The 57,227-nt window shown below is 72.2% G+C and carries 45 protein-coding genes and 1 pseudogene (2 of these 46 cut by a window edge); 11 read left to right on the forward strand and 35 right to left on the reverse strand.

Going from position 1 to position 57,227, the window contains the following annotated elements:
* Positions 1-296: the 5' end (the start) of an NACHT domain-containing protein gene (locus tag AC0KTA_RS01700; RefSeq protein WP_481053285.1), read on the reverse strand. The gene continues 2,632 nt to the left of window position 1, outside the view; only the first 296 of its 2,928 coding nucleotides appear in the window; the start codon lies at positions 294-296; its stop codon lies off the left edge, out of view.
* Positions 289-573: pseudogene (locus tag AC0KTA_RS01705) on the reverse strand (NACHT N-terminal helical domain 7-containing protein); the annotation flags it as partial. The gene AC0KTA_RS01700 and the pseudogene AC0KTA_RS01705, both read right to left, overlap by 8 nt.
* A gap of 50 nt (positions 574-623) precedes the next feature.
* On the opposite strand from AC0KTA_RS01705, the gene AC0KTA_RS01710 reads away from it, so the two are divergent.
* Complete coding sequence (locus AC0KTA_RS01710) at positions 624-3,170, forward strand: polysaccharide lyase family 8 super-sandwich domain-containing protein (RefSeq protein ID WP_481053286.1); 2,547 nt, start codon at positions 624-626, stop codon at positions 3,168-3,170.
* A gap of 255 nt (positions 3,171-3,425) precedes the next feature.
* Here AC0KTA_RS01710 and AC0KTA_RS01715 read toward each other — a convergent pair whose 3' ends face one another.
* Genes AC0KTA_RS01715 through AC0KTA_RS01730 form a run of 4 tightly spaced genes read right to left on the reverse strand, consistent with a single transcriptional unit; the run spans position 3,426 to position 8,293 of the window.
* Complete coding sequence (locus tag AC0KTA_RS01715) at positions 3,426-4,550, reverse strand: XdhC family protein (protein ID WP_481053287.1); 1,125 nt, start codon at positions 4,548-4,550, stop codon at positions 3,426-3,428.
* On the reverse strand, positions 4,543-6,708 hold the full coding sequence (locus tag AC0KTA_RS01720; protein WP_481053288.1) for a xanthine dehydrogenase family protein molybdopterin-binding subunit: 2,166 nt from the start codon (positions 6,706-6,708) through the stop codon (positions 4,543-4,545). Before AC0KTA_RS01720 ends, AC0KTA_RS01715 begins: the two co-directional genes overlap by 8 nt.
* Positions 6,705-7,697, reverse strand: coding sequence for an FAD binding domain-containing protein (locus AC0KTA_RS01725; RefSeq protein ID WP_481053289.1), 993 nt, complete (start codon positions 7,695-7,697; stop codon positions 6,705-6,707). Before AC0KTA_RS01725 ends, AC0KTA_RS01720 begins: the two co-directional genes overlap by 4 nt.
* Entirely contained in the window at positions 7,694-8,293 is a 600-nt protein-coding gene (locus AC0KTA_RS01730) for a (2Fe-2S)-binding protein (protein WP_481053290.1), read from the reverse strand. The genes AC0KTA_RS01725 and AC0KTA_RS01730 overlap by 4 nt, the downstream gene beginning before the upstream one ends.
* Before the next feature lie 289 nt (positions 8,294-8,582).
* On the opposite strand from AC0KTA_RS01730, the gene AC0KTA_RS01735 reads away from it, so the two are divergent.
* Positions 8,583-9,182 carry a TetR/AcrR family transcriptional regulator gene (locus tag AC0KTA_RS01735; RefSeq protein WP_481053291.1) on the forward strand — a complete coding sequence of 200 codons (600 nt, stop codon included), beginning with the start codon at positions 8,583-8,585 and terminating at the stop codon, positions 9,180-9,182.
* A 38-nt stretch (positions 9,183-9,220) separates the two neighbouring features.
* Here AC0KTA_RS01735 and AC0KTA_RS01740 read toward each other — a convergent pair whose 3' ends face one another.
* The 11 genes from AC0KTA_RS01740 to AC0KTA_RS01790 form a co-directional block, all read right to left on the reverse strand.
* Positions 9,221-10,195 carry an alpha-ketoacid dehydrogenase subunit beta gene (locus tag AC0KTA_RS01740; protein ID WP_481053292.1) on the reverse strand — a complete coding sequence of 325 codons (975 nt, stop codon included), beginning with the start codon at positions 10,193-10,195 and terminating at the stop codon, positions 9,221-9,223.
* Positions 10,188-11,150: a thiamine pyrophosphate-dependent dehydrogenase E1 component subunit alpha gene (locus tag AC0KTA_RS01745; protein WP_481053293.1), complete on the reverse strand. Its 963-nt coding sequence runs from the start codon at positions 11,148-11,150 to the stop codon at positions 10,188-10,190. Before AC0KTA_RS01745 ends, AC0KTA_RS01740 begins: the two co-directional genes overlap by 8 nt.
* Before the next feature lie 145 nt (positions 11,151-11,295).
* Positions 11,296-17,871 (reverse strand): amino acid adenylation domain-containing protein, encoded by a 6,576-nt coding sequence (locus AC0KTA_RS01750; RefSeq protein ID WP_481053294.1) that lies wholly within the window; start codon positions 17,869-17,871, stop codon positions 11,296-11,298.
* Between the two features lie 82 nt (positions 17,872-17,953).
* Positions 17,954-18,892, reverse strand: a complete 939-nt coding sequence (locus AC0KTA_RS01755; protein ID WP_481053295.1) for an amidohydrolase family protein — start codon at positions 18,890-18,892, stop codon at positions 17,954-17,956.
* Complete coding sequence (locus tag AC0KTA_RS01760; RefSeq protein WP_481053296.1) at positions 18,889-19,137, reverse strand: hypothetical protein; 249 nt, start codon at positions 19,135-19,137, stop codon at positions 18,889-18,891. Before AC0KTA_RS01760 ends, AC0KTA_RS01755 begins: the two co-directional genes overlap by 4 nt.
* Positions 19,134-20,129, reverse strand: a complete 996-nt coding sequence (locus AC0KTA_RS01765; RefSeq protein WP_481053297.1) for an amidohydrolase family protein — start codon at positions 20,127-20,129, stop codon at positions 19,134-19,136. The genes AC0KTA_RS01760 and AC0KTA_RS01765 overlap by 4 nt, the downstream gene beginning before the upstream one ends.
* Positions 20,129-21,667 (reverse strand): AMP-binding protein, encoded by a 1,539-nt coding sequence (locus AC0KTA_RS01770; RefSeq protein WP_481056272.1) that lies wholly within the window; start codon positions 21,665-21,667, stop codon positions 20,129-20,131. Before AC0KTA_RS01770 ends, AC0KTA_RS01765 begins: the two co-directional genes overlap by 1 nt.
* A 2-nt stretch (positions 21,668-21,669) precedes the next feature.
* Positions 21,670-23,493 (reverse strand): aspartate aminotransferase family protein, encoded by a 1,824-nt coding sequence (locus tag AC0KTA_RS01775; RefSeq protein ID WP_481053298.1) that lies wholly within the window; start codon positions 23,491-23,493, stop codon positions 21,670-21,672.
* Entirely contained in the window at positions 23,465-24,151 is a 687-nt protein-coding gene (locus AC0KTA_RS01780; RefSeq protein WP_481053299.1) for a GNAT family N-acetyltransferase, read from the reverse strand. The genes AC0KTA_RS01775 and AC0KTA_RS01780 overlap by 29 nt, the downstream gene beginning before the upstream one ends.
* A 78-nt stretch (positions 24,152-24,229) precedes the next feature.
* Positions 24,230-25,183 carry a fatty acid desaturase family protein gene (locus AC0KTA_RS01785; RefSeq protein WP_481053300.1) on the reverse strand — a complete coding sequence of 318 codons (954 nt, stop codon included), beginning with the start codon at positions 25,181-25,183 and terminating at the stop codon, positions 24,230-24,232.
* 168 nt (positions 25,184-25,351) lie between these two features.
* Positions 25,352-26,683: a condensation domain-containing protein gene (locus tag AC0KTA_RS01790; RefSeq protein WP_481053301.1), complete on the reverse strand. Its 1,332-nt coding sequence runs from the start codon at positions 26,681-26,683 to the stop codon at positions 25,352-25,354.
* 541 nt (positions 26,684-27,224) lie between these two features.
* On the opposite strand from AC0KTA_RS01790, the gene AC0KTA_RS01795 reads away from it, so the two are divergent.
* A complete protein-coding gene (locus tag AC0KTA_RS01795) occupies positions 27,225-28,400 on the forward strand; it encodes an MFS transporter (RefSeq protein ID WP_481056273.1) in 1,176 nt (391 codons plus the stop codon).
* 28 nt (positions 28,401-28,428) lie between these two features.
* Here AC0KTA_RS01795 and AC0KTA_RS01800 read toward each other — a convergent pair whose 3' ends face one another.
* The 7 genes from AC0KTA_RS01800 to AC0KTA_RS01830 form a co-directional block, all read right to left on the reverse strand.
* Positions 28,429-29,301 (reverse strand): geranyl diphosphate 2-C-methyltransferase, encoded by an 873-nt coding sequence (locus tag AC0KTA_RS01800; RefSeq protein ID WP_481053302.1) that lies wholly within the window; start codon positions 29,299-29,301, stop codon positions 28,429-28,431.
* Positions 29,302-29,351: 50 nt separating this feature from the next.
* Entirely contained in the window at positions 29,352-30,383 is a 1,032-nt protein-coding gene (locus AC0KTA_RS01805) for a family 2 encapsulin nanocompartment cargo protein terpene cyclase (protein WP_481053303.1), read from the reverse strand.
* Complete coding sequence (locus AC0KTA_RS01810; protein ID WP_481053304.1) at positions 30,380-31,867, reverse strand: family 2B encapsulin nanocompartment shell protein; 1,488 nt, start codon at positions 31,865-31,867, stop codon at positions 30,380-30,382. The genes AC0KTA_RS01805 and AC0KTA_RS01810 overlap by 4 nt, the downstream gene beginning before the upstream one ends.
* Before the next feature lie 331 nt (positions 31,868-32,198).
* Positions 32,199-32,993, reverse strand: a complete 795-nt coding sequence (locus AC0KTA_RS01815; RefSeq protein ID WP_481053305.1) for an ABC transporter ATP-binding protein — start codon at positions 32,991-32,993, stop codon at positions 32,199-32,201.
* On the reverse strand, positions 32,990-34,084 hold the full coding sequence (locus AC0KTA_RS01820) for a FecCD family ABC transporter permease (RefSeq protein ID WP_481053306.1): 1,095 nt from the start codon (positions 34,082-34,084) through the stop codon (positions 32,990-32,992). Before AC0KTA_RS01820 ends, AC0KTA_RS01815 begins: the two co-directional genes overlap by 4 nt.
* A 2-nt stretch (positions 34,085-34,086) precedes the next feature.
* Entirely contained in the window at positions 34,087-35,154 is a 1,068-nt protein-coding gene (locus AC0KTA_RS01825; protein WP_481053307.1) for an ABC transporter substrate-binding protein, read from the reverse strand.
* A 124-nt stretch (positions 35,155-35,278) separates the two neighbouring features.
* Positions 35,279-36,070 carry an SDR family oxidoreductase gene (locus AC0KTA_RS01830; RefSeq protein ID WP_481053308.1) on the reverse strand — a complete coding sequence of 264 codons (792 nt, stop codon included), beginning with the start codon at positions 36,068-36,070 and terminating at the stop codon, positions 35,279-35,281.
* 210 nt (positions 36,071-36,280) lie between these two features.
* Between AC0KTA_RS01830 and AC0KTA_RS01835 the strand changes: the two genes are divergently transcribed.
* On the forward strand, positions 36,281-37,225 hold the full coding sequence (locus tag AC0KTA_RS01835) for a helix-turn-helix transcriptional regulator (protein WP_481053309.1): 945 nt from the start codon (positions 36,281-36,283) through the stop codon (positions 37,223-37,225).
* On the opposite strand, the gene AC0KTA_RS01840 is transcribed toward AC0KTA_RS01835, so the two are convergent.
* The gene (locus tag AC0KTA_RS01840) at positions 37,123-38,553 is read right to left on the reverse strand and encodes a M20/M25/M40 family metallo-hydrolase (RefSeq protein WP_481053310.1); all 1,431 of its coding nucleotides are present in this window, start codon (positions 38,551-38,553) and stop codon (positions 37,123-37,125) included. The two genes, AC0KTA_RS01835 and AC0KTA_RS01840, sit on opposite strands and share 103 nt — an antisense overlap.
* Positions 38,554-38,655: 102 nt before the next feature.
* On the reverse strand, positions 38,656-39,498 hold the full coding sequence (locus tag AC0KTA_RS01845; RefSeq protein ID WP_481053311.1) for a LysR family substrate-binding domain-containing protein: 843 nt from the start codon (positions 39,496-39,498) through the stop codon (positions 38,656-38,658).
* Positions 39,499-39,555: 57 nt separating this feature from the next.
* On the opposite strand from AC0KTA_RS01845, the gene AC0KTA_RS01850 reads away from it, so the two are divergent.
* The gene (locus tag AC0KTA_RS01850) at positions 39,556-39,942 is read left to right on the forward strand and encodes a DUF5997 family protein (RefSeq protein ID WP_481053312.1); all 387 of its coding nucleotides are present in this window, start codon (positions 39,556-39,558) and stop codon (positions 39,940-39,942) included.
* Positions 39,943-39,957: 15 nt separating this feature from the next.
* Here AC0KTA_RS01850 and AC0KTA_RS01855 read toward each other — a convergent pair whose 3' ends face one another.
* The 3 genes from AC0KTA_RS01855 to AC0KTA_RS01865 form a co-directional block, all read right to left on the reverse strand.
* Positions 39,958-40,329 carry an STAS domain-containing protein gene (locus tag AC0KTA_RS01855; protein ID WP_481053313.1) on the reverse strand — a complete coding sequence of 124 codons (372 nt, stop codon included), beginning with the start codon at positions 40,327-40,329 and terminating at the stop codon, positions 39,958-39,960.
* A 453-nt stretch (positions 40,330-40,782) separates the two neighbouring features.
* Positions 40,783-42,147, reverse strand: coding sequence for an FAD-dependent oxidoreductase (locus AC0KTA_RS01860; RefSeq protein WP_481053314.1), 1,365 nt, complete (start codon positions 42,145-42,147; stop codon positions 40,783-40,785).
* 65 nt (positions 42,148-42,212) lie between these two features.
* The gene (locus tag AC0KTA_RS01865) at positions 42,213-43,553 is read right to left on the reverse strand and encodes a phosphoribosyltransferase family protein (RefSeq protein ID WP_481053315.1); all 1,341 of its coding nucleotides are present in this window, start codon (positions 43,551-43,553) and stop codon (positions 42,213-42,215) included.
* Between the two features lie 215 nt (positions 43,554-43,768).
* Between AC0KTA_RS01865 and AC0KTA_RS01870 the strand changes: the two genes are divergently transcribed.
* From AC0KTA_RS01870 to AC0KTA_RS01880, 3 genes are all read left to right on the forward strand, one after another.
* Positions 43,769-44,644, forward strand: a complete 876-nt coding sequence (locus AC0KTA_RS01870; RefSeq protein WP_481053316.1) for an HAD-IIA family hydrolase — start codon at positions 43,769-43,771, stop codon at positions 44,642-44,644.
* Positions 44,645-44,732: 88 nt separating this feature from the next.
* Positions 44,733-45,479, forward strand: coding sequence for a PP2C family protein-serine/threonine phosphatase (locus AC0KTA_RS01875; protein ID WP_481056274.1), 747 nt, complete (start codon positions 44,733-44,735; stop codon positions 45,477-45,479).
* 298 nt (positions 45,480-45,777) lie between these two features.
* Positions 45,778-46,881, forward strand: a complete 1,104-nt coding sequence (locus tag AC0KTA_RS01880; protein ID WP_481053317.1) for a CapA family protein — start codon at positions 45,778-45,780, stop codon at positions 46,879-46,881.
* A gap of 21 nt (positions 46,882-46,902) precedes the next feature.
* On the opposite strand, the gene AC0KTA_RS01885 is transcribed toward AC0KTA_RS01880, so the two are convergent.
* Positions 46,903-47,763: a geranyl diphosphate 2-C-methyltransferase gene (locus AC0KTA_RS01885; protein ID WP_481053318.1), complete on the reverse strand. Its 861-nt coding sequence runs from the start codon at positions 47,761-47,763 to the stop codon at positions 46,903-46,905.
* A gap of 91 nt (positions 47,764-47,854) precedes the next feature.
* A complete protein-coding gene (locus AC0KTA_RS01890) occupies positions 47,855-49,282 on the reverse strand; it encodes a family 2B encapsulin nanocompartment shell protein (protein ID WP_481053319.1) in 1,428 nt (475 codons plus the stop codon).
* Between the two features lie 345 nt (positions 49,283-49,627).
* On the opposite strand from AC0KTA_RS01890, the gene AC0KTA_RS01895 reads away from it, so the two are divergent.
* Positions 49,628-50,785: a family 2 encapsulin nanocompartment cargo protein terpene cyclase gene (locus AC0KTA_RS01895; protein ID WP_481053320.1), complete on the forward strand. Its 1,158-nt coding sequence runs from the start codon at positions 49,628-49,630 to the stop codon at positions 50,783-50,785.
* Positions 50,786-50,942: 157 nt separating this feature from the next.
* On the opposite strand, the gene AC0KTA_RS01900 is transcribed toward AC0KTA_RS01895, so the two are convergent.
* The 4 genes from AC0KTA_RS01900 to AC0KTA_RS01915 all read right to left on the reverse strand — a co-directional run bounded on the left by AC0KTA_RS01900 (position 50,943) and on the right by AC0KTA_RS01915 (position 56,737).
* Positions 50,943-53,966, reverse strand: coding sequence for an AfsR/SARP family transcriptional regulator (locus tag AC0KTA_RS01900; RefSeq protein ID WP_481056275.1), 3,024 nt, complete (start codon positions 53,964-53,966; stop codon positions 50,943-50,945).
* Positions 53,967-54,946: 980 nt separating this feature from the next.
* A complete protein-coding gene (locus AC0KTA_RS01905) occupies positions 54,947-55,771 on the reverse strand; it encodes a S1 family peptidase (protein WP_481053321.1) in 825 nt (274 codons plus the stop codon).
* Complete coding sequence (locus AC0KTA_RS01910) at positions 55,768-56,055, reverse strand: CU044_2847 family protein (RefSeq protein WP_481053322.1); 288 nt, start codon at positions 56,053-56,055, stop codon at positions 55,768-55,770. The genes AC0KTA_RS01905 and AC0KTA_RS01910 overlap by 4 nt, the downstream gene beginning before the upstream one ends.
* A 232-nt stretch (positions 56,056-56,287) precedes the next feature.
* The gene (locus tag AC0KTA_RS01915) at positions 56,288-56,737 is read right to left on the reverse strand and encodes a YjbQ family protein (RefSeq protein WP_481053323.1); all 450 of its coding nucleotides are present in this window, start codon (positions 56,735-56,737) and stop codon (positions 56,288-56,290) included.
* Between the two features lie 171 nt (positions 56,738-56,908).
* Here AC0KTA_RS01915 and AC0KTA_RS01920 point away from each other — a divergent pair, with 171 nt between their 5' ends.
* Together AC0KTA_RS01920 and AC0KTA_RS01925 are read left to right on the forward strand one after the other, a co-directional pair.
* Positions 56,909-56,992, forward strand: a complete 84-nt coding sequence (locus tag AC0KTA_RS01920; RefSeq protein ID WP_481056276.1) for a putative leader peptide — start codon at positions 56,909-56,911, stop codon at positions 56,990-56,992.
* A 134-nt stretch (positions 56,993-57,126) separates the two neighbouring features.
* Positions 57,127-57,227 carry the 5' end (the start) of an ABC transporter permease gene (locus tag AC0KTA_RS01925; protein ID WP_481053324.1) on the forward strand. Its footprint extends 799 nt past the window's final position, so 101 of the gene's 900 nt are visible here — the first part of the coding sequence; the start codon lies at positions 57,127-57,129; its stop codon lies off the right edge, out of view.

Here is a 57,227-nt window from a genome sequence, read left to right on the forward strand (position 1 = left end):
GGGGCGTCCACCTGAGCGATGGTGTCCGCGAAGCCCGCGTCGGAGGGGAGCCGCCCGCCCGCCACGGTGAGCTGCTCCCTGCGGGTGAGTTCCGCCTCGTCCAGGGAGAAGGGCAGCTCCGCCTGTTCCAGGGCGTCGAAGAAGGCGAGCACGACGATCACGGTGTGGGCGGCCTCCAGCACCCGGGTGCGTTCCACCCGGCCGTCGGCGCGCCCCAGCCGCTCGCCGATGCCGCGTGCCGCATCGCGTCCCAGGCCGAGGACGCGCCCCCCGCGCGTCGAACATGCCGAGCACACCGCTGCTCAGCCCGCCGGTCGCCAGGTTGAGTGCCCCGCCGAGCGCGCGGTCGAGTGCCGCCACGGCGGGCGGGTCCCCGCCCAACAGCACCAGTGCGTCTCCGTACGACAGCAGCTTGCGCGGTCCCACAGTCCCCCCATGGCGTGCGTTCCGCGGACTCCGGTGCCAGCGTGACACGAATGGAGCACCCGGGAGCCCGGTTCGCCGCCCATCGGTGGCGTCCGCTCCGGGAGGGCACAGCGGCCGAGCGAGCCCTCTTGTTGCGGGTCGGGCCATCTGCTTGACTCCGCCCGCCGGAGCGCCACCTCACGGGCGGAGGAAGCCTGATGGACATCACCCGCAGACGTCTGCTTGCCGCGCTCTCGGCGGCCGGTCTCCTTGCCGTGGTCCCCGCCGGGCCGGTGAGCGCGGCGGCCGCCGCGGAGGGCCTGGCGCGGCTGCGCGCCAACACGGAGGCGGTGTTCGCCGGGACGCCGGAGTCCAACGCCCGGCCGGAGACCGCCGCGAAGCTCGCCGCCGTCGACAAGGCCGCGCGGGCGAACCTGAAGGCGATGGACGCCGCGGGCGAGGGCGAGCTGTTCGCCGGCCTCGCCCTCGGCACCGACGACGCGAACCTCAACACGGCCTTCCGGTGGCTGTACGAGATCGCGCTTGCCACCCGCGCGCACGGCGGCGGCCTGTACGGGGACACGGCCGCCCGGCGACGCGTCATCGACGGCTTGGAGTGGCTCCACGAGCGGTACTACGGCGACCAGGCCAAGGGTTACTACGGCAACTGGTTCCACTGGGAGATCGGCATCTCCCAGCACGTCAGCAAGGCCCTGGTGCTGCTGTACGACGAGGTGCGGGCGTACCGGCCGGAGCTCGTGCGCACCTACGTCGCCTCCATGGACGCCTATCTGCGCAACGGCAAGAACGGCGACGTGGACCTCGACTCGCGGTTCCACACCGGCGCGAACCTCGCGGACATCACCACCAACCGCATCCTCCAGGGCGCCCTGCTCGGCGACGAGGCGCGGATCCGCAAGGCCCTCACCGACCAACTCACGGTGTTCGCCACCATCGACCCCTACCACCTCAACCACGGGGTGACGGACGGGTATTACGCCGACGGCTCCTTCATCCAGCACGCCTCCGTGGCCTACACCGGCTCCTACGGCAAGGGCCTGCTGACCCGTGTCGTACAGACGCTGAAGATCCTCGAAGGCACGGGCTTCGCGCACGGCGAGGAGCTGGTGCCCGTGGTGCGGGGGTGGGTGCGGAACGGGTTCGCGCCGCTGATCTTCGAGGGCTGGATGATGGAGATCGTCAAGGGGCGCGCGGTGTCGCGGACGGACTCCGGCTACACGGACGCCGCCGTCGTCGTCGAGGCCGTCGTCGATCTCTCCTCCCTCGCGAGCGGCGCCGACGCCACCGCCCTGAAGGGCTATGTGAAGCACATCCGCGAGACCTCCCGCGCCACGCTCGACCCGGCGCGTTTCGTCTCGCCCGTCAGCGTCGTGCGGTACGCCGACATCCTCGCCGACGCCTCCGTGCCGGCCGCCGACCTCAACCCCGCCGCGCGCAGCGTCGCGTTCAACGCGATGGACAGGACGGTGCACCGCAGGCCCGGCTACGCGTTCGCGCTCGCGCGCAGTTCAGCGCGGATCAGCAAGTACGAGTACATGAACGGCGAGAACCTGATGCCGTGGTTCCAGGGCGAGGGCGCCCACTATCTGTATCTGTCCGGCCAGGACCAGACGCGGGCGTACGGCGTGGACTACTTCACCACGGTGTCGCCGTACGCCCTCGCCGGGGTGACGGCACCGGCCGAACAGCGGCGTACGGTCCCGGAGTTGTACGGCAAGCCCTACTACGACAACCCCGGGCATCCGCTGAACTTCACGTCGTCGTCGGAGTCGCAGAACAAGTACGTGTACTTCCCGCGGGGCACGCACGGCCATTCCGGGGGCGCGGTGCTCGGGGCGTACGGTGCGGCCGCGATGGTGCAGTCCAGTGATGTCGCGTACCGCGACCGGGCGTTACTGCCGGACGACTTCGTCGTGTACCGCAACGCGTCGGCCACCAAGTCGTGGTTCCTGTTCGACGACGAGATCGTGGTGCTCGCGGCGGGCGTGGGCGACCCCGGCGGGCGGGCGGTGACCACCGCGGTCGACGCGCGTGTCGCCGCGCCGGGTGACGCGGTGTCCCTCACGGGGGTGCGGCGTGACGGCCGCCCGTGGTCGGGGACCGGGACGGCCGACCTGCGGTGGCTGCGGTACGCCAATGCCTCGCAGGGCGTCGCTGTGGGCTATCTGTTCCTCGACGCCCCGCGCGTGCGGGTGGCCCTGGACGACGTGACCCACAGCCGTCGCGTGGTCCGCACCGCGAACCCGGACACCGCCGTGACCCGGCAGGTGTTCGGCGTGTCCGTCGACCGGGCGGCCGGGGCCCGGCCGGTCGCCCTCGCCTACGCGTTGGTGCCGAACGCGGGCGAGCGGCTGCTGCGGTCCCACGCGGGAGGCGGGCCGCTGAAAGTGCTCGCCAACTCCACGCGGTTGCAGGCCGTTTCCCACTCCGGGCTCGGACTGACGGCCGTCAATGCCTTCGGCTCCGGTCGCCACGAGGCCGGCGGCCTGCGGGTCGACGGGCCCGCCTGTGTCCTGGTGCGGCGCCAGGGCAGGTCCGGGTCGGCCCCGACCAGCATCGCCGTCTCCGATCCGACCATGGACCGGGGCACGGTGCGGGTGCTGTTGCGGGGGCGGCGGCTACGGGTCGTCTCGGCGGACGAGGGGGTGCGGGTGCGCTCGGCGCGCGGCGGGACGGTGGTCGAGGTGGACACGCACCACGCGTACGGGCGGAGCTTTACGGTCACTCTGCGTGAGGCGCACTGACCTCGGGCCAAAGCCGTTCCGGCACCGTCGGCCTGGGCCGTGGTGCACGCTGCCGTTCCGGCACCGTCGGCCTGGGGCTGTGCCCACCCGTCCCGCCCTGCGGGACGATTGCCCACAGCGGCGCGGTAGCGGCAGCGCCACCTCTTCGCTACCCGCTGTGGGCACTGGGCCGCCAGGGGCGGCACGGGTGGGCACAGCCCCAGGCCGACGGCGTCCTGACGACAAGGGCTAGCGCCACCGGCCGGTCGGGGCCCCCTACGCCGCCACCGCGTCATGGTGGATCGGGGTGTGGGCGCCCTTCAGGGGCACCCCCGTCCCGCCCCGCCGGGAGGCGACGATCTCTGCTGCGATGGACAGCGCCGTCTCCTCCGGCGTGCGCGCGCCGAGGTCGAGACCGATGGGTGAGTGCAGCCGGGACAGTTCGAGGTCGGTGACGCCCGCGTCACGGAGCCTGCTGTTGCGGTCCTCGTGCGTGCGGCGCGACCCCATCGCCCCGACGAAGGCGACGGGCATCCGCAGCGCCTCCACCAGCACCGGCACGTCGAACTTGGCGTCGTGCGTGAGGACGCACAGCACGGTGCGGCCGTCGGTCGGCGTGCGTTCCAGATAGCGGTGCGGCCAGTCGACCACGATCTCGTCGGCCTCCGGGAAGCGGTGCCGGGTGGCGAACACGGGGCGCGCGTCGCACAGCGTCACGTGGTAGCCGAGGAACTTGCCCGCGCGCACCAGCGCCGCCGCGAAGTCGACGGCGCCGAACACGATCATCCGGGGCGGCGGGACGCTCGACTCGACGAGCAGGGTCACCCCGCCGGGGCAGTGCGCGCCGTCCTCCGACACCTCGACGGTTCCGGTGCGCCCCGCGTCGAGCAGTGCCCGCGCCTCGGCCGCCGCGGTGCCGTCGAGGCCGGGCGCCCCGCCGTACCCGCCCTCGTACGAGCCGTCGGGCCGCACGAGAAGCGCCTTGCCGCGCAGCTCGGCCGGGCCCCGGGCCACCCGGGCGAGCGCCGCGGTCTCCCCGCGGGCGGCCGCCGCGAGGGCGGCCGCGTACACGGGGCGGTCCGGGGCGTCGGCGCCCACCGGGGTGATGAGAATGTCGATGACGCCGCCGCAGGTCAGGCCCACGGCGAAGGCGTCGTCGTCGCTGTACCCGAAGCGTTCCAGGCAGCTCTCGCCGTCCTGGAGGGCCTGCTCGCACAGTTCGTACACCGCGCCTTCGACGCAGCCGCCGGAGACCGAGCCGATGACGGTGCCCTCGCGGTCGACGGCGAGGGCGGCGCCGGGCGGGCGGGGCGCGCTGCCGCCGACGGCCACGACGGTGGCGACGGCGAACTCCCGGCCCTCCTCGGCCCACCGGCCCAGCTCTTCGGCGATGTCAAGCACGTGTGTCTCCTCCCGGCACGGCCCCCGCCCCCGGCGCGGAGCCCGCGCGGAGCACCCGGTCCGGGCGGATCGGCAGGTCGCGGTGGCGGACGCCGGTGGCGTGCCAGACCGCGTTGGCGATCGCGGCGGCCGCGCCGACGATGCCGATCTCGCCGATGCCCTTGATGCCGACCGGGTCGTCCGGGTCGGGGTCGTCGACCCAGTCGGCCTCGATGACGGGCACGTCGGCGCTGGCGGCGAAGTGGTAGCCCGCGAGGTCGCCGTTGGCGAGGCCGCCCGACGCGTGGTCCCTGATCGCCTCCTCGTGCAGGGCCATGGACAGGCCCCAGGTCATGCCGCCGATGAACTGGCTGCGCGCGGTGAGCGGGTTGATGATCTTCCCTGCGGCGAAGATGCCGAGCATGCGGCGTACGCGTACCTCGCCGGTGCCGACGTCGACGGCGACCTCGGCGAACTGGGCGCCGTAGGAGTGCCGTTCGCTCTGGGCGAGCGCGCCGATGGCCTCGGTGGTGTCCGAGCGCACGGTGATGCCCTCCGGCGGGATGTCCGCCCCGAGTGCGAGCCGCTCGCGCAGTTCGTCCACCGCGATCATCACGGCCCACGCCCACGAACGCGTCCCCATGGAGCCGCCGGACAGCCAGGCCTGGCCCAGGTCGCTGTCGCCGATCCGGATGCGGACCCGCTCCAGCGGCACGTCGAGCGCGTCGGCGGCCACCTGGGCGAGCGCGGTGCGCGCGCCGGTGCCGACGTCGGCCGCGTTGATCCGCACGGTGAAGGTGCCGTCGGCCTCCGCCGTGACCGCGGCGGTCGAGGGGGCGGCTCCCGCCGGGAAGGTGGCCGCGGCCGTGCCCGTACCGAGCAGCCACCGGCCGTCGCGGCGCACGCCGGGGCGCGGGTCGCGGCTGTCCCAGCCGAAGCGCCGGGCGCCCGCGCGGAAGCAGGTGAGCAGTTCGTGGCTGGCGAACGGCAGGCCGGTGACGGGGCCCACGGCCGGTTCGTTGCGGGCCCGCAGTTCGATCGGGTCCAGGCCGCACTTCTCGGCGAGTTCGTCGACCGCGGACTCCAGCGCGAACGATCCCGGCGCCTCCCCCGGCGCGCGCATGAAGGTCGGCGTGGGCACGTCGAGCGGCACCACGTGGTTGGCCGTGCGGTGCGCCTCGGCGTCGTACAGCGCCCGGCCGAACGCGCTGCTCGCCTCGACGAATTCGGTCAGGGTGGAGGTGAGCGAGACCCCGTCGTGGTCGAACGCGCGCAGCCGCCCGTCGGCCCCGGCGCCGAGCCTGACCCGCTGGGCGGTGGGACTGCGGTAGCCGATGAGCGAGAACATCTGGCGGCGGGTCAGGACCACGCGGACCGGACGCCCGATGACGGTGGTGGCCATGACGGCGAGCACGTTGTGCGCGCGGGCCAGGGCCTTGGAGCCGAAGCCGCCGCCGATGTGCTCGGAGCGCACGCGCACCGAGGCCGGGTCGAGCGAGAAGAGCGCGGCGAGGTCCGTCGCCGTCGCCTTGGTGCCCTGGCTGGTGTCGACGACTTCGAGCCGTCCGTTGTCCCAGCGGGCCATGGCCGCGTGCGGCTCCATCGCGTTGTGGTGCTGCTCGGGGGTGGTGTAGCGCTCGTCCACGACCACGTCGGAAGCGGCGAGCTCGGTCTCCAGGTCGCCCTTCTCGGTGACCGCGGGACCGATGGGGCCCGCCTCCGGCGTGTAGCGCGCGGGGTGTTCGGTGGAGAAGGCCACGTCGTGCGGCTCGGTGTCATAGTGGACGACCAGCGCCTCGGCGGCCTCCCTGGCCTGCTCGGAGGTCTCGGCGACGACGAGCGCCACCGGCCAGCCGAGGTGCGGCACCCGGTCCCGCTGGAGGATCTCCGCGACCGGGTCGGGCCCGAAGGAACCGACGAAGCCCTCCTGGAGGCGCGGGGCGTTGCCGTGGTGGAGGACGGCGAGGACGCCGGGCATCTCCAGAACGGGTGCGTCGTCGACGGAGCGGACGCGTCCGCGCGCGACGGTGGAGAGGACGATCCAGCCGTGGGCGAGCTCGGCGAACGGGACCTCGCCCGCGTACCGCGCTTCGCCGGTGACCTTGGCCAGGCCCTCCAGGCGCGAGCGCGCGGTGCCGACCACGCCCGCGCCCCTGGTCGTTCCGGTCGCGGTGGTCATCGGGCGGCCTCCTCGGTCAGCTCGGTCAGCAGGGCCACGGTCAGGTTGCGCACGAGCGGCACCTTGTATCCGTTGTCGGACAGCGGCTCGGCGGCCGCCAGTTCGGCGTCCGCGGCGGCGGCGAAGGCGGCGGCCGTGGCGGGTCCGCCGGTCAGGGCGCGTTCGGCCGCGTGCGCGCGCCACGGCCGCGACGCCACCGCGCCGTAGGCCAGCCGCACTTCGCGTACGACGCCGTCCCGCACGTCGAGCGCGGCAGCCACCGAGCCGATGGCGAAGGCGTACGAGGCGCGCTCGCGGACCTTGCGGTAGCGCGAGTGCGCGGCGACCGGGGCGGGCGGCAGGGTGACGTGGGTGATCAGCGCGCCGGGCGGCAGCGCGGTCTCGCGGTGCGGGGTGTCGCCGACGGGCAGATAGAAGTCGGTCAGGGCCAACTCTCCGGGCCCGTCGGCTGTTTCGTACGAGACGACGGCGTCGAAGGCCGCGAGGGCCACCGCCATGTCGGAGGGGTGGGTGGCCACGCAGTGCGCGGAGGCGCCGAGGATCGCGTGGTTGTGGTGCTCGCCCTCGAGGGCGGCGCAACCGCTGCCCGGCGTCCGCTTGTTGCAGGGCCTCGCGGTGTCGGCGAAGTAGCCGCAGCGGGTGCGCTGGAGCAGGTTGCCGCCGACGGTGGCCATGTTGCGCAGCTGTCCGGAGGCCCCGGCGAGGACGGCCTGGGCCAGCGCGGGATAACGGCGCCGGACTTCGGGGTGGGCGGCCAGGTCGCTGTTCGTGACGGTCGCGCCGACACGCAGTCCGCCGTCCGCCGTCACCTCGACGCCGTCGAGGGGCAGTTGGGTCACGTCGACGAGCAGCGCGGGCCGTTCGACGCCGGTCTTCATCAGGTCGACGAGGTTGGTGCCGCCGCCCAGGTAGCGCGCCTCGGGGTCGGCGCCGAGCAGGGCGACGGCCCCGGAGACGTCGTGGGCCCGCTGGTATCCGAACTCCCTCATGCCGCCGCCTCCTTGGCCGCCACGGCGTCGGCCGTGCCGTCGGCGGCGCGCGCCTCGCCGGCGGCGCGGGCGACCGCGTCCACGATGGCCACGTACGCGCCGCAGCGGCACAGGTTGCCGCTCATCCGCTCGCGGATCTCGCCCGCGTCGAGCGGCGGCGGGCCCGCCTCTGGCCGGACATCGGCGGTCGCGGCGCTCGGCCAGCCGGCCGCGTGCTCCTCGATGACCGCGATGGCCGAACAGATCTGGCCAGGCGTGCAGTAGCCGCACTGGAAGCCGTCGAGGTCGAGGAAGGCCTGCTGCACCGGGTGCAGCCGGTCGCCGTCGGCGACGCCTTCGATGGTGGTGATCTCACGTCCGTCGGCGGCGACCGCGAGCTGCAGACAGGACAGGGTGCGGCGGCCGTCGACCAGGACCGTGCAGGCGCCGCACTGACCCTGGTCGCAGCCCTTCTTGGTGCCGGTCAGGTCGAGGCGCTCGCGCAGCGCGTCGAGCAGGGTGGTGCGGTGGTCGACGGGCAGCGTGCGCTTCTCGCCGTTGACGTTCAGGGTGATGCCGCTGGACGTCGCGGTGGCGCTGGACGTCGGTGGAGCCATGGGTCAGCCTTCTTTCGCGGTCGCGGTGCGCCTCGGGAGCCGGGACGGGCGCGGGCTCGGGGGCGCGGGTGGCACGGGGCGAAGGGAACGCGGTGGGGTGGAGCGCCGGAGGGTCACGGGCGGCGGCATCGACCGAATGCATTCGGCCATGTCTGCCGCTATGGTGGAGTGAACTCAAACGGACAGCTGTCCGTTAATTGCTCAAGAACCTAGCGGACACTTGTCCGCTTAGCAAGGTCCGGTCCATCCTCGCGCGACCGGTCCCACCCCGACGCCAGGAGGACGACGAGTGCGGGAGAAGAGAGAGACCCCCCTGCGCTCGGACGCGCAGCGCAACCGCGAGCGCATCCTCGCCGTGGCGCTGGAGGAGTTGACGCGGTCCGGCGACGCTCCGCTGAGCGCGATCGCCAAGAAGGCCTGTGTCGGCCAGGGGACGTTCTACCGCCACTTCCCGAGCCGTGAGGCCCTGGTCCTCGAGGTCTACCGGCACGAGGTCCGGCAGGTCGCCGACGCCGCCGCCCGGCTCCTGGAGACCCACCCGCCCGAGCGGGCGCTGCGGGAGTGGATGGACCGCCTCGCGCGGTACGCGATGACCAAGGCCGGCCTGGCCGACGCGATGCGCGCGGCGACCACCAGCCACGGCACCCTGAAGAGCGTGGCGCACGGCCCGCTGACGTCCGCCATCGCCCTCCTCCTTGAGGCCAACGAGCGGGCGGGCACGATCCGCCCCGGCCTCACCCCCGACGACTTCCTGCTGGCGATCGCCGGACTGTGGCAGATCGACCCGCAGCAGGACTGGCAGTCGCGCGCCGGAAGGCTGCTCGACCTCGTCATGGACGGCCTGCGGGCCGGCGCGCCGGGCACCCGGGCGCCGGCCGACGATCACTGACGGCCCGCAGGTTTCGCACCGCACATCCAGCGAAGCGCTCAGCGGCTCTCCTTGCACACCTGCTGAATCGCCGTCACCAGCTGGTCGCGGTGCGGCTGTGCCGCCCGGTCCAGTTCCAGGGCGAACGGCAGCACCGCGCCGTCGGGGCGGGTGATCCGCCGCGGTGGCGCCACCAGGCGCATCTCCTCGGCGGCCGCGGCGACGATCTCCGCGCCCAGGCCGCAGAAGCGATTGGAGTCGTCGATGACGACGAGGCGCCCGGTGCGGTTCACCGACGCGGCGAGGCCGTGCCAGTCGAACGGGTGGATCGTGCGCGGGTCGAAGACCTCCACCGAGACCTCGCCGGCCAGCTCCTCGGCCACCTCGACGGCCTGGCCCACGAAGTGCCCGACCGCCACCACGGTGACGTCCGTGCCGGGGCGCGCCACCCGGCCCACCCCGAGCGGCAGCGGCGCAAGGTCGGCGAGGTTGACGCTCTGGAAGCTCATCGACGAGGCGGCCGGTGTGAGCACCACGACCGGATCGTCGTCACGGATCGCCGAGACCAGCAGACCGTAGGCATCGGCAGGTCTTGAGGGCACCACGGTCTTCAGGCCGACGTGTGCGAAGAGGCTGTAGGGCTGGTCGGAGTGCTGGCCCGCCCAGCCGGTCCGCGAGCCGGAGCCGGGCACCAGATAGGTGACGGGCACCTTCACCTGACCGCCCGTCATGAGCGAGAACTTGTGCGCCTGGTTGGCGATCTGCTCGAAGACCAGGAACATCAGCGACGGGATCTGGAACTCGATGACCGGGCGGTGTCCCGACAGCGCGGCGCCCGTCGCGAAGCTCGTGAACGCCTGTTCCGACAGCGGCGTGTCGACGATCCGCTCCGGGCCGAAGCGCTGCACGAGCCCTTTGGTGACGTTGGCGACGCCGACGCGGATGTCCTCGCCGAACACGCAGACGTCGGGGTCTCGCGCGAGTTCGTCGGACAGGGCCCGCGTGAGCGCGGTCAGATAGCCGAGCTTAGGCACTGGTGGTCACCCCCGCCCGGGGCCGCAGCCCCGTCGCGTACAGATGGTCGAGAGCGCCGGCCGGATCGGGCTTCGGGCTGTCGAGCGCGAACCGCACGGCCGCGTCGAGGACGGCCTCCACCTCCTCGTCGACGCGGGCGCGGTCCTCGTCGGGGATCCGCGCGCCCTGGATGTCCATGGGGTCGCGGCGGCGCCCCTCGTCCACCTGTTCCTGGGTGCGGTAGCGCACGAACGACCGGTGCTCCCAGGTGTGGTGGGCGTCGAAGCGGTAGGTGCGGCACTCCAGGAGCGCCGGTCCCCCGCCCGCCCGGGCCCGCTCGACGCACTCCCGCGTGGCGGCGAACACGGCCTCGGCGTCCATGCCGTCGACCGTCACCGCGGGGATGCCGAACGCGGCCGCGCGGCCCGGGATCGTGCCCGCGACCATGTCCTCCACCGTGGCCGTCGAGGAGTAGCCGTTGTTCTCGCACACGAACAGCACCGGCAGCCGCCACAGCGACGCCAGGTTGAAGGACTCCAGGACCACGCCCTGGCTGACCGCGCCGTCGCCGAAGAAGCTGACGGCGACCCGGTCGGCGCCCGCGCGCACCGCCGCCCAGGCCGCGCCGGTCGCGATCGGGGCCCCGGCGCCGACGATGCCGTTCGCGCCGAGGATGCCGAGGCTGACGTCGGCCGCGTGCATGGAGCCGCCGCGGCCCTTGTTGAGCCCGGTGGTCCGGCCCAGCAGCTCGGCCGTCATCCGGTCCGGGTCCGCGCCCTTGGCCAGGACGTGGCCGTGTCCCCGGTGGGTGCTGGTGATGAGGTCGTCGGGGCGCAGTGCCGCGCAGACCCCGGCGGCCACGGCCTCCTGCCCGGTGTAGGGGTGGATGCCGCCGATGATCTCGCCCGCCTTCACCAGCTCGACGCAGCGCTCCTCGAAGCGGCGGATGAGCCTGATGGTGCGGTAGAGCGCCACCGGGTCCGGGCCGCCGTCGTTCGGTGGCTCTGTCGGGTCTGCCGAGTCTGCCGGGCCTGTTGAGGCTTCCGGGTCTGCCAGGCCTGTTGAGGCTGCAGGCTCTGCTGAGGCTGCTTGGCCTGTTGGTGCTTTCGGCATGGCCAATTCACTTCCCTTCTCGCTCGGCCGCGAGGTCCTGCTCGCTCAGCCGCAGGGCCAGCGCGGCGACGGTGGGGGCCTCGAAGACCGCCCGGATGCCGAGGGGCGTGTCCAGCGCGGTACGGATGCGGGACACCAGCTTCACGGCGAGCAAGGAGTGCCCGCCGAGGTCGAAGAAGCTGTCGTCGACGCCGACGGCCGGTACGCCGAGGGCCTCGGCGAACAGGGCGCACAGCGCGGATTCGGTGGCGGTACGCGGCTCCCGCCCGGCCGGCCGGCTGCTCGCCTCGTCCGGGGCGGGCAGGGCGCGCCGGTCGAGCTTGCCGTTGGGGCTCAGCGGCAGCCGCGCCAGCGGGACGAAGGCCGAGGGCACCATGTACTCGGGCAGGGTCCGCGCCAGGTGGGCGCGCAACTCGTCGGCGTGCGGGGCGGGTTGTGGCCCGTCGGCCGGTACGCAGTACGCGACAAGGGTGCGGTCGCCCGGCCGGTCCTCGCGCACCACGACCGCGGCCTGCGCGAGGCCGGGGTGGGCGGCGAGGACGGACTCGACCTCTCCCGGTTCGATCCGGAAGCCGCGGATCTTGACCTGGTCGTCGGCGCGCCCCAGGTACTCCAGGTTGCCGTCGGCGCGCCAGCGGGCCAGGTCGCCGGTGCGGTACATCCGCTCCCCCGGCCCGCCGAACGGGTCGGGCACGAAGCGTTCGGCGGTGAGCGCGGGCCGGTGCAGATAGCCGCGGGCGAGGCCCGCGCCCGCGACGTACAGCTCGCCCGGCACGCCCACAGGTACCGGCTGCAGATGGGTGTCGAGGACGTAGGTGCGGGTGTTGCGGACGGGGCGGCCGATCGGTGGGGCCTCCGGCGCGGCGGGGTCGTCGGAGAACCAGGCGGTCGTGTAGACGGTGGCCTCGGTCGGGCCGTAGACGTTGACGATCCGCGCGCCCGGTACGGCGGCCCGGATCTCCGCCAGGGTGTGCGCGGCCAGCGCCTCCCCGCCGAGCGCGACGACCCGTGCCGCGAGGTCCACGTCGTGGTGGCTCACCAGCTCCGAAAGGGCCGACGGCACGGCGCAGATGAGGCTGCCCCGCCACTGCCCGCCCGCGTGTTCGCCGAGTGCCAGGACGTCGGCGACGACCTCGACGACGCCGCCGGAGAGCAGCGGCCCGAAGATCTCGAAGACGGAGACGTCGAAGGTCAGCGGCGTGGCGGCGAGGGCGTGGGCCAGCTGGTCGGGGCCCAGGGTCTCGCGGCCCCACAGCGCCAGGTCCACGACGTTGGCGTGCGGGACGAGGACCGCCTTGGGGCGGCCGGTGGACCCGGAGGTGTAGAGGACGTACGCGCCGTTGGCCGGGGTGAGGGGGCCGAGGCGGTCGGCGTCGCGCGGGTCGGTGTCACGGTCGGCCGCAGCGGGGGCGTCGTCCGCGTCCAGGTGGACACGCGGCACGTCCACGGGCAGTGCGCAGCCCGCGTCGTACGTCGTCACGACGCAGGCGGGCGCGGCGTCCCGGAGCATGAAGGCGATGCGGTCGGCGGGGTGGCGCGGGTCGATCGGCAGGTAGGCGGCGCCGGTCTTCAGGACGGCGACGAGGGCGACGACCATGTCCGCCGAGCGGGGCATGGCCAGCGCGACGACCTGCTCGGGTCCGGTGCCGGCGGCGATGAGCCGGTGGGCGAGCCGGTTGGCCCGCGTGTTCAACTCCGCGTACGACAGCCGCACTTCGCCGCAGGCGACGGCCGGGGCGTGCGGTGTCCGGGCCGCCTGCCGCTCGAAGAGGTCGGGCACGGTGACGGGCGGAAGGGGCCGTGCGGTGTCGTTCCACTCCTCGACGAGCAGTCGCCGCTCCTTCGCGCTCAGCACGTCGAGCCGCCCGATCGGCAGGTGCGGGTCGTCGGCGGCCGCGCTCAGGAGCCGGGCGAGCCGGGTCGCCACGGCGTCCACGCTCTCTGGGTCGAACCGGTCGGTGCTGTACTCGAAGAAGCCGGTCAGGCCCGCGGGGCGGCCGTCGTCGGTGAAGCGTTCCTCGATGTTCAACAGCAGGTCGAAGCGGGCCGAGCCGGGGTGCAGGAGGTCGGTGGCGATCTCCAGGCCGGGGGTGTCGAGGCGTGGCGCCGGGGCGTTCTGCACGACCAGGGAGACCTGGAAGAGCGGGTGCCTGCCGATGGCCCGGGGCGGGTTGAGGTCGTCGACCAGGTACTCGAAGGGCACGTCCTGGTGCTCGTAGGCGCTCAGGGACACCTCACGCACCCGGTCCAGGAGGTCACGGAAGGCGGGGTTGCCCGAGGTGTCGTTGCGGATGACGAGGGTGTTGACGAAGAAGCCGACCGAGCGGTCCAGGCCCTGGTCGGTGCGGCCCGCGATCGGGGAGCCGATGGGGATGTCGTGCCCGGCGCCGAGCCGGGTGAGCAGCGCCGCGAGGCCCGCCTGGAGCACCATGAACAGGCTCGTCCCGCTCTCCTGGGCGAGCGCCGAGAGCCGCCGGTGCAGCTCGGCGTCCCAGGCCACGGAGAGCGTCTCGCCGCCGTAGCCGGGTTCGGCGGGGCGCGGGCGGGCGAACGGCAGGTCCAACTGGGCGGGCAGGTCGGCGAGTTGACGGCGCCAGTAGGCGAGCTGGTGGGCGAGGGGGCTCGCCGGGTCGCCGGGGTCGCCGAGGAGCTCGCGCTGCCAGAGGCCGTAGTCGGCGTACTGGACGGCGGGGGCGGGGGCGGGTTCCGGTAGGAGGTGGTCGCCGGGTTCGGCCGGGTCCGCCGCCCGGCCCGACCGGTCGCCGGGCTCCGCGGGGGCCGCCCGGCGTGCCTCGTACGCCGCCATCAGATCCTCCGCCAGCGGCGCGAACGACCAGCCGTCGCAGGCGATGTGGTGGACGAGGAGGAGCAGCACGTGCTCGGTGGTGCCGGTCCGGAACAGGTGGGTGCGGACGGGGATGCCGGTGGCCAGGTCGAAGCTGTGGCCGCTCACCGCGGCGAGGGCGCCCGGCAGCTCCGCCTCGGTCGTGGGGGTCACGTCCAGCGGCGGCCGGGCCCGCTCCGGCGGCAGGATCCGCTGGCGCGGTTCGCCGTCGTGGTCGGGAAAGACGGTGCGCAGGGACTCGTGGCGGGCGACGAGGTCGGCGACGGCGGCGCGCAGCGCGGGGACGTCCAGGTCGCCGGTCAGGCGCAGCGTCCAGGGCACGTTGTAGGCGCGGCTCATGCCTTCCAGGCGGTGCAGGAACCACAGGCGGCGCTGGGCGAAGGACAGCGGGAGCGGGTCGGGCCGCTCGGCGGCGCGCAGCACGGGGCGGGCGTCCGGGGCGTCGGGCGGCGCGGGCCGGTCGAGGTGGGCCGCGAGCCCGGCGACGGTGGGGTGCCGGAACAGGGCGCGGATGGTGAGTTCCGCGCCGAGCCGGGTCCGCACGCGCGCGGACAGGCGGGTGGCGAGGAGCGAGTGGCCGCCGAGCGCGAAGAAGTCGTCGTCGATGCCGATGCCCTCGACGCCGAGGATCTCCGCGAAGAGAGCGCACAGCACCTCTTCCCGCTCGGTGCGCGCGGCCCGCGCCGACTGCGCCTCGACGACCGGCGCGGGCAGCGCCGCGCGGTCCAGCTTGCCGTTGACGGTCAGCGGCAGCCGCTCCAGGAGCACGACGGCCGACGGCATCATGTAGTCGGGCAGCCGCTCGCGCAGGTGCTCGCGCAGCGCGGCGGTGAGCTGGCCGCCGCGGCGCGCGGCCACCGGGCTGGTGGCGTACGTCAGCGGGTCACCGGGGGTGCCGTCCGGCTCGTACGCCTCCAGCACACCGTCGTCCCGGCTTGCGTCCCCGTCGGTGGCGCGCACGAACACCGCGTCCACCGCGTCCACGGCGGTCGCCGCCGGGGCGACCGCGACGCGGTAGCCGAGGCGCTCCCCGAGCCGGTGCAGCTCCTCGGGGTCGACGCCGTGGGGCTCCTGCGCGAGGAGGCGGTGAGCGTCGGCGACGGCGGCGCCGTTGTCGAAGGCGCGGGCGGCGGCGGTCTCCTGGGCGGTGCGGCGGTTGGGGACGCCGAGCACGCGCAGCCGGGCGGGGGCGTGGCGCTCCAGGTACGTCGCGAGCGCGCCGGTGTCCGGCAGGTCGTCGCCGAAGCGCAGCCGCTCCCCGCTGCCGGGTGCCGTCGTCACGGGTGCCTTGTGCAGGACGGCGTCGTAGCGGTACCGCGTCATCTCGTTGTGCCGCGTGCCGCGCCGCACCTGGATGTCGACCGCGCCGACCGTGTCCTCGCGGGCCGCGAAGGCATGGAAGAAGTCCGGCGCGAGCAGCAATTCCTCCTCGCGCACCAGCGCGCGCTCGACGGCGTGCCGCACCGTGCCACGCTCGCTGTCGGGGGCGGCCCGGCGCAGGTGGACGGCGGTGCTGAAGGATCGCAGGGCGCGCAGGTCGCGTACGTCGCCGACGAAGACGCGGCCGCCGGGCGCTGCGCACGCCAGGGCCTTGGACAGGACGTCCAGGAGGTAGTCGGCGCTGGGGAAGTACTGGAGCACGGAGTTGATGACGACGACGTCGAAGTGGCCGTCCGGCAGGCCGGTGGTGTCGTGCGCCGCCTGGTGCCGCAGCCGCACCCGGCCGGACAGGTCGGGCCGGGCGGCGATCTCGCGGCCCAGGTCCTCGACGGCTCTTGCGGAGATGTCGGTGCCGACGTACTCCGCGCAGCCCGGGGCGAGCCGGGAGAGGAGCAGGCCCGTGCCGACGCCGAGCTCCAGGACGCGGCGCGGGCGCAGGGCCTGGATGCGGCGGACGGTGGTGTCGCGCCACTCCCGCATGTGGTCGGGGGCGATGGGGCGGCGGTCGGTGTAACTGTCGTACCAGCTCGCGAAGTTCTCCCCGAACGCGGCGCGCGGCACCCCGCCGCCCGCGCCTGCACCAGCCCCTGCACCCGCACCCGCACCCGCATCGGCATCGGCATCCGCACCGGCGCCCGTCCCCGCGTACTGCGCGTCGAACACCCGCTCCCAGTCGCCCACTTGCCGTGCCGCCGTGCCGTCGGCCGACCCCGCCTCGGGCTCCTGGCGGAACTCCGGTACGACGTAGGCGACCAGACGCCGGTCGCCCGGCCGGTCCTCGCGGGCGACGACGGCGGCCTGGCGGGCGGCGGGGTGCGAGGTGAGCGCGGACTCGATCTCTCCCGGTTCGATCCGGAAGCCCCTGATCTTGATCTGCTGGTCGGCGCGGCCGATGAACTCCAGGTCGCCGTCGCCGTTCCACCGGACCACGTCGCCGCTGCGGTACATCCGGCCGCCGGGCGGGCCGAACGGGTCGGCGACGAAGCGCACCGCGGTCAGGTCCGGGCGGCCGAGGTAGCCCCGGGTGACGCCGGGCCCCGCCACGTACAACTCCCCCGCCACGCCCGGCGGGCACGGCCGCAGCGCCTCGTCGAGGACGTACAGGGAAAGGTCTCGGATGGCCACGCCGACGCGGCTCGGGGCGCCCGGGGCGGCGTCGGCGGCGGTGAGGCGCGTGAGGGTGGTGTGGACGGTGGTCTCGGTGATGCCGTACATGTTCACGAGCACCGGGGCGTCGTCGCGGTGGCGTGCGTACCAGGGCGCCAGCTTGCCGAAGTCGAGGGCCTCGCCCGCGAACACCACCAGGCGCAGGGCGAGTTCACCGCCGTGCGCGGCGGCGTCGCGGTCGGCCTCCATCAGCGGGTAGAAGGCGGACGGCGTCTGGCTGAGGACGGTGACGCGCTCGGCGGCGAGCAGCGCGCGGAAGCGCTCGGGCGCCCGGCTGGTCTCGTACGGCACGACCACGAGGCGGCCGCCGTGCAGCAGCGCGCCCCAGATCTCCCACACGGACACGTCGAAGGCGTAGGAGTGGAAGAGGCTCCACACGTCGTGCTCGTCGAAGCGGAACTCGCCGGCCGTCTCGGTGAAGAGGCGGACGACGTTGGCGTGCGAGACGACGACGCCCTTGGGGCGGCCGGTGGACCCGGAGGTGTAGATCACGTACGCGGTGGTCGCCGGAGTGACGGGCGCGAGGCGGTCGGCGTCGGCGGGATCGGTGTCGGGCCGGACGGCGAGTTCCTCGGCGGTGCCCCGGGCGGAGAGCACCAGGCGGGGGACGTCGGCGCGGACGTCCATCGGGTCCTGGCTGAGGAGCAGCACGGGGCGGGCGTCGGCCAGGGTCCGGTCGACGCGTTCCGGCGGGTGGTCCAGGTCGAGGGGCAGATAGCCGGCGCCGGACTTCAGGACGGCGAGGATCGCGACCACGGCGTCCACCGAGCGCGGCAGGGCGAGCGCGACGAGGCGTTCGGGTCCGGCTCCCCGGGCGAGCAGGGCGTGCGCGAGGCGGTTGGCGCGGGCATTGAGCGTGGCGTAGTCGAGGTGCTCGCCGCCGCAGGTCAGGGCGGCGCGGTCCGGGTGCCGGGCGGCCCGGGCCTCGAACAGGTCGGTGAGCACGGCGGCCGGGACCGTGGGCGGGGCGGGGGACGCGCTCGCGGCGGGGTGGGCCCGCCGCTGCCGGTGGTCCGTGAGAGCGCGCTCCGATCCGGTGAAAGAGCGCTCCGGTCCGGCGAACGCGCCCTCCGATCCGGTGAACGCGCCGTCCGCCTCCGTGAAAGCCCTGTCCGATCCGGTCCTAGCCATGATCCAGCCCCTTGGTCGCTCGCCGACGCCGTTGCGTTCTGCCGTTCGTGACCGCGCTCGTGCCGTGGGTGGCGCCCCGGCCTCACTCCGGGGGGCGGCTGCCCGGCGCGAGGACGCGCAGCAGGTTCTCCCGCAGCAGCAGGGTCCGGTCCGTCCTGGACACCCCGGCGAAGACCGTCGGGCCGTCGACGACCTCGCCCATCAGCCCCTTCAGGCCGCCGTTCAGCCGGCCGAGCGGCCAGTCCGTACCGAAGATGATCTTGTGGTTGACGCCCATCCGGAACAGCCGGTTCAGATGCTCGGGCCAGTAGGGCAGGCTCGGCCCGCTCGCGAACCCGCCGGTGTCGACGTACACATTGGGCCGGTACGCCGCCAGATACACGGAGGTCTCGACGTGGGTGAGGCCCCCGTGGCCGAGGATGAACGGGACGGCCGGGAAGTCCCGGGCCGCGCGGTCGATCCGCAGCGGGTGCGCGGGCCCGTAGTCGAGGCTGCGGGCGGTGGGCCCGGTGTGTACGAACACCGGCAGCGCGCGGGCCGCGCAGATCTCGTAGTACGGGTACAGGTCCGGGTCCGACGGCGAGTAGCCGCACGGCGGGTAGAGCTTCACGCCGTCGAGGCCGTAGGCGTCGACCATCTCCTCGAAGGCCCGGACGCCCTCGGGCCCGCGCCGGGGGTCCACGCCGATGTAGACCCAGAAGCGGCCCGGGTGGCGTAGCCGGATCTCGTGGTGCAGCCGCGCCGCCTCCGCCGGCTCCGCCGTGCCCGCCATGCGCAGGCCGAAGTCGGGCACGAGCAGCACCGCGCGCTCGACCCCGGCCGCGTCCATCTCCTCGACGAGGCCGTCGGCGAGGTGGTCCTCGTGCTGCGCGGCGAGCCCGTCGGCGATCCGGCCCGCCCTCGGGGCGGCGCCCATCGAGCCGAGGCGGCACTGGACGTTGCTCGCCACGTCCTCGACGAAGGCCCGCGGGATGAAGCGGGTCGACGCCACGTGGCAGTGGCCGTCGAAAACCCCCGTCATTTGACGCAGTGCTTGATCAGGCCCTGGATGCTGACGCCCTTCATGGGGTCGAAGGTGGCGAAGTCGAACTCGGTGTCCGCCTCTTCTTCCAGGTACGAGATCAGGCCCACGATGGCCATGGAGTCGAGCAGTCCGGTGTGACTGAGGTTGGTGGCCGGGCCGATGACGACGTCCGACTCCCCCTCGATCCACCGCTCGACCCACTCGACAAGCAGCTTCTCCAGCTCCGCCGCATCCGCGCTCATGCCCGGCCTCCCCGGTCCGTGGTGGTGGTGTTCGTTTCGACGCGCCCGGCCGACACCAGGCGGAGGCTGTTGCCGCCCATGATCATTCTTCGGTCCGCCTCCTTGATCCCGGCCACCGCCGGCTGCCCCTTGGCGAAGGCGGCGACCAGGCCGGTGAGGGACTCGGAGAGCCGGTACGACGGCCAGCACGTGCCGAAGAGGATCTTGTGGCTGAGGCCCAGGCGGAACAGCCGGTTCAGATGGGCCTGCCAGCCGTCGGCCGCGAGGACCGAGTGGAACTGGCTGATGTCGAGGTGCACATTGGGCCGGTGGGCGCACATGTACGTGGCCTCCTCGACGTGGGTGACCCCGCCGTGCCCGAGGATGAAGTTCACCCGGGGGAAGTCCCGGGCGGCCTCGTCGAGGAGCAGCGGCATGCCGTACTCGAAGTCGAGCGGGCCCCAGCCCGGCCCGGTGTGGCTGAGGACCGGCAGGCCGTACTGCTCGCACAGCTCGAAGTACGGGTAAAGGCGGCGGTCGCTCGGCGAGTAGCCGCACAGCGGGTACAGCTTGAGTCCGGCGAAGCCGTACTCGGTGACGCCCCGCTCGAACAGGTCGATGCCGTCCTGCCCGGCACGCGGGTCGACGCCCCAGAAAACCCGGAAGCGGCCGGGGTGACGCCGGTTCACCTTGTCGAGGTGGCCCGCCAGTTCGGTCGGCGTGAGGGCGCACCGCGCGACGTGCGAGTAGTCGGGGACCACGAGGAACGCCTCGTCGACCCCGGCCTCGTCCAGCTCCGCGACCAGCCGGTCCGCGTCGTCGTCCTGGTGCACGGCGAGCACCCGGTCCAGCATCCGCGCGGGCCGCACGGTGTGTCCGTACGCGGCGAGACGGTGGTGCGCGTTCGCCGCCTGGTACTCCAGGAAGGCCCGGGGGATGGCGAGTTGGCTGCCGAGCTGGACCTGGGCGTCGACGATCCGCGCGTCCTGGGCGTCGTGGGTGGGGGCGGCCATCAGGCCCCCGATCCGGCACCGACGGAGCCCCCGGCGGGGTCGGCGGGGTCCGCGGCGCCGGCGTCGGCTGTGACGCGCTCCGCGAAGTGCTCGGCCGCCCGCGCCCGGCTCAGCTTCATGTTGGCCGTCATGAACGCGGGGTCGGCCCGCAGCGGCGTGGCGATGAAGACCAGCGACATCACGCGCTCATGGGCGTCGAGCGTCGCGTTGACCTCCTCGACCTGCTTCTCGATGTGCGCGCGCAGCGCCGTGTCACCGGGGTCGGCGGGGGTGATCAGGGCGCCGAGCCTGCTGGACCGCGTCGGTACGACGACGATCTCCGCGATGCCGTCGACGCCCGCGAACGCCCCCTCGATCTCGGCCGGGTGCACCTTGCGCCCGCTGCCGAGCACGATGGCGTCCTTCTTCCGCCCGACCAGGGTGAGGAACCCGTCGTCGTCGAGGCGGCCGTAGTCGCCGGTGAGGATCGAGCCGTCCGGCCGGAAGATCTCCTCGGCGGACGGGTCGCCGTCGGTGTCGAAGTAGCCACGGCCGAGCGGCGCGTCCCGCGTGATGATCACTTCGCCGTCGTCGAGGAAGGTCACCGACTCCGGGTCCATCAACTGCCCGACGGTGCCGACCCGGTGGCGGTCCGGCGTGTTCCAGGCGACCATGCCGGTCTCGGTCAGGCCGTACGCCTCCAGGAGCGGCACCTCGCGCGACCAGAACCCGTCCAGCGTCTGGCGGCGGATCGGCGCCATCCCCGTGATCATGAACCGGATGCGGCCGCCGAGGAAGTCGGGGAGCGAGGCCTTGCCGCCGGACTTCACGTACAGCTGCAGGACGGTGTCGTAGAAGACGGGCGGCCCGATCAGGAACGTCGGGCCCTCCTTGCGGACGGCCTGGAAGACCCGCTGGTAGGGCGCGAGCACCAGGTCGGCGCCGAGCCACAGGCACAGGTAGACCGACAGGCGCTGCTGGTAGTTGGCGAACGGCAGGAAGATCAGGTGCCGGTCGCGCTCGGTCATGCCGAAGGCGTCGATGAAGCGGTTGATGACGTACTCGGTGCCCTTGGTGCTGATCTCCAGGCCCTTGAGGCGGCCGGAGGTGCCCGAGGAGTAGACCAGGCTGTGTACGTCGTCGGCTTCGACGACCACGGCGTCGGCAGCCACCGAGCCGGGGGCCGGGGCGCCGTCCGGGCGAACCACGGCCGGTGTGGTGGCGGGCACGGGCTCGTCGGCGATCAGCAGGGCGAGGCGGTGCCGGGCGACGAACTCGGCTGGGTCCGGTATCTCCGTGGTGTCGGCGAACGCCTTCAACCGCGCGCCGGTGGCGAGGGCCGCCAGGTCCCAGGCGAGCCAGTCGATGCCGTTGCCGGCGCGGATGCCGATGACGTGGCCGGGGCGGATGCCCGCCGCCGTCAACTGGTCGGCCCGCGTGCGCGCCAGGGCGGTCAGCTCGCTGTGCGTGAGCTCGCGGCGCTTTCCGGCGACGTCGATGTCGACGACGCGAGCGGTGGTGTGGTCGGTGGCGCGGTCCAAGAGGCCCGCGAGGTTCATGCTCACGTGTCGGCCGACTTCCTTTCCGGGGTGTGCGGGTGGGCTTGCGGGGTGTCCGGGTGTGCTTCCGGGGTGCCCGGGTGCGCGTCGCCGGTGGCCAGGGGCGCCTGCCCGTCGCGTTTCGCTTCCAGTTCCGCTTCAAGGGCGGTGATCAGTTCGTCGAGCCGGGTGCCCGCCAGGAAGCCGATCCGGCCGCCGAGCATGTCCTCGTACGATCCGCTGTCGGTGTCCCAGGTGACGCGGACGTCGAGGAGGCTGCCGCCGGGCGCGGCGGTGACGGTGGCCCGGCGTTCGAGGGTGCGCCACAGCCAGCCCGGCTCCGCGCTCAACCGCACGCCGTCGCCGAGGAGTTCGGCCCGGTCCGCCCAGACCACGGCGTCGTCGCCGAGCCGTCCGGCGAACTCCGCGTCGCGCCCCTCCCCCGCCCGCGCGCCGGTGACGGCGGCGAACGGGTCGAGGAGCCGGGGCCGTGACCGCAGCAGGCCCAGGACGTCCGCGGGCGGGTGCGGCAGCCGTACGGCGCGTGTCACCGGGGACAGTTCGGCGGCCCGCGGCACGTCGGCGCGCCCGCTGGACGCGGTCGCCCGCCGGTGGCCGTCGACCTCCGCGAGGATCCCTTCGAGCACCGAAAGACCCTGGTCGAGGTCCTCCTCGGAGATCACCATGGGCGGCTGCACCCGCAGCACGTCCGGGTGGTAGAGGGAGTACGTGGAGGTGACGCCCTCTTCGAGGAGGCGGCCGAGGACCAGTCCTGCGGTCGCGCCGTCGGTGAACTCCAAGCCGTGCATCATGCCCAACCCGCGGTGTTCCGCGACGAGTTCGGGGAAGCGTGCCGCGAGGGCGCCGAGGCGATCGTCGAGGGTGCGGGCCCGCTCCTTGACGCCGGTGAGGAACGCCGCGTCGGAGGCGATCGCGAGGACCTCCAGGCCGACCCGGCACGACAGGGGGTTGCCGCCCAGGCTGGAGCCGAACGTCGAGGGCAGGACCCGCAGGACCTCCCAGACCCGCTCGGTGCCGAGGACGGCGGACAGCGGCACGACGCCGCCGCCGAACGCCTTGCCCACGCACACCAGGTCCGGCGCGACGCCGAACTGCTCGTACGCGAAGAACGTGCCGCAGCGTCCGAACGCCGTCTGCATCTCGTCCAGGATGAGCAGCGCCCCGGCCTCCGTGCACAGCCTGCGCACCTCCTGGAGGTAGCCGGGCGGCGGCACGATCACTCCGGCCTCCGCCTGGACGGGTTCGAGGAGCACGGCGGCCACGGTGTCGTCGAGGGCCGCGGCGAGCTCGTCCAGGTCACCGAAGCCGACCTGCCGGAAGTGCGGCATGAACGGGCCGAGCAGTTCCCGGTGTTCGGGCCGGTCGGAGGCGCTGAGGGTGGCGAAGGTCTTGCCGTGGAAGCAGCCGCGGGCGCTGATGACGCCGGGGCGGCCGGTCGCGGCGCGGGCCAGCTTGAGCGCGTTGTCGATGGTCTCGCCGCCGCCGTTGGCCAGGTACGAGTACGGCAGGAGCTGCCCGGTGGTCTCCGCGAGGCGCTCGGAGAGCCGGATCTGCACCTCCTCGAACATGATCTTCGTGCTGTTCAGGATCCCGGTGTCGAGCTGCTCGCGCACGGCGGCGACGACGCGGGGGTGGGAGTAGCCGAAGGACTGGTTCCCGTACTGGTCGAACAGGGCGAGGTAGGGCGTGCCCGCGTCGTCGTCGAGGACGCGGCTGCCTTCTCCCTTTCCCTGGACGCCGCATCCCATGACGAACGCCATTTTCGCGTAGGCGGGGTGATTGTGGGCGGCTTTGGTCTCAGCCAGCCGCTGACGCCGTGTCCGCATCCGCCACCTCCTCGCGCGCATCGGTGTCTTTGCGCGTATGAGTGCCGTTGCGCGCATAGCTGTCGTAGTCGCCGAAGAAGTACTGGAGCAGTCGGCTCTTCCGGCCTTCTGGTGTACGCGCCCTGCGCACCGCGTCGACGACATCGAGAGCCGCGACGAGACTGAGCGGTGCGCCTTTGAACCGTGCATCCTCGTACGGCTCGTGCAGGGCGAAGAAGCCGATTTCCTTGTAGAAGCTCCGCAGTCCTTCGGAGTCGTCCACGAAGAAGTCTCCGAGGATGTGTGTCATGTCGTGTTTCCTGGCGCTGTGGATGACGGCTTCGCGCATCAGCGCCATGCCTATTTCGCGGTGCCGCATCGACGGCAGGGTCATCAAGTGGCCGAATTCCACGAGGCGGTTGCCGGCGCGCAGGGCCGAGATGTCCACGGTGTCGTCGCACGGCAGTCCGGCCGCCGAGTCGGGCACGACCTTGACCGTGCCGGCGGCCTCGCCGTCGACGTATCCGAGGATGTATTCGGCGTGGGCGTCGAAGCGGTCGAAGGTCGCCGCGGTGTCGGCCGCGTCGGCGAGCCTGCCCTGGTCCTCGACGTAGACGGCGTCACGAAGCCGCAGCACATCGGCCAGTTCGGCCTCGGTGCGCGCCAGTCGGAAGGTCACGTTCACCTACTGCTCCTCTCACCGGCGAAACGGTGGCTCACCCTGGGCTCAGGTGCTGAAGGCTCACTCGCGGACGGCTCACTTGCGGAGCAGCTTTCCGAAGTATTCGAGATAGCCGCGGTTGAAGTACCGGATGCGGTCCCGCACTTCGCTGTGCAGATCCGGCAGCCGCTCCAGCGGAAGATTCGGCATCAGGTGGTGTTCGACGTGGTAATTGTTGCTGTTCGTGAACCACGTCAGGATGCGATTGGAGCGAATCGTGCGGGTGTTGGCGAACGGGTCGCGGTTCAGGACCTCGCAGCCGAAGTGCTCGGGCAGTTCGATGACGGCGTGCACGGGTCCTGCCACAAGCACCAGCGGGATCAGCCATACCCAGAGGACGACCGCCGAACCCAGCGCCAGGGAAATTCCCGAGAGCGCGAGGAGAGTTGCCAGGGCGATGAAGTGGTCGCGTCGTATCCGGCGTGACACGCGCACGCTCTCGCCCTCGAATTCCCGGCCGAGCAGCGACCGTCCGAGATTCGCGACGAACAGCCAGTAATGGTGGACCATGGTGAAGCGCACGGTCCAGTCCACCGTCTTGCCGAAGGCCGAGCGCTCGCTGCCGCCGTACTGGTCGCCGTAGTCGAAGAACTCCCGGTTCTCCGGGGTGCCGAGGTCGCGGTGGTGCCGCATGTGCGCCGCTTTGTACGCCGCGAACGAAATCAGCATCGGCAGTCCGAGGATGATTCCGGTGACCGTGTTCGCCCTGCGGCTGCGGTACGCGAGATTGTGCAGCGTCTCGTGCTGGAGTTCCGCAGCGTGCGCGAGCATGCATCCGATGAGGACGACGCCGGTGATCCGGCACCAGAGGACCGGCTGCAGCACGACGACCACGCCGATGGCGGTGAGGGCCACACAGAGGGTGAATTTGAGGGAGAACACCCATCCCCGGGGCTCCGTGCGCAGGTGTTTCAGTGACGCTCTGAGCTCGGTGGCCTCCTGTGGATTCTGTATGGCCGGGTCGACGGCATCGCCCGCGGTCAGATCCATCGTTGTTCCCTCGATTTCCCAGTAGCTTTCCCAGTAGCTTTCCCAGCGGCTTTCCTGGTGGCGCCCAGGACTGTGTCCGCGCCTCCCGCGGGACGGCACCGCATTGCGGCGGCACACGGACGGCCCGGGCGGCCGGTGTTCCGTGCCGCTCGGTTCAGAAGGTCGTACTCAGCGGGTCGGCTCCGCAGCCGACGCAGGGAAAAGGTCGCGGACGGGAGTCTGTGGGTCGGCTGTCTCGATCGCGTCGAGCAGCGACAGGATTCCGTCTCTGTGCGCGTCCGTTTCCTGCGCGCTGAACAGTTCGGGATGGACGTCGAGAATGACTTCCGTCGTGCCGTCCGCCGATGTCTGGAAGAAGTACACGGTCATGTCGACGGTCAGGGGAATCGACATGGTGCGCATCGTCGCGGCGGCTCCCGCGAAGTCCAGTTTGTAGTCGAACTTCATCACATTGACCATCGGGCCCCACAGCCGTGCCCCGCCGCCCTGTTCGGTGATTTCGCGGGAGATCTCGGCGGTGGGATAGCGGGAGTGCAGCAGGACTTCCCGTACCTCCCGCGACACGCGGCGCGCGAAATCGCCCAGGGGCAGGCCGGTGTCCACGGTGAGGCGCAGCGGCAGGATGTTCATCGTCATGCCGGGTACGTTGCGCACCTGTGGGCTCAGCCGTCCGCCGGTCGGCAGGCCGAGCAGCAGCTCGTCCGCGCCGGTGTGCTCGCCGACGTACGCCGCGATGGTGCTGACGGCGAGGTCCGACCAGGTCACGCCGAGCCCGTCGGCGGCCCGCTCCAGACGTCCGACCCGGTCAGGGGCGAGTTCGGTGGTGCGCCGCCGGCCGATGGCGAGCCCGGCGCGCCGGCCGGCGAGGCTGACCGGCTCGGGGTGGCCGGCCATTCTGCCGAGCCAGTGCGCGCGGTCCCGCGTGAAGCTCTTGCTGTCGCGATAGGCGTCCTCGGTCCGCACCAGCCGCTCGAAGACGGGAAAGGCGCCGTCGGCGGCGGGGAGCCGCTGTGCGAGGGCCGTGTATACGGCGGCCGTGCGGTTGAAGACGAGCGCGAGGCTGTAGCCGTCGAGGACGGCGTGGTGCACGCGCCGGTACAGAATGAAATGGCCGTCGGTGATTTTCAGGAGAGCGGCGCGGCACAATCGCTGCGGGTCGACGGGCCCTTGGGCATCCGTTTCCATCCATTGTGCGGCCGCCGCCTCGGGGTCGGCCTCGGTGCTCACGTCGATGAAGGCGAGCGGTGCGGGCTCTTCGCGCACGTACTGGCTGAATCCGTTCGCCCCGTCCTCGGCGGGAACAATGGCGAGACGTAATGCCTCGGCCTCGTGCTCGACCTGCTCATGTGCCGCAGCCATCAGTTCCGGGTCGATGTGACCGCGGATGTCGAGATAGTCGCAAATACAGTAGACGGGGTTGCTCAGGTCTTCCGCTTGAGCCATCCATGTGCGCAACTGCGTAGCAAGGAGCGGTAGTTCTGTTCTTTCGCGATTAAGCAACGTACACCTCCTCAAGAGGACACTTGCTTAAATCGACGCCACATCGCACAGGCGTCACGGACACAATTTCTTGGTCGCGCGTACCCATTGGTGGGGAACAGTTCGGCGTCCGGGAAGTGGTGGGGGGATTGGTGGGGTCCCAGGACAACGCGGGTAGCCTACATGTGACTTGATCGACCGTCCATACCCTCACGGGGGCATGTGCCAATGTCACTGAATGCAAGGACCACTGGCCCGCTCACCGATGCCTTAATCACGCTTGGCGACGGGTATTGGACTCGGCCAACTCGACGATTATCGGCCACACCCTGACGACCAGGGTTTACGCTGGCCTGCAACTGCCTTCACGATCTTCAGGGCGCCCCGCGCAAAACGCCTTTGCCTACAGCCTGTTGAACCGAGAAACAGCAGTTCCGCACTCTCGTGTACGCACCGTGAACGTGGAGGATGGATGGCGACGGACTCGACGGACCAGTCAGTGACCCCACCCGGCGCCCAGAAGGCGGCGACGCGCCGCGGCGTGGCCGTGGTGGCCGCTCTCATGCTGGGCGCGTTCGCCTTCAACACGACCGAGAATCTGCCGATCGGTGTCCTGAAGCTGATGTCGGACGACATGGACGTGTCGTTGTCGGCCGTCGGGCTCCTGGTGTCCGGCTACGGCCTGACCGTGGCCGTCGTCTCCGTGCCGATCGCCCAGCTGACCCGCTCCGTCCCGCGCCGCCTCGTGCTGTGCGTGCTGCTGTCCGCGCTGTTCCTGGCCAGCGTGGTGGCGGCGCTGGTGTCGTCGTACTGGGTGCTGATGGCCTGCCGGCTGGTGACGGCGGTGGCGCAGGCGCTGTTCTGGGCGGTGATGGGGCCGGTCGCGGTCGGCCTCTTCCCGCCGCACGTCCGCGGCCGCGTCATCGGCGCGCTGTCCGTGGGCGGTTCGGCGGCCCTGGTCCTGGGTGTGCCCGGCGGCACCTGGCTCGGCCAGCACAGCAGTTGGCAGGTGCCGTTCCTGGTCGTCGGCGCGCTCGCCATCCCGCCGCTCATCCTCATCGCCACCGCGCTGCCCGCCTCCCGCCCGGAAGAGAGCCACGCCGTGCGCGGCGTCGCCCCGGACACCCGGCGCTTCGCCGTCGTCCTCGCGGTCACCGGTCTCACAGTCACCGGCGTCTTCGCGGGCTACACGTACATCTCCAAGTTCCTCGTCGACGAGAGCGGGTTCACCGAGTCCACGGTCAGCACGCTGCTGCTCGTCCTCGGCGTCACCGGCATCGTGACCGTCGCGGTCTACGGCCGGCTCCTGGACCGCTTCCCCCGCGCCACGCTCACCCTGCCGGTGGCCACGCAGGCGGTGGCGCTGCTCGGCCTGTACACGGCGGGCGGGTCGAAGACCGTCGCCGTGATCATGATGGTGCTTCTCGGCGCCTCGCTGGGGCCGGTCTTCATGGCCACGCAGAGCCAGGTCATGCACTTCGCCCCCGGCCGCACGGAGACCGCCATCGCGGCGAACGGCGCCGCGTACAACACGGGCGTGGCCCTGGGCGCCCTGGCGGGCGGCCTGCTCCTGCCGGTCATGGGCGTCCGCGGCACGTTCCTCGTGGGCGGACTGATGACCGTTGCGGCCCTCGCGCTGCTCCTGGAGGAGCAGCTCGTGTCGGTGGGGCGCCCGCAGCGCTGGTCCGCGGCTCCCGCCGAGACACCGGTGCGGGACGACGTCTGCGCGAAGCCGTGAGACCGGGGCGCCGCCCCGGCACGGCCGGTCAGATGCGGTCGGCGGCGATGAGCAGGTAGTGGAAGCTGCCCTCTCTGTACGCGGTGAGGAAGGCCTCCTCGATGCCGGTGGCGAGGGACGACGCCGCCCGCAGTTCCCAGTACGGGAAGGTGGCCGCGGTCAGGTCCACCACCTCCAGCGGGACCAAGTCGTGGGCCGCGAGGGCCTTGAAGTAGGCGCTTCTGGGGTGGATGTTGCAGGTGTAGTGCTCGTCGATGCGGCTGACGGCCTTGGAGCGCAGCCCCGTCACGTCGTTGGAGCACCCGGTGACGCAGACGTAGCGCCCGCCGTGCGCCAGGACGCGGGCGAGCTCTCCGTAGAGCTCATCGAGATCGACGTACATGGTGGTCTCGTTGGTCCACACGCCCTGGAAGGTGCCGTCGTCGAAGCCGGTGTCGAGCATGTTCCGGTAGTGGAAACGCACCTGCTGCCCGACGCCCTGCTCCTCGGCCTGCTCGTTGGCGAACCCGACCTGGTACTCCGAGATCGTCACACCGTCCACCCGGCAGCCGAACCGCCCGTGGGCCATGAGGCTGGTGCCACCTCGGCCGGACCCGGCGTCGAGCAGCCGGTCGCCGGGCGCGATGTCCCCCAGCTGGTCCAGGAGCAGATCGGCCTGCGCCGTCTCGAGGCGGTGCAGCTCCCGGACGACCCGTTCCGTACGGGCCTCCTCCGGCGCCTGCAGCACGGACCGGTCGAACTCCCCTATGCCGTAGTGATGGTGATAGAGGCGGTCGACATCGCCGAGCAGCAGGTTGACCGGGTCCTTGCGATGACCGTTCCAGTACGCGGCGACGGCTCGCTGGAACTCGGTGCGCAGGACCGGTCCGGTCGGGGTGGTGGGGGTGCTGGTGGCAGCCATGGGGTACCTCCAAGTCCGTTGGTACGGCAGGTGTGTGAGGGAGCGTCGTTTCACGACGTGGTGTAGCGGGCGCTGCCCGCGTGCCAGGCCCGGTTGCCGGCGAGCCAGGCGTGGACGCCCGCCAGGAACCGCGCCAGTTCCGGCGGCCCGAGCAGGCTCAGGGAGGCCGCCTCCGCCTCGAAGTCACGCATCAGTTCGTCGTGGACGGCGACGCTGCGCGCGAATGCCTCCGCGAGGGGGCAGCCCTCTTCGGCGGCGATGACGAGCGGCAGGTTGAAGTCCTGGTCGGGCCCTGCGTTCTCCCTGGCCATGCTGTACAGGTCGTTGACCAGCGCGCCGGCGAGACCGGCCTTGAGGAAGGCCCGGCGCACCCGCGGCTCCGTGAACGCGGCGGTCGGCAGCTGGTAGCCCTCGGCCGCGTCGACCAGCGCCAAGATGGGTGCCTGGCTGCCCATCTGACGATGCGCCAGGTACTCCCAGGCGGACGGCATGCGTCCGGTGCAGCGCCAGACCGCCTCGGCGCTCGCGGCCTGGAACATCGACAGCTGCTCCCGGCAGGCGCGTGCCACCTGCGTGGGGGTGGCGTACCGGCCCAGGTGCTCGCGCGCGGACCTGAGCGCCACCAGGACGGGGTCGCTCCCGATGGCCCGGCGGAGCTCGGGCGCGTAGGCGGCGGGGAACGACGGCGGATCGAGCACGTTCGCGGCGATGGCCATGCGCGCCGCGGCCACCTCCGGTACGGCTCCGGCGTGGCGGTCGTCGCAGTAGTAGTCGTCCGCCGTCCAGGCCGCCACGGTGCACCGGCCGATGGCCAGGAGCATGTCGGCATCGTCGGTGCCGGGGTGGGCGAGCATCATGTAGCGGCCGAAGTCGGCGGCGCGCAGGCTGTCCAGGCGGCCGGCCTGGATCCCGACCTCCTCGGCCCAGTCGACGAGCCGGTCGTTGACCTCCGCGCCCAGGGCCGGGTCGTCACGGAGCACGTCGGGGCAGTGCAGCGGCGGCACGGACAGCTCACCGAGCTCCCGGACACCGCGTGGCCGCAGCCGTGCCGCCGACGTGCCGAGCCCCGTGGGCCCGATCATGCCGGGGCCGCCGTCGGTGTGGCGGTGTGGACGCGGGGCTCCTCGTCGGACCCGTAGTGGCCGATCTCGACGTTCTCGAGGACGCCCAGCGCACTCGGCAGCAGCACCGCCACCGAGTAGTAGGCGCTCACCAGGTAGGAGATGACGGCTTTCTCGTCGATCCCCATGAAGCGTACGGAGAGGCTGGGTTCGTACTCGTCGGGGATGCCGGTCTGGTGCAGGCCGATGACGCCCTCGTCCTCCTCCCCCGTGCGCAGCGCGATGATCGAGCTGGTGAGGGAGGGCGAGACCGGGATCTTGTTGCAGGGCAGGAAGGGTACGCCGCGCCAACCGAAGACGTGGTGACCGTGGAACTCGACACCGGGCTCGGAGATACCGGCGCGGGTGCACTCACGGGCGAAGGCCGCGATCGTACGGCGGTGCGCGAGGAAGAACTTGGTCTTGCGGCGCATCGAGAGCAGCTCGTCCATGTCGTCCGGGGTCGGCGGCCCGCCGCGGGTGGAGATCCGCTGCTTGAAGTCGGCGTTGTGCAGCAGCCCGAACTCGCGGTTGTTGATGAGCTCGTGTTCCTGCCGCTCCCGCAGTGCCTCGACGGTCAGCCGCAGTTGCTGCTCCACCTGGTCCATCGGCTCGTTGTAGAGATCGGCGACGCGGGTGTGCACGCGCAGCACCGTCTGGGCGACGCTCAGCGAGTACTCGCGCGGCTCGGGGTCGTAGTCGACGAACGCGCCGTCCAGGGTGGGTTCGCCCTCGTGCCCCGAGGCGATACGGATGTCGGCCTCGCCTCTTCTGTTCACCGGCGGTTCGGGGCGCGAGACGAACTCCTCGACGCGGGACCGCAGTTCGGGTGAGCGGTCGGCGAGCTCCTTGAAGGCGCGGCGCGGCAGCACCATGAGCGTGCACGGTGTCATCGCCCTGACGGTAAAGGCCCAGCGGCTGTTCTTGTCGACGAGGGCATCCTCGCCGAGGTAGTCGCCGTCGCTGAGCGTGCCGTGCGAGGTCTGTCCGTCGTACGCGGCGGCGCCCAGCTTGTCGGCCTTGCCATGGGCGATCACGAGGAGCCCGTCGGCCTTGTCGCCCTCCCGCGCCAGGACCGCCCCGGCCTCGGCCTCCTGCTGCTCGAACTGTCCAGCGAGGCGCTTGAGCAGCGCGCCGTCGGACACCTCCCGCAGCAGCGGAAGCTCCGTCAGCTCCCGGGGCACCACCCGCACTTGGCCGTCGGCGATCTCGCAGTCCACCCGGCCGTCGCCGACCGTGCACAGGAGCCGTCGGTTCACGCGGTAGGTGCCGCCCGAGACCTGTACCCACGGCAGAATTCTGAGCAGCCAGCGCGAGGAGATGCCCTGCATCTGCGGAACGGACTTGGTGGTGTGGGCCAGATTCCGGGCCGCGCTCGTGCTCAGACTGGTCTGCACGGCCTGCATGGTCTGCGCCTGCCGCCCGTCCGGGGCCTTCCCGTCCTGCGATGCCGGTATCTCTGCCATGACACGCCGCTCCCTTTCCGTGTGCTAACGGTGACGTCACGGGTGTGTCCGACGCGACGGATCTCGGGCGCTTGCCCAAGTGGGGTGAAGGGGCACGCTGTTTTGCGTACCGGACGGGCCGTGGGAGGGCGCCGCCGGATGCCGTGCGTCACGACATATGACCTCAGCGTCACACATGCGAAGGCGGACCGCACGCCGGGGAGGCCCGCCCGGCGGTCCGGCGGGCCCCACCGCCACGATCACGGCTGGTTCACCGGCTCCGGGTGGGCACGGCTGGTTCACCCGCTCCCGGTGGGCACGGCTGGTTCATCCGCTCCCGGTGGGCACGGCTTCACCCGCTCCGGGTGGGTGGGGCCACCGGCTCCCGATGGTCGAAGGCGATCAGGGGATCCCCCGTCAGCGGATGCTCGACCACCGCCGCCCGCACCCCGAACACCTCCGCGAGCAGCTCGGGCGTGAGCACCTCGCGGGGCGGGCCGGAGGCGACCACGGATCCGGCGTGCAGGACGTGCAGCCGGTCGCAGACCGACGCGGCGGCGTTGAGATCGTGCAGCGAGACGAGAGTGGTGCGGCGTGCGGCGCGCAGCAGGGCGAGCAGGTCCACCTGGTGGCGTACGTCGAGGTGGTTGGTGGGCTCGTCCAGGACGAGGACGTCGGGGTCCTGGGCGAACGCGCGGGCCAGCAGGGCGCGTTGGCGCTCGCCGCCGGACAGCGCGGAGAACCGCCGGCCGGCCAGGGCCGCCATGCCGACCTCGGCCAGGGCCCGCGCGACCGTGTCCCGGTCGGCCGCGTCGTCCCCGGCGAACGCCCGCTTGTAGGGCGTGCGGCCCATGGCGACGACCTCGCGCACCGTCAGCTCGAAGTCGCCGCCCCGCTCCTGCGGCAGCGCGGCCACGTGCCGGGCGGCCCGGGCGGGGCTCAGCTCGCGCAGATCGGCGCCGTCGAGCAGCACCCGCCCCGCGACCGGCCGCAGATGGCGGTAGACGGTGCGCAGGACGGTGGACTTGCCGCTGCCGTTCGGGCCGACCAGACCCGCGATCTCCCCGTCCGCCGCGAGCAGCCCGACGCCCGACAGGACCGTGCGGCCCGCGTAGGCGACGCTCAGTTCCTCGATGTCGACTCTCAACTTCCGCTCCCCAGGCGCCGGTCGAGCAGGAAGAGCAGGGCCGGGGCCCCGATCAGGGAGGTGACGACGCCGACCGGCAGCTCCTGCGTGTCCATGGCCGTGCGGCACACGATGTCGACGACGACCAGGAGCAACGCCCCGAACAGCGCGGACACCGGCAACAGCCGCCGGTGGTCGCCGCCGACGACGAGCCGGCAGGCGTGCGGCACCATCAGGCCGACGAAGCCGATGGCTCCCGACACCGCGACCAGGACACCGGTCAGAACGCTCGTCACGACGAACAGTTCACGGCGCAGCCCCACGACATCGACGCCGAGCCCGGCCGCCGTCTCGTCGCCCATCAGCAGGGCGTTGAGTGCGCGGGCCCGCGCCTGGAGCAGCAGCAGCGCGGCCGGGACCACGGCCGCGGGCACGGCGAGCAGCGGCCAGCTCGCCCCGCTCAGGCTGCCCATGAGCCAGAACAGCACGCTGTGCGTCTGCTGTTCGTCACCGGCCTGGAGCACCAGATAGCTGGTGAAGCCGGACAGGAACTGGCCGACGGCCACCCCGGCGAGCACGAGCCGCAGCGGCGCGAATCCCCCGCCGCGCCGGGCCACCGCCCACACCAGGGTGAACGTCACCAGGGCGCCCGCGAAGGCCGCCCCCGACAGGCCGATGCCGAGCGCGCCGCCCGCTCCCACGCCGAGCACGATCGCGCCGACCGCGCCGAGCGAGGCACCGCTGGAGATGCCGAGCAGGTAGGGGTCGGCCAGCGGGTTGCGGACGAGGGCCTGGACGGCCGTGCCCACGAGGCCGAGCCCGGCGCCGACGAGCGCGGCGAGCAGCGCCCTCGGCACCCGCAACTGCCACACGATCAGGTCGTCCGTGCCGGGCCTTGCCGCCTCGCCGGACAGCCGGCGCCCCACGACCGCCCACACCTCGGCGGGCGGGATGGACGTCGAGCCCCAGGACACCGCGGCGGTGAGGGCGGCGAGCAGGGCGACGGCCAGGGCGGCCGCGAGGGGCCAGGCATTCGGGGTGCGCGGGCCTGCGGTCTTCGGGGTGCGCGGGCCCGCGGTCTTCTGGCGGCGCGCGGTGAGCGAGGAGGGCACGGCTAGCCGACCTTGCCGGGGTAGAGGGTCCGGGCGATCCGCCGGACCGTGTCGGCGTTGGCGACCCCGGCGATGGTGGTGGGCTCGGAGCCGATGCGCAGGAAACGGCCCTCCTTGACGGCCTTAAGACCCTTCGTCGCCGGATTGGTCTCCAGCCACCGCTGCGCCTCGTCGAACGCCTTCCGGTTGGCGGCCGCGCTGCCGCGGTTGCGGACGCCGAGCTGGATCCAGTCCGGGTTCTTGGAGATCACGTCCTCCCACCCGGTCTGCTTGCGGTCGCCGTCGCAGTCCACGAAGACGTCGCGGGCGCCCGCGAGGGTGATCACCGCGTGCGCGATCTGCCGGTTGCAGACGACCGTGGGCTGCTTGGTGCCGGCGTCGTAGTCGAAGAAGAAGTACGAGGGGCGCTCGCCCGCCGGGGTGCCGCCGACGGCCTTGCGCACGGCGGCCACCTTCTCACGCATGCCGGTGACGAGTTGCTTCGCCCTGGCGTCGGTACCGGTGACCGCGCCGAGCGTGGTGATGTCGCGCTCGACGGCGGACAGGTCGGTCATGGGGCCCTCGCGGTCCGCGGCGCAGGCGGTGGACTTCAGGTAGAGGTGCTTGATCCCGGCGGCCGCGAACTCGGCGTCGGTCGGCGCGTCCCCCATGCCGCCGCCGCTCGTGCCGCTCATCGACGCGAAGGTGTCGATGTAGAGGTCGGCGCCGGAGCCGAGCAGCTTCTCCTTGGGGATGACCGTCCGGCCCAGTACGTCGACGTCCTGCGCCTGTGCGTCCAGCTTCCCCGGCAGGGTGCCCTTGGCGGGCGGGAAGCCGGTGCCGGCCACCTTGTCCCCGGCGCCCAGGCGCAGCAGCAGTTCCAGGCTGGAGGCGTTGCTCGTGACGATGCGCTGCGGGGCGGCGGAGAACGTGGTCTTCTTGCCCGCGCAGTCGGTGACGGTCACAGGGAAGCCCCCCGCGCCGGGCTGGTCCGCAGCGGCGTCGGCCGACTCCCCTGCCCCGCCGCCGCATCCGGCCGCCAGCAGGCCGAGCACCGCGGCCGTCACACCGCACCTCACACGAGAACGCATCGCATTCGCTCCAGGATCCACTCACGTAGCCGGGTGGGCCGCTGCCCACCCGGTCACGTAGTCGCAGCGGAGCCGGGACGAGTTCCGACGTGGTGCGTGCGTGACCGGGCGCGGCGCGTCGCGGCTAGGCCTCGCGGGTCGGCAGCACGGAGAGGTGCGGCAGATTGACGTGACGGGGCCTGCCGACGGTGAACGCGATGAGTTCGGCGACGTCCGTCCCGGAGGGGATGCCGTCGATGGAGCCCACGGCCTCCTGGACGGCGGCGCTGATGGCGGGGTCCTCGATGTGGTCGCGCAGTTCGGTGTCGACGGTGCCGGGCTCGATGTTCGTGACGCGTACGTCGGCGGGGCTGAGCCGGGCGCGCAGGTTGCGGGAGAGGTGGCTGAAGGCGGCCTTGGTGGCGGCGTATCCGGCGAAGCCGGGCAGCACGCTCCGGGCGGCGGCCGAGGAGATGTTGACCAGGTCCGCGTGGCCCCGTTCGGCGGCGGCCGCGAGCAGGTCCGGCACGAACGCCTCGACGACGGCGAAGGCCCCGGTGACGTTCACGTCGATCATGCGCTGCCAGTTGGGGCCCGCCGTGCCGTCAAGGAGGTCGGGCAGGGCGAGGCCCGCGTTGTTGACGACCAGGTCGACGCGGCCGAGCCGGGAGCGGACGTCGGCGGCGGCCGCCGCGAGGGACGCCGGGTCGGTCACGTCGGTGGGCAGGGACAGCGCGGTGCCGCCCGCCTCCTCGATCCGTGCGGCGTGGCCGGCCAGGCGCTCGCCGCGGCGGGCGAGGAGGGCGACCCGCGCGCCCTGTGCGGCGAGGACCTGCGCGGTGGCCTCGCCGATGCCGCTGGAGGCGCCGGTCACGACGGCCACGCGTCCGGTGAGAGGGCGGGCGAGGGACGCGGCCTGCGGGGCGGTGAAGGTCATGGTGGTCTCCCTGGTGTGCGGAGTGCGGACCGCGTTTCGTGCGGGCACTGTGGCTTGTCGGGTACGGGATGCACGCCGCGTCGGTGCGGCGCGTCCCGTGGTCCCGACTCTGCTGAAGATCCACGGCCCTACCCAGGGCTCCGCCCGACCCTGGGTCTGGCAGAACCACCCTGCGCGGGGCGCGCGAGCCACGTACCGGAGACTTGATCCATGGACTTCCGCACCGAACTCGCCGCGTTCCTCCGCTCCCGCCGCGCCCGGCTGCGTCCGGAAGAGGCCGGGGTCCGTCCGTTCGGCGGGCGGCGGCGCGTGCCCGGGCTGCGCCGCGAGGAGCTGGCGGAGCTGGCCGGGGTCAGCGTCGACTACTACGTACGGCTCGAACAGGGCCGCACGCACAACGTCTCCGACAGCGTCCTGGACGCCGTCGCCCGGGTCCTGCGGCTCGACGACGCCGAGCGCGCGCACCTGGGCCATCTGACCCGCGCCCTGCGCCACCCGGCCTCGACGCCGCCCGCCCCGCAGCCGGTCAGGGCGGGCGTCAGGGTCCTGCTCGCGGCGCTGGACGAGGTGCCCGCGTACGTCGTCGGGCGCCGGCTCGACATCCTCGACTCCAACCGGCAGGCCCGCGCGCTGCTCACCGACTTCGACGCGCTGCCCGCCGAGCGCCGCAATGTGGCGTGGCTGCACTTCCTGGACCCGGGCGTGCGGGGCCGCTACCCGGACCGGGAGGCGTGGGAGGAGACCGCGCGCGACACCGTCGCGGCGCTGCGCATGGACCTCGGCCGCCACCCCTGCGACGACCGCCTGTGCGACCTGCTCGGCGAACTCTCCGTGCGCAGCGACGAGTTCCGCGTGCTGTGGGCCGAGCAGCTGGTGCGCGAGCACTCCCACGGCGTCGAGCGGCTGCGCCACCCGGTGGCCGGTGACCTGACCCTGCGCCGCGAGACGCTGCGGCTGCCCGACACCCCCGACCAGGCCCTGGTGACGTACGCGGCCGAGCAGGGCAGCCCGTCCCGCGCGGCCCTCGCCGTGCTCGCCGGGGGCGCCGCGGCTCAGCTCTGGGGCGCGGGGAACGCCACGGGGCTGCGCAGGCCGGAGCGGCCGACCGCGCGCACGCCGAAGAAGACGTTGTCCTTGGACAGCTCGACGGTGTGACGCGTGACGTCGCCGACGTCGATGACATGCGTCCACTCGGAGGCGGTGGTCTCGCGCCACACGACTTCGTACCCCGCGAGGTCCTTCTCGGCGCCCCGCTCCCACACGAGTTCGGTGTCGTTGGTCAGCGCGGCGGTGCGGATCTTCGCGCCGCGCGGGGTGCCGGGCGCCTGCGCGAGGCTCCACAGGGCGGCGGCGTTGACGCGGGCCACGCGCGCGACGTACGGGAAGTCGCAGAACTCCGGCAGGTCCCCGTACTGCTTGCCGTCGACGACGCGCACGTCCTGGTGCTGGTGGGCGTAGTCCTCGGCGGGCTCGGTGAACCGGGCCGCGGGATAGGCGCGTTCGAGGAAGGGGATGTGGTCGCCGCCGCGCAGATAGCGGTCGCGGCGGTAGATGACGCGGACCCGCATGCCGGTCGCGTCGTTGTCGGCGACGTCCCGTACGAAGCGGGCGAGCTGGCGTGACGGCGAGTCGTTCTCGCCGCCCACGGAGCGCCGGACGGCGGCCTCTTCGGGGGTCTCGGACGAGGGCACGCCCTCCGCGAAGAGACGGATGGTGCGCGGGTCGCGGCTGCCGTCGTCGGCGGTGGGGCTGCCGACGATGTCGTTGGTGAACATCCCCTGGACGTCCGCCTTCTGACGTTTGAACAGCTCCGCCATGTGAGCCGCGCCGTACAGCCCCTGCTCCTCGCCCGCGACGGCCGCGAACACCACTGTGGCGGCGAGGCGCCGGGTCGCCATGACCCGGGCGAGCTCCATGACGACGGCGACTCCGGAGGCGTCGTCGTCCGCTCCGGGCGCGTCGCTGGTGAAGTCCATGGGGTCGCTCGCGCGCGAGTCGTAGTGCCCCGACACGACGTACAGCCGGTCCGGGGACGCCGAGCCGCGCAGGGTCGCGACGACGTTGGTGATCCGCGTCGGCTCCGGGATGCGCGGGCCCGGTTCCTGGACGTACGACTGGAGCTCCACGCTCATCCGGCCGCCCGACGCGCGTGCGTGGCGCCGCAGCTCGGCGAGGATCCAGTCCCGTGCCGCGCCGACGCCGCGTACGGGGTCGTCCTGCGCGGACAGCGTGTGCCGGGTCCCGAACGCGGCGAGACGCCGCACGGTCGCCTCGATGCGCCGGTGGTCGATCTCCCGCAGGAGCGCGCGCAGTTCGCGCGGCGGCTCCTGTGCGGTGGGGCCGGGGCCGATCGGTACGGCGGCGGGGTCGTGGCCGTCGCGTGCCGCGGCGGGGTCCGCCTGCAGGCCGGCGGCTCCGGCCGTGGTGGCGGCCGCGGCCGCGGCGAGGACGGTACGCCGGGAAGTGCCCGTCTGCTCCGACATGCGGCCATAGTCATGGACACCACAAGCGACCGCAAGGGGGCATGGGGGCTGAGGTGTCGGGTGGGCCGGATCGGCCCCGGGGTGGCCGACCCCCCGTGGCCGCTACGAGCGGCGGCGGGGCTTGCCGCGCTTGCCGCCCTGGGAGCCGCCGGTGCCGCGCCGCGCGCCCTTGCCCGCGGCCGCCTTTCCGGACCCGGCCTTGCCGGACGAGGGCGAGGGCTTCCCCGAGGACGTCTTTCGAGTCGTGGCCTTGCCCGACGCCTGCTTCGGCTTCGGCTTCGACTGCGACTGCGACTGCGACTTCGCAGGCTGCTGAGCCTGGGCGGTCTGGGCACGGCGGCCGCGCGTGCTGTTGACGGTCCGGCCGCGGATGATGCCGATGAACTCCTCCACCAGGTCGGTGGTGGCGTCCTCCGGCCACGCCAGCACGACGCTCGACTGGGGGGCGTCGGTCAGCGGCCGGTACGTGAGGTCCTTGCGGTGGTGCAGGCGGGCGAGCGACTGCGGTACGACGAGGACGCCGATGCCCGCGGCCACCAGCTCGATCGCGTCGGCCGTGGTGGCGGGGCGCTCGATGGCGGGCCGGCCGGGCAGGGCCTCCCAGGCGAGGGTGTCGTCGAGGGGGTGCAGCACGATCTCGTCGGCGAGGTCCGCGACGCCCACCTCCTCGGCCGCCGTCACGAGGTGGTCCTTGGGGACGACGACCACGGTCGTCTCCGTGTACAGGGGGATGGCGCTCAGGACCGTCCGGTCGACCGGCAGCCGGACCAGGCCGGCGTCGGCGGAGCCGTCCCGCAGCACGCCGTCCGCGTCGGCCGGGGCCACGGGGACGAGGGTCAGGGGGACGTCGGGCAGCCGCTCGTTCCAGACACGCACCCATTTCGCGGGTGTCACTCCGGGGACATAGGCGAGCCGGAACGAAGGGGAAACTTCCGAGCCTGTCACCCCGCCAGGCTACCCGGCGTGGTCAGAGGTCGCTCACACGCTCGATACCCTGGTCACATGACGTCGCACCAGAGCACCCAGACCTTGAAGCCCGCGACCGCGGCGAAGAAGCTGGGTGTGTACCTCGAGGCCACCCCCGCCGAGTTCCAGGAGGGCGTGGTCTCCCGGGCCGAGCTCAACGCGCTGCAGGCCGACCCGCCCCAGTGGCTGCGGGACCTGCGCCGTGACGGCCCGCACCCGCGCCCGGTGGTCGCCGCGAAGCTCGGCGTGTCCATCTCGGGCCTGGCGCGCGGCGGCATCACCGAGCCGCTCACCACCGAGCAGATCGAGGCCCTCAAGTCGGAAGACCCGGGGTGGCTGCGCCGGGAGCGCGCCACGCAGGCGGAGGTCCGCAAGGAGTCGGCGCGCCTGAAGGAGAAGCAGCGCGAGGGCGAGCAGGGCTGACGCGAGCTCGCCGCGTCACACGGGCGACCCCTTCGCCCCCGTCATGAGCGCCGTCTCCAGATCCCCGGCGATGTCGAACGCGTCCGTCAGCCCGGCAAGACCAAGGATCTTGCGGAAGAACGGGTTGTCGACGACCAGGGCCACGCCCGCCTGACGCAGCCGCGCCTCGTCGCGGGCGCGGCACAGCAGGGTCAGGCCGCCGCAGTCGAGGAACGTCACCGCCCGCAGGTCGAGGACGAGGTCGCGGCGGCTCTCCCGGGTGAGCCGGGTGAGCGGGGCGCCGAGGACCTCGTCGGCGAAGATGTCGAGCTCACCCCAGAAAGCGACCACCAGTCGCTGCTGCCGGACGTGCGCGCGGAGGCCGAACTCGGCGTGGTCCTCGAGCATCGTTCCCCCTCATGGCACCGTGAGTGCGGCTCCGGGGTGAGCCTGTGCGATCCACCGGCGGGGTCTGTGCGATGAGCTGTCGCCACCGGGGACAGGGGTGGCATGTTCTTGCCCTTGGCATACCCGTCGCGCGGAGAATAATGCAACTGCCCTGCATTAAACAAGAGTTGGCCGATTCCGGCTGACACGTGCCAGGGTACGCCCGCGCATGCTGTGGTAGCACTGACGAGCAGGGCCTGGAGAAGGTGACCGTCCGCGAGGTCGCGCGCCGCGCCGGGGTGTCGCCGGTGCCCCGTTCCGCCACTTCGCCGACCAGCGGTGCACCACTGGGCCGGAGCGCCGCAGCCGACGGCCGGGACGCCGCAACCACCGGAGGGCGACCGCACCGCTGAAGCGGCCCGGTGACGGTGCCCTCCGGCCTGGTGACGGTGCCCTCCGGGCGGCGTCGGCAGGCTACGCGCCGCTCGCGTCGAGCATGTCCGCGCGCTCGACGATCTTCACGCGTTCACGGCCCTGCGGCTCGCCCAGCGCCTTCTCCGCGGCGTCGAGGCGGTACCAGCCCTCCCACGTGGTGAAGCGGACGTTCCGCTCGCCGAGGAAGGCGTCCACGGCCTGCGGGTCGGGCGAAGTCGGCTGGTGCAGACGGCCGTTCGCGTGGTCGTCGAGGAGGCTGGCGACCGTTTCGTTGGCGTCGCCCTTGGTGTGGCCGATCAGCCCCACGGGGCCGCGCCGGATCCAGCCCGTGACGTACGTCGACTGCAGGTGCTCGCCGGTCTCCTCGATCACCCGGCCGCCCTTGTCAGGAACCGTGCCCGACTCGACGTCCCAGGGCAGCTTGGGCAGTTCGTCGGAGAGGTAGCCCACGGCGCGGTAGACCGCGGTGACGTCCCAGTCCTTGAAGGTGCCGGTGCCCTTGACGTTGCCGGTGCCGTCGAGGGCGGTGCGCTCGGTGCGCAGGCCGACCACCTTGCCGTCCTCACCGAGGATCTCGGCGGGCGACTCGAAGAAGTGCAGGAACAGCTTGTGCGGGCGGTCGCCGATGTCGCGGATCGCCCAGTTCTCCAGGGTCTTGGCGACCATGTCGGCCTGCTTGTTGCCGCGCCGGGTCGCGATCGAGCCGTCGTCGTAGTCGATGTCCTCCGGGTCGACGATGACCTCGATGTTCGGGGAGTGGTCCAGCTCCCGCAGCTCCATCGGGGAGAACTTCGCCTGCGCGGGGCCCCGGCGGCCGAAGACGTGGACTTCGAGGGCCTTGTTGGCCTTGAGGCCTTCGTGGACGTTCGGCGGGATCTCGGTCGGCAGCAGCTCGTCCGCCGTCTTGGCGAGGATGCGGGCCACGTCCAGCGCGACGTTGCCGACACCGAGGACGGCGACCTTCTCCGCCTCGAGCGGCCAGGTGCGCGGCACGTCCGGGTGCCCGTCGTACCAGGAGACGAAGTCCGCTGCGCCGTACGAGCCGTCGAGGCCGATGCCCGGTATGTCGAGCGCCCGGTCGGCCGTCGCCCCCGTGGAGAAGATCACCGCGTCGTAGAAGGCGCGCAGGTCGTCCAGGCTGATGTCCCGCGGGTAGTCGACGTTGCCGAAGAGGCGGATCTGGGGCTTGTCGAGCACCTGGTGCAGCGCCGTGATGATGCCTTTGATCCGCGGGTGGTCGGGAGCGACGCCGTAGCGGATGAGGCCGAACGGCGCCGGCATCCGCTCGAAGAGGTCGATGGAGACGCCGGGGTCGGCGGCCACCTGGGATTTCAGCAGCGCGTCGGCGGCGTAGATTCCGGCGGGGCCGGCTCCGACAATGGCTACCCGCAGAGGGCGAGGCACGATCAGGTTCCCTTCGAGCGGTGCGGACTGACTCGTCGGGAAGCCTAAACTAAGGCAAACCTAAGTCATTGATCGGGTGGGGGTTCACCGATCTCGGGCAGGTGCCGGGTGAACCACTCCCGGGCGAGGTCGGCGACCTGGTCGAGTGCTCCGGGTTCCTCGAAGAGGTGCGTGGCCCCCGGGACGATCTCGAGCCGGTTCTCGCAGCGCAGCTCCGCCTGGGCCTCGCGGTTGAGGTCGAGCACCATCGTGTCCTGCCCGCCGACGATCAGCAGGGTCGGTGCGCGTACGTCGCCGAGGCGGGGCGCGGCGAGATCGGGCCGTCCGCCCCGGGACACCACGGCACGGACGGTGCCGTCGGCCGCGTCGGCCCCGTCGTCGGCCGCGGCGTCCGCGGCTGCCCGCAGCGCGGCCGCGGCCCCGGTGCTGGCTCCGAAGTAGCCGATCGGTACGGGCGCGCGCTCCCGCATCCAGCGGGTGGCCCCCAGCAGCCTCCCGGCCAGGGTGTCGACGTCGAAGACGTTCGCCCGGTCGGCCTCCTCGGCCGGTGTGAGCAGGTCGAAGAGGAGCGTGCCGAGGCCGGCCTCGCGCAGGGCCGACGCCACCGACTGGTTGCGCGGGCTGTGCCGGCTGCTGCCGGAGCCGTGGGCGAACATCACCACCCCCGGGGCGTCCGCCGGCAGGGCGAGGTCCCCGGCGAGCCGGACCCCGGCCGCGTCCACCTCGACCTCGGTCACCTCGGCCTCGGCCGCCGCGGGCCGGTCGGGCGGCCGGGCAGCCGCCGGTGCCAGGCATGCGCTCACCTCGTCGTCGGTGGTCTGCGAGAAGTCCCGGTACCACTGGCCCACGGAGCCGAACAGCTCCGGCGTGGACAGGCACACCACCTCGTCCGCCACCTCACGCAACCGGCCCACCGTGTCCGGCGGCGCTGTCGGCACGGCGAGCACCACGCGGCCCGCGCCCTGTGCCCGCGCGACCCGGCACGCGGCGGCCGCCGTGGCGCCGGTGGCGATCCCGTCGTCGACGACGAGCACGGTGCGTCCTTCGACCGGCACCCGCGGCCGCCCGTTGCGATACCGGTGCGCCCGCCGCTCCAGCTCCTGTTCCTCCTCGTGCTCGACCGCCGCGATCTCCTTCGGCCGGAGGCCGCAGTGGCGCACGATGTCGTCGCTGATGACCCGCACGCCGCCTTCGCCGATCGCGCCGAACCCCAGTTCCGGATGGTGGGGGACGCCGAGCTTGCGGACCACGATCACATCGAGGGGGGCGTCGAGCGCCTGCGCCACCTCGAAGGCCACCGGCACGCCTCCCCTGGGCAGTCCCAGGACGACCGGCTTGTCCTCTCGCAGGTGCCGCACCTCTTCGGCGAGGCGGCGTCCGGCGTCAATACGGTCGGCGAAGAGCACTGTGTTCGCCCCATCTCGGGGTCGGTGTACGTCCCATCCCCGGGGGCGATGTCCGCCCTCTCTCGGCGGGGCGACGTCCGCCCCAGGGCACGGGATGGAAACCACTTCCGTACCTTCGGGGTATCTCTGTTCGCGGCGTTTCGCAACCGGAGGCCGGGGTGCCGCGGATTCCGCACCCGCTGCGCGGCCGCGCGAGGGTGGCTACCGTCGGTGGCATGGAACGAGTCGGCGCGGTCGGCGCAGTCCTGATCGACATCGACGGCGTGCTCACCGTCTCCTGGGAGCCGTTGCCCGGGGCCGTGGCGGCCCTGGAGCGGCTGCGCGCCGCGGAACTTCCCTTCGCGCTGGTCACCAACACCACCTCGCGCACCCGCGCCTCGATCGCCGCGCGCCTCGCGGAGACGGGATTCCCCGTCGCCGCCGACGACATCCTCACGGCACCCGCCGTCACCGCCGCGCATCTGCGCGAGCACTACCCGGGTGCCCGTTGTCTGCTGCTCAACACCGGTGACATCCGGGACGACCTGACGGGCGTGACGCTGGTCGGCGAGGCTGAGGCGGGGGCGGACCCGGATGCGGACCTGGACGCCACGGACGCGGACCCGGGCCGGGCGGAGGCGGACCCGGACGTGGACGTGATCGTCATCGGCGGCGCAGGCAGCGCCTTCGGCTACGCGCCCCTCAACCGTGTCTTCCGGCACCTGCGGCGCGGAGCCCGCCTCGTGGCGATGCACCGGAACCTCTACTGGCGTACCGCCGACGGCCTCGACCTCGACACGGGCGCCTTTCTGCTGGGCCTGGAGCGGGCTGCCGGGGTGGACGCGGAGATCACCGGCAAGCCGGCGGAGGCGTTCTTCGCCGCCGCGCTGGCCCACCTCGGCGCCGATCCGGCCGCGACGCTCATGGTCGGCGACGACATCGAGTCCGACGTGCTCGCCGCCCAGCGCTGCGGGATCACCGGTGTCCTCGTCCGGACCGGGAAGTTCCTGCCCGAGACCCTGCGGTCGGCGACCGGCACGCCGGACCACGTGCTCGACTCCTTCGCCGACCTGCCCGGCCTCGTGGAACGCCTGGCCGCGAGCTCCCACTGAGCCCGCGGCGGCTCGCGGCGCGACAATGGAGGTGCGGAACACGCCGCCAACGGGAACACGCCCGCCAACGCGGAGAGGCGGGATGGCGATGCCGTACGTCACCGTGACGGCCCTGAGTCACCCGGGGCTCATGCGCGATCACAACGAGGACAGCCTGGTCATCGGGCCGTGGACGCTGTGCGGAACCGTGACCGAGAACCCGCAGACGCTGGGTTTTCCGCTCGGCGCCCCGCTCGTCGTCGCGGTCGCCGACGGCATGGGCGGCCAGCCGGCCGGGGAAGTAGCCAGCAGCCTCGTCGTACGGAACCTCGCGGCGCTCGGGCCCACGCTGGACAGCGAGCAGGCCGTACGAGACGCGCTCAACGCCTGCAATCTCTCCGTGTACGCGGCCGCCGACCGTGATCCGGAGCTGAGCACCATGGGGACGACGGTCGCGGGTGTCGTGGTCCTCGCGGAGGAACTGCTGGTGTTCAACGTCGGCGACAGCAGAGTGCTCGACGTGAGCGACGACCGCGCGGCGCTCCACCGGATGAGCGTCGACGACAGCCCGCCGCCGGCGCCCGGCCGGCGCACCACGTCGATCGTCACGCAGGCGCTCGGCGGCGCTCCACGGTTCAGCGCGGTCACGCCGCACGTCAGCACGGCACCCCTCAGCACGGGGCAGCGCTTCCTGGTGTGCACCGACGGCCTGACCGACCCCGTGCCCGATGAGGCGCTCGACGAGGTGCTGCGGGCCCACGAGGGCGGCCGGGCGGCGTTCGAGCTGTGGAAGTCCGCCATCGAGGCGGGCGGCCCGGACAACATCACCCTCGCGTTGGTCGGCGTCAGCGACTAGGGCGTGTCCGATGGGTCCGGTCGGCTGTGTTCCGGGTGCGTGTCTGTGGGGCCGAGCGGTGTCTGGTGCGTGTGGCTGCAAGGCGGAGGAGGGCGTCGACGCAGTGGGGCCTCCCCTGCTCGAGCGCAGTCGAGAGCTTGGGGAACGTCGGCAACCGACGACAACGCCGCAGACGCGCGTGCCAGGCGCCGCGACGCCGACAGGACCCATCGGACACGCCCTAGGCGACGCCACCTCTGGGGCGACGCCCCCGATCAGTCGGCCGGTCAGCGCCACGACACCGCACAGGAGGGCCCACTTGATCACGTTGTTCGTCTGCGGCGACGTCATGCTCGGCCGTGGTGTGGACCAGATCCTGCCGCACCCCGGTGCCCCGGAGCTGCGCGAGGGATGGATACGGAACGCCGAGGACTACGTGGACCTGGCCGAGGCGGTGAACGGGCCCATTCCGCGTCCGGTCGGCTTCTCGTGGCCCTGGGGGGACGCGCTGGAGGTCCTCGACTCGGCCGCGCCCGACGCCCGTGTCGTCAACCTGGAGACCAGCGTCACGCGGAGCGGCGCCTTCGCCCCCGGCAAGGGCATCCACTACCGCATGCATCCCGCCAACCTGCCCTGCCTGACGGCCGCCCGCCCCGACGTCTGCGTCCTGGCCAACAACCACGTTCTGGACTTCGGCCGCCCCGGCCTGACGGAGACGCTCGACGCGCTGGCCGACGCGCGCCTGCGGACGGCCGGCGCGGGCCGGGACGCCGCCGCGGCGAGCCGCCCGGCGATCGTCCCGCTCGACGGGGACCACCGGCTCCTGGTCTTCGCCTTCGGCATGCCGTCCAGCGGCGTCCCGCACGACTGGGCGGCGACCGGGAGCCGCAGCGGCGTGAGCTTCGTGGCCGGTCCTTCCGACCCGGCCGCGGCCGAAGTGGCCGACCGCGTACGGCGGACGAAGCGTCCGGGCGACATCGCGGTGGTCTCGGTCCACTGGGGCTCCAACTGGGGGTACCGCGTGCCCCGGGACCAAGTGACCTTCGCACACGCCCTGATCGATGCCGGGGCGGACGTCGTGCACGGCCACTCCTCACATCACCCTCGCCCCCCGGAGGCGTATCGCGGCAGGCTCGTCCTGTACGGCTGCGGCGACCTCATCAACGACTACGAGGGCATCACGGGCTACGAGGAGTACCGCGACGACCTGCGGCTCCTCTACCTGGTCTCGCTGGAGCCCGGCACGGGCCGGCTCGTCGAGCTGCGCGTCGTCCCGCTGCGGGCCCGGCGCATGCGTCTGTGCCACGCCCCGTCCGAGGACGTCCGGTGGCTGCGCGCGCTCCTCGACCGTCTCGCCGTGGGGTTCGCCCCGTGCGTCGTGTCGGACTCGGACCACATCGCCCTGGCACCCCGGGCAGCCTGACGACTGCCGCCCGGCGGCGGGTCAGATGCGGTCGGCGGCGATGAGGAGGTAGTGGAAGCTGCCTTCGCGGTACGCGGTCAGGAAGGGTTCCTCGATGCCGGTGGCGAGCGAGGACTTGGCCCGCAGTTCCCAGTAGGGGATGGTCTCGGCGGTGAGGTCGACGACGTTGATGGGGACGAGGTTGTTGGCGGCGAGTGCCTTGAAGTACGTGCTGCGGGAGTGGATGTTGCAGGTGTAGTGCTCGTCGATGCGGCTCACGGCCTTGGAGCGGCCGCCGGTGACGTCGTTGTAGCAGCCGGTGATGCAGACGTAGCGCCCGCCGTGGACCAGCAGCCGGGAGTACTCGGCGAAGAGCGGGAACAGGTCCACGTACATGGTGGACTCGTTGTTCCAGATCCCTTGGAAGGCACCGGTCGGGAGACCCGTGTCCAGCATGTTGCGGAAGTGGTATCCCACGTGGGCGTCCACGCCGCGCTCACGGGCCTGGCCGTTGGCGAACTCGACCTGCGACTCGGAAATGGAGACACCGTCGACGTGGCAGCCGAAGCGCTGGTTGGCCATGATGCTGGTGCCGCCCCGGCCGCAGCCGGCGTCCAGCAGCCGGTGGCCGGGCGCGATGGGTCCCAGGTGGTCGAGGAGAACGTCCGCCTGCGCCGACTCCAGACGGTGCATCTCCCCGATGATCCGCTCGTCCCGGGTCTCCGCGGGTCCTTCCAGGACCGAGGGGTCCCAGTCGCCGATCCCGTAGTGGTGGTGGTAGAGGCCGTCGACATCCCCGAGGCGCAGGTTGACCGGGTTCTTCTCGTTGTTCCAGTACTCCGCGACCGCCCGTTGATAGGCGGTGCGCACCACACGGGCGGAGGCGTCCGGAGTCATCGTCATCGTGAGAGCTCCTTAACAGCGTGCCGGCGGTTCCGAGGTGCCGGAGGTGTGCGAGCGCGGTCGGCGCTACGGCGGCGGACGTCGGCCGGTGTCAGGCGGGCGTCCACCCGACCTCGACGTTCTCCAGAACGCCGAGCGCGTCCGGGACGAGCACGGCCGCCGAGTAGTAGGTGCTGACCAGGTAGGAGATGACGGCCTGGTCGTTGATGCCCATGAACCGCACGTTCAGGCCCGGCTCGTACTCGTCGGGGATGCCGGTCTGGCGCAGGCCGACCACGCCCTCCACCTCCTCGCCGGTACGCATCGCCAGGATCGAGGTGGCGCCTTCGGCGGAGACCTCCAGTTTCCCCAAGGGGTAGATCGGCACGCCCCGCCAGGCGGGGATGCGGTGGCCGCCGACCTCGGTGTCGCCGAAGTAGATGCCGCGCTTGTTGCACTCGCGGCCGAAGGCGGCGACGGCGCGCGGGTGCGCGAAGAACGCCTTGGTCTGGCGGCGCATGCTCAGCAGCTCGTCGAAGTCGTCGGGGGTGGGCGGGCCGGAGTGGGTGGAGATGCGCTGGCCGTGGTCGGCGTTGTGGAGGAGCCCGAATTCCCGGTTGTTGACCAGTTCGTACTCCTGGCGTTCGCGCAACGCCTCGATGGTCAGGCGCAGTTGCTGTTCGACCTGGTTCATCGGGTCGTTGTAGAGGTCGGCGACCCGGGAGTGCACCTTCAGGACGGTCTGCGCCACGCTCAACTCGTATTCGCGGGGCTCCAGTTCGTAGTCCACGAAGGTGCCCGGCAGGGCCGGCTCGCCCGCGTGCCCGGCTGCGAGGGCGATGTCGGCTTCGCCGCGCCTGTTCTGCGGCCGTTCCGCGTCGGCCTGGCGCGCCCGCACGTGGGACCGAAGCTCCTCGCTCTGCCCGGCTATCTCCTCGTACGCCTGCCGGGGCAGCGCCAGAACGGTGCACGGCGTCACCGCGCGGGCGGTGAACTCCCAGTCGCCGGGCTCTTCCGCGACCACCTGCCCGCCGAAGAACCCGCCGTCGGCCACCACCCCGAGCTGGGCCTGCTCGCCGTACTTGCCGGTGCCGATCTTCTCCACCTTGCCGTGCGCGATCAGATAGACGTGGTCGGCGGGCTGTCCCGCCTGGGCTATCACCTGGCCCGGCGCCAACTCCCGCTGCTGGAACCGCTCGGCCAGCGCCCGCAGCACCTCGGCGTCGCCGAATCCGCGCAGCAGCGGCAGCTCGCCGAGCTCCGCGGGCACGACCCGGACGTCGGCCCCTTCCTGGACAAAGGTCACCCGGCCGTCGCCGACCGCGTACACCAGGCGCCGGTTCACCCGGTACGTGCCGCCGCTCACCTCCACCCAGGGCAGGGTCCGCAGCAGCCAACGCGAGCTGATGCCCTGCATCTGCGGAACGGTCTTGGTGGTGGTCGTCAGATTGCGTGCGGCCGCGATGCCCAGGCTCAACTGCGCCTGTCCCTCGCTCTGTTCAGGCTGCTCCGACTGCTCCGGTGACGCTGCGGTCGTCATCCTGGTCCCCTCCGACGGCATCGCGTTGCTTACGGCACGAAAGACTCCTGTGGCGGACCTGGCCGCAGGAGCGGCGCGCCGCAAGTGAAGCAGCGCGCGTCGACGAAGGTCGAGGGCGACTGCCCGTACACACCATGTATTTGCGCCCCGGCTCCGCACACCGGGCGACCTGCACGAACACCCGGCGGCGCCCCCTGAGAGCGGCGGTCACCCCGTCCGAGGTCGGCCGGAATGCAGCGAACCGGCGTCAGGGCGGTCGGGCGGCCCTTGTTCCCGTCCCCCGGGCCGTGCTATCCCTGCGTCGAAGGCCGAGCCGAGTCGATTCTCCTGTGGACGGAGTTGCGGATGAAGGCGCCCCTTTCCGGCACCACCGACGCACCCGCGGACCCCCCTGGTTCTCCTGGTTCCCCCCGCCTGCTGGCACGGCTGCTGTCCGGGCCGTCCGGGCTCGGAACCGACTCCCTGCGCCTCGCACCGGCCGCGGGCTCCTCGGACACGGCGCCGCCCACGTCAGCGGAATCGCCGTCGTCGCAACGCATCGAGGGCCTCTACTGCCCGCCGGCCGTGCGGGACGACCGCGCGCTGGCCGACGAGATCAACGACCGGCTCGTCGAGTGGGCCGAGGAGGAAGTGGGCCTCTACCCGGGCACCGATCACCGGGAGGCGCTCGTCGGCTTCGACCCGGGGCGGTCGGTGGTCCTGTGCCACCCGGACGCGCCGGGCATCGACCACCTGATGGCCGCCGGCCGCCTGCTGGTCGGCGAGAACGCCGTGGACGACTACTTCTGCGAGGCGGAGTACGGCGGCAGCGCGGACCGGCGCGGCGCGGTGCTCGCCGTCGCCCAGTCCGCGATCGACCCCGCCCACAACACCGCACGCTACGAGGCCGATTGGCGGTCGGGGCTCGACTCCCACCCGGCCCTGCGCTCGATGCGATCGGCCATGGACCACTTCCGCGCCCTGGCCACCCCGGCGCAGGCACACCGCTTCCGGCACGACATCGCGAACCTCTATCTCGGCTACAACGCCGAGGGCGACTGCATCTCCCAGCTCCGTACGCCCGCGGTCTGGGAGTACCTGGTGCAGCGGCAGTTCAACAGCTTCCGCCCCTGCCTGACCCTCACCGACGCCGTCGGCGGCTATGAACTGCCCGCCCACCTCTTCGCGGAACCCGGTGTGCAGCGCGCCGTCGCCCTGTCCTCCAACGCCTCGACCATCTGCAACGACCTGTACTCGCTGCGCAAGGAGCAGCGGAGCGAGCGCTTCCACTACAGCCTGCCCACCGTGATCGCCGCCGAGGAGGACTGCTCCATCGAGGATGCCTTCCAGAAGGCGATCGAGGTCCACAACGACATCGTCCACCGCTTCGAGGAACAGGCCGCCGCGCTCTCCGCCACCCATCCGCTCGTCGCCCGCTTCATGACCGGCCTGTCGAACTGGGTGGGCGGCAATCACGAATGGCACGCAGGGAACGTCGGCACCCGCTACGCGACGTCACCCTGAAGAGCGCCGGGCGCAGCGACCGGTCCTCCGAACTGGACGATCAGTGAACTCCTGGCCGGGCCGCGTGGCCTGGTGCTGCTGGATTCCGTCGCTGGAGGAGGTCCAGGCGGGCGATAGGGGATGTCATGGCGTACGGCGTGGCCTATGCCGAGAATCGTCAGGCCCTGCCATGCGCGTCCCCCTGGGGCCCCGCCTCGGCGGGGCGCAGGGAGTTCGGGAGCACTCTGATGTGGGCCTCCACCTCGGCGGAGGTCTCGGCCGCCCCACTCGCCTCGTCCGCGCTGAGCTGTTCATACAGGGTGAGGGCCTCCCGCCAGCAGGCAAGCGCCCGGTCCTGCCGGCCCACGGCGTCGAGGGCGTGGCCCAGCGTGGTCAGCACGGCGACCCGGGTGTGCCCGCCGCCGACACAGCCGAGGGCGAGGGCCTGCTCGGCGTGCCGGCACGCGCGAGTCGGGTGGTGCTGTGCCGCCAACTCGGCCTGGGCCAGACGGAAGTGGGTCGTTCCCTCCCACAGAACCTGCTGGTTGTCCCGGAAGGACTGGAGAGCCACGTGGAGTTCCGTCAGAGCCGCACCGTAACGGCGGGCGGCGGTGAGTGCGAGGCCAAGGTGGTAGTGCCCGTGGGCCAACCGTGGTGCCGGGCCCGACTGGGCATACTTCCGCAGCCCGCGCTCGGCGTGTGCGACGGCGGTATGGGCACGGCCGGTGGCGGCATGGACCTGGGACAGGGCGCACAGCGTGTCGGCTTCTCCGGCGGCGCTCCCGAAGGCACGGAAGTTCTCCCTGGCCTGTTCCAAGAGCGGTTCGGCGTCCTCGTACCGTCCTTGGGCGGCCGCGACCACACCGAGATGCCGCAGGGCCCAGCAGCGGGAGAGGCGATCGCCGGTGCGCTCGGCCAGCCGCAGGGCGAGTCGTGCCTCGTCGCCCGCGTCCGCGTACCGTCGGGAACGCAGCAGCATTCCCGCGAGCGCTGCCCTGGCCCTTCCCTCGGTGCCCGGGTCTTCGGCGGAGCGAGTCGCGTCGCGGATCGCCGTGGCCGCGGCCCCGCCCTGGGTGGGGTCGGCCTCTGGCTCACCGAGTGCGTCGGCCGCGAGCAGCAGATTCGCTCCACGCCGCAGAGAGCTCGGCGCCAGCGACTGCAGGGCGCAGGCAATGATGCAGTCGGCCTCTGACCGCATCCACTTCTGGGCATCGTCGCTGTGGGTGAAGGTCGGCCCCTGAGTCAGGGGGGCTTCGAAACTGGCGGCCATGTCGTCGTTCGGCCGCTGCGCCACGTATGCCTTGGCAGTGGCGGCCAGGTAGAAGTCGAGCAGCCTTGAGCGAGCCGCTTCCAGTTCGCTGGACGGGTGTTCGTCGCTGTCCGCACAGGCACGCGCGAAGAGGCGCACGAGGCTGTGGAAGCGGTAGCGGTCCGGCACCGTCGATTCCAGGAGGGATGTGCCGACAAGGGTCTCGAGGAGGACCTCGGTCTCGTCGACCGGCAGGTCGAGCATGGCAGCCGCCGCGGCGAGTGAGATGTCCGGGCCGTCCGCCAGGCCGAGCAGGCGGAAAGCGCGCGCCTGTTGCTGCTCCAGTACTTTGTAGTGCAGCTCGAAGGTGGTCTTGACGGCGAAGTCGCCCGCCCGGAGTTCGTCCAGGCGGTGGCGTCCATCGGCCAGCTTGGCCGCGAGGGCGGAGACGGTCCACGTCCGGCGGGCCGCCAGGCGGGTGGCCGCGATGCGGATGGCGAGCGGCAGGAATCCGCAGGCGTTCACCACGTCGAGCGCTGCGTCACGCTCCGGGGCCACCCGATCCTCGCCGACAATCTTGGTGAAGAGCTTCAGGGCCTCGTCTGCGGACATCACGTCCAGGTCCACCAGGTACGCACCCTCCAGATCAACCATGCGGACGCGGGAGGTCACCAGGGTCGCGCAGCCCTCCGTGCCCGGGAGCAGGGGCCTGATCTGCGCCCCGTCGCGCGCGTTGTCCAGGAGCACCAGAACCCGGCGGCCGTTGAGAGTCGAGCGGTACAGTGCCGCGCGATCCTCCAGGGAGTCGGGAATACTCGCGTCCGGCATACCGAAGGCGCGCAGGAACGAACCGAGCACCGACTTGGGCTCGACGGCATGCGTGCCCCCGCCCTGCAGGTCGACGTAGAGCTGCCCGTCCGGGAAGCGTTCCCCAGCCGCGTGCGCCACGTGCACCGCGAGGGCCGTCTTGCCCACGCCGCCGACGCCTGCCACGGCCAGGACACGTCCCTCGGGCACGGACAACACGTCACCCAACTCCGCCATGAAGGCAGCGCGGCCGGTGAAGTCGGCGAGATCTGCAGGGAGTTGGCGCGGGCGCCCCCGCGCCGAGGACGGCATTGCGGCGGCGGCTCGCGGCTCCACGAGCGCGGGGTCCGCCCGCAGGATGCGCAAGTGCAGATCAGACAGGGCGGGGCACGGATCCACGCCCAGCTCGTCGGCGAGCAGTCGGCGTGTGTCGGCGTACACGGCGAGAGCCTCGGCCTGGCGGCCGCTGCGATACAGGGCCAGCATCAGCAGTTCGCGCAGGCGCTCGCGCAGCGGGTGCGCCGCCGCCAGGGCGGTCAGCTCCGCGACCGCTTCCGCGTGGCCGCCCTGCTCCAGGTCCAGGTCCAGACGGGATTCGACGAGATGAAGGCGCCACTCCGCCAAGCGGACCCGTTCGGTGTCGGCGTAGGGCCCCGGGACGTTCGACAGCGGCTCGCCGTTCCACAGGTCCAGCGCCTCGTTGAACAGGATCCTCGCCTGGGTCGAGTCACCCATGTCACGCGCGCTCTGCGCATCCATCGACAGCTCTTCGACGAGCGCCAGGTCGACCGCCCTGGTGTCGGGCAGGCGGATGGCATAGCCACCCGACTCACTCACCAGGACATCGGGGCCGAGGACCTTGCGCAGGCGCGAGGCGAAGGCGCGCAGCGCCCCTCGTGCGCGCTCGGGCGGCTCCTCCCCCCAGATGGCGTCGATCAGTTGCGCCGAGGTCGCCGAGCGGCCCGCGCGCAGCAGCAGGACGGTGAGCAGAGCACGCTGCAACGGGGCACCGATGGCCACGGGCTCGCCCCCGCTCCAGGCACGCACCGGGCCGAGCACGCTGAAGCGCAGGCCTTCGGCACCACGCCTGCGCTCGGGGAGACCAGTCCGCGCGGGCGGGAGCTCTTCGCGCGCATCAGCAAGCACGCGGTCGCGCCGCCGGGCCCTGCCTGGCGAGTCCGCAGTCGAGTTCCGAGGCCACCGACCGGGCACTGCCGGCCTCCTGTACCTCGAACGGGCGGTGCCCCGGATCAACGCCCGGACGTCCTCGAGGCGTCGCGCGGGTCCGACCGACCTCGCGAGCACCAGCTCGGTGCCGGTCAGCGTACGGTGCGTGGAGAGGGTCTGCGGGTGTCTGGTCCCGAGGGCGGCCGAGGTCTTCTGCGCCACGACGGCAAGGACGTCCGCCGCCCGCCTCATCCGCATGTGATCACCGACGTGCCAGGCCGACACGAACTCCGCCGAACTCAGCGCCACCACGGCCGACAGCGACCGTGGGTGACCTTCGCCGAGAAGACCGACCAGCTGACGTACGGCATCCTCCAGTTGCGGGAGCAGGCCATCGGCCTCGGCGCCTGCGCCCAGCCGTTGAGTTCCGTCGACGAGGACCGTGAGCGCGAGGAGCCGCACGTTCAATTCGGGCTCGGGGCCCTCTTCGGATGTGATCAGGTCCAGCGCGTGCCGGGCGGCGGCCAGTGCCTCTTCCACCTCGCCCTTGCGCAACTTGACGCCGGCCAGGTTCGCCACCGTGCGGGCCATGGCGATGCCCGTCGTCCCGCGGGAGCCCACGTCGTAGTCGAATGCGAGGAGTACGGACGCCGCCGCCAGCTGTCCCCGGTCCGCGAGGGTGAGCGCCAACTGATTGCGTACGGCGCTCTTCACCTGGCGGACCTGCGGATCCCGCAGAACCTGCGCGGCAAGCCCGGCCACGAACACGGAGGCCCGCTCCTGAAGGCCCAGCGCGTCGAGCAAACTGGTGAGATACGCGAGATCCTTGCCGGCCGTGGGCGCGAACAGCGCACGAGGGTCGCTCCGCAGCTCTTCCAAGGCGATCGAGAGCTCAGGGCCGGTGCTCCCGTCGGTCACGGCAGCCTCGGCCCAGGCCATCGCCGACTGCCAGGGACTCGTCATTCGGCGCCCCCCGCGAAGTCGCTCTCGATCGCCTTCTGCGCGGCGATGAACTTGAGCTCGGCGATCTGTGCCGGGTCCATCTCGCCCTGCTCCGCCCACTGTTGGAGCCGCTGGAACCACTCATCGAGCTTGGCGCCGCTCCTGGAGACGGGATAGCCCATCGGGACGGCGTCCAGCTCGGCGACCTGGGCGGTGGGCGGGCGCAACACGTCTACGAGGTGGAACAGTTGGAGATGGTCGAAACGGGACACGGCCTCCGCGATCGTCGCCGCGAACAGGACGTTGGCCGCGCGGCTTTCATCTGCCCGGTCGAGGGACTGCTCCAGGAGGATGCCCACTACGACCGGTTCGTCGTCCTGAGACGTGCTCTCCACCGGGCCGCCGGAGTATCCGGAGTAGTCTCCCAGGACCTGATCGGCCGTCAGCTGCAGGGCTTCGATGGCCGCGCCGCCCTGACAGGCGTAGTCGTTCGCCTGGGCGTCGATGACGCCGCGGAGCTTCGCCTCATGGAGGGCAGGCCGATAGGGTCCTTCCCAGCGGCCGCCGACCAGGGCGCGCCCAGCCTTCCTGATCATTGTCAGCGGTACGTAGTGCCCCTCCCCGATCTCGATCAACGCCAGGTCGGCACCCTTGTCCTGGCGGCACACCTGCCCGTCGATCCGGCGCCCGTCGGCCAGGACGATCTCCACGCCGGGGTCGGCGGCATTCAGACCGCGCAGGCAGTGCAATGCCGTCAAGACGTATCGGGGCGTCAGCAGAAAGCCACCACCCAAGCATTGCTGCATCTGATATAGGTCGACCCAGTAGTCCGGGCTCGTCATGGCGTACCCGAGGCCCGCTCCACAGTGAGAGTGACCTCGAACGAGGCTTCCGCGGACGCCTTCGAAAGGATCACGCCGGCCTCGGCGGCGAGCGTTACCCCGAAGGTCACAACCATGCTGGACACCTGCCAGCCGTCGCGCTCCGCGACCCGCGCCAACGACTGTTGCGCGATCCCGGAAGCCTGCACGATGGCTTCTTCGACCTCGGCGGAGCGACCTGACAGCGGCGACGTCGTACGATTCCTGCCGGCGATCTGCCGATTTCCCGCGGCATCGAGAGCCACCGTCTCCACCCTGACTTGAGTCATGAACCGCGCGGCCCCCGTGTTCGACTTCGATGCGAGCAACACATCCGGTTGCGGCACAAGGCAGTTGAAGCTGCCGTTACCGCACTGATCCCACATGAAAGCGCGTCGCGTCGGCCAGCGGCAAGGGCCGAGCCGGCCGGGACCAGTCGAACGATGGACGCTCCGGAGCGACCTCGTCCTCGTCATCGACGTCGGCTTCAACCCGGCGTCACGGGCCCCCAAGGAAGCTCAACCGCACCTGACGGTCCGGGTTGTCCTTGTTCGTGTCGACAATGCACACCGACTGCCAGGTCCCGAGCTCCAGGCTGCCGCCGATCACCGGGAGCGTCGCGTGCGGGGCGACGAAGGCCGGCAGGACGTGGTCGCGGCCGTGGCCCGGGCTGCCGTGGCGGTGCTGCCAGCGGTCGTCGGCCGGCAGCAGGGTGTGCAGGGCGGCGAGGAGGTCGCTGTCGCTGCCCGCGCCCGTCTCCAGGACGGCGACGCCCGCCGTGGCGTGCGGGACGAAGATGTTGAGGAGGCCGTCGCGGCCGCGGGCCGCCTCGCGCAGGAAGCTCGCGCACTCGTGCGTGAGGTCGACGACCGTCTCCGCCGAGCCGGTCGTGACGTTCAGGATGCGGGTGGTGAAGGCACCGGAAGAGACATCGGACATGTCTTCCATCCTGCACCAGCCCGGCCACACCGGCGCGGCGCCCGCGCCGCGCCGTGGGCGGCGATGTTGCTTCAGGCTGGGCGCGAGGTTGCTTCCAGCTGGGCCCAGCCAGTGATACGAGGCGTCCAATCCCCGAGACATCATTGACCGTGCGCCGACGAGATCGCTACGTTCTGCCGCATGTTGCGTTCAGCCCTGCTCACTTCGCGCGGTCACATCGACCTGCTGCGGGTGGCCTCCTCCGCGTGTCGCCGCGGCCGCTGACGCCCTTCTCTCCTTCGCTCTCCGGTTTCTCTCCATTTTCGCTCTCCGGTTTTCCGCCGCGCCACATGGTGGCTTTCGCGGCGCCGTGAGGTGCCCCCTTCCCTGCGCCTGACCTCTCCTTGCCCTGGAGCGCCATGAGCATCAGCCATGCCCCGCCGTCACAGCAGCCTGCACCCGACATATCGGGAAAAGACCGAGCAGCCTCGCCCGGACCCGCACCCGGCGCGCAACCCGA

It is taken from the genome of Streptomyces sp. Y309 (genome assembly GCF_056712025.1).

Excerpts from the sequence above, each read along its gene's own strand:
- AC0KTA_RS01710 (WP_481053286.1), top strand. The coding sequence starts at position 624 with ATGGACATCACCCGCAGACGTCTGCTTGCCGCGCTCTCGGCGGCCGGT.
- AC0KTA_RS01720 (WP_481053288.1), bottom strand. The coding sequence starts at position 6,708 with ATGACCACCGCGACCGGAACGACCAGGGGCGCGGGCGTGGTCGGCACC.
- AC0KTA_RS01725 (WP_481053289.1), bottom strand. The coding sequence starts at position 7,697 with ATGAGGGAGTTCGGATACCAGCGGGCCCACGACGTCTCCGGGGCCGTC.
- AC0KTA_RS01730 (WP_481053290.1), bottom strand. The coding sequence starts at position 8,293 with ATGGCTCCACCGACGTCCAGCGCCACCGCGACGTCCAGCGGCATCACC.
- AC0KTA_RS01750 (WP_481053294.1), bottom strand. The coding sequence starts at position 17,871 with ATGGCTAGGACCGGATCGGACAGGGCTTTCACGGAGGCGGACGGCGCG.
- AC0KTA_RS01755 (WP_481053295.1), bottom strand. The coding sequence starts at position 18,892 with ATGACGGGGGTTTTCGACGGCCACTGCCACGTGGCGTCGACCCGCTTC.
- AC0KTA_RS01760 (WP_481053296.1), bottom strand. The coding sequence starts at position 19,137 with ATGAGCGCGGATGCGGCGGAGCTGGAGAAGCTGCTTGTCGAGTGGGTC.
- AC0KTA_RS01765 (WP_481053297.1), bottom strand. The coding sequence starts at position 20,129 with ATGGCCGCCCCCACCCACGACGCCCAGGACGCGCGGATCGTCGACGCC.
- AC0KTA_RS01770 (WP_481056272.1), bottom strand. The coding sequence starts at position 21,667 with ATGAACCTCGCGGGCCTCTTGGACCGCGCCACCGACCACACCACCGCT.
- AC0KTA_RS01775 (WP_481053298.1), bottom strand. The coding sequence starts at position 23,493 with ATGCGGACACGGCGTCAGCGGCTGGCTGAGACCAAAGCCGCCCACAAT.
- AC0KTA_RS01785 (WP_481053300.1), bottom strand. The coding sequence starts at position 25,183 with ATGGATCTGACCGCGGGCGATGCCGTCGACCCGGCCATACAGAATCCA.
- AC0KTA_RS01795 (WP_481056273.1), top strand. The coding sequence starts at position 27,225 with ATGCTGGGCGCGTTCGCCTTCAACACGACCGAGAATCTGCCGATCGGT.
- AC0KTA_RS01800 (WP_481053302.1), bottom strand. The coding sequence starts at position 29,301 with ATGGCTGCCACCAGCACCCCCACCACCCCGACCGGACCGGTCCTGCGC.
- AC0KTA_RS01805 (WP_481053303.1), bottom strand. The coding sequence starts at position 30,383 with ATGATCGGGCCCACGGGGCTCGGCACGTCGGCGGCACGGCTGCGGCCA.
- AC0KTA_RS01810 (WP_481053304.1), bottom strand. The coding sequence starts at position 31,867 with ATGGCAGAGATACCGGCATCGCAGGACGGGAAGGCCCCGGACGGGCGG.
- AC0KTA_RS01825 (WP_481053307.1), bottom strand. The coding sequence starts at position 35,154 with ATGCGTTCTCGTGTGAGGTGCGGTGTGACGGCCGCGGTGCTCGGCCTG.
- AC0KTA_RS01830 (WP_481053308.1), bottom strand. The coding sequence starts at position 36,070 with ATGACCTTCACCGCCCCGCAGGCCGCGTCCCTCGCCCGCCCTCTCACC.
- AC0KTA_RS01835 (WP_481053309.1), top strand. The coding sequence starts at position 36,281 with ATGGACTTCCGCACCGAACTCGCCGCGTTCCTCCGCTCCCGCCGCGCC.
- AC0KTA_RS01840 (WP_481053310.1), bottom strand. The coding sequence starts at position 38,553 with ATGTCGGAGCAGACGGGCACTTCCCGGCGTACCGTCCTCGCCGCGGCC.
- AC0KTA_RS01850 (WP_481053312.1), top strand. The coding sequence starts at position 39,556 with ATGACGTCGCACCAGAGCACCCAGACCTTGAAGCCCGCGACCGCGGCG.
- AC0KTA_RS01855 (WP_481053313.1), bottom strand. The coding sequence starts at position 40,329 with ATGCTCGAGGACCACGCCGAGTTCGGCCTCCGCGCGCACGTCCGGCAG.
- AC0KTA_RS01870 (WP_481053316.1), top strand. The coding sequence starts at position 43,769 with ATGGAACGAGTCGGCGCGGTCGGCGCAGTCCTGATCGACATCGACGGC.
- AC0KTA_RS01875 (WP_481056274.1), top strand. The coding sequence starts at position 44,733 with ATGCCGTACGTCACCGTGACGGCCCTGAGTCACCCGGGGCTCATGCGC.
- AC0KTA_RS01885 (WP_481053318.1), bottom strand. The coding sequence starts at position 47,763 with ATGACGATGACTCCGGACGCCTCCGCCCGTGTGGTGCGCACCGCCTAT.
- AC0KTA_RS01890 (WP_481053319.1), bottom strand. The coding sequence starts at position 49,282 with ATGACGACCGCAGCGTCACCGGAGCAGTCGGAGCAGCCTGAACAGAGC.
- AC0KTA_RS01895 (WP_481053320.1), top strand. The coding sequence starts at position 49,628 with ATGAAGGCGCCCCTTTCCGGCACCACCGACGCACCCGCGGACCCCCCT.
- AC0KTA_RS01905 (WP_481053321.1), bottom strand. The coding sequence starts at position 55,771 with ATGACGAGCCCGGACTACTGGGTCGACCTATATCAGATGCAGCAATGC.
- AC0KTA_RS01915 (WP_481053323.1), bottom strand. The coding sequence starts at position 56,737 with ATGGAAGACATGTCCGATGTCTCTTCCGGTGCCTTCACCACCCGCATC.
- AC0KTA_RS01920 (WP_481056276.1), top strand. The coding sequence starts at position 56,909 with ATGTTGCGTTCAGCCCTGCTCACTTCGCGCGGTCACATCGACCTGCTG.